This window comes from Streptomyces tamarix (genome assembly GCF_032423885.1).
Classification (GTDB): Bacteria; Actinomycetota; Actinomycetes; order Streptomycetales; family Streptomycetaceae; genus Streptomyces; species Streptomyces tamarix.
The window spans coordinates 56,807-114,477 of sequence record NZ_JAWCTQ010000003.1; the positions used below are offsets into that span (position 1 = coordinate 56,807).

At 73.2% G+C, this 57,671-nt stretch carries 46 protein-coding genes, 1 tRNA gene and 2 pseudogenes (2 of these 49 running past the window's edge); 36 read left to right on the top strand and 13 right to left on the bottom strand.

The features are described 5' to 3' along the window. The 11 genes from RND61_RS03610 to glmS form a co-directional block, all read left to right on the top strand. Window positions 1-1,600, top strand: partial view of an acetyl/propionyl/methylcrotonyl-CoA carboxylase subunit alpha gene (locus tag RND61_RS03610; RefSeq protein WP_315876332.1) — the 3' portion only. Its footprint begins 353 nt before the window's first position; only the last 1,600 of its 1,953 coding nucleotides appear in the window; its start codon lies beyond the left edge, outside the window; the stop codon is at window positions 1,598-1,600. After that, window positions 1,597-2,532, top strand: coding sequence for a hydroxymethylglutaryl-CoA lyase (locus tag RND61_RS03615; protein ID WP_315876178.1), 936 nt, complete (start codon window positions 1,597-1,599; stop codon window positions 2,530-2,532). The genes RND61_RS03610 and RND61_RS03615 overlap by 4 nt, the downstream gene beginning before the upstream one ends. A 5-nt stretch (window positions 2,533-2,537) precedes the next feature. Then, a complete protein-coding gene (locus RND61_RS03620; protein ID WP_315876179.1) occupies window positions 2,538-3,698 on the top strand; it encodes an acyl-CoA dehydrogenase family protein in 1,161 nt (386 codons plus the stop codon). A gap of 605 nt (window positions 3,699-4,303) precedes the next feature. Then, window positions 4,304-5,341 carry an ABC transporter substrate-binding protein gene (locus tag RND61_RS03625; protein ID WP_315876180.1) on the top strand — a complete coding sequence of 346 codons (1,038 nt, stop codon included), beginning with the start codon at window positions 4,304-4,306 and terminating at the stop codon, window positions 5,339-5,341. A 4-nt stretch (window positions 5,342-5,345) separates the two neighbouring features. Beyond that, the gene (locus RND61_RS03630; protein ID WP_315876181.1) at window positions 5,346-6,227 is read left to right on the top strand and encodes a siderophore-interacting protein; all 882 of its coding nucleotides are present in this window, start codon (window positions 5,346-5,348) and stop codon (window positions 6,225-6,227) included. Between the two features lie 162 nt (window positions 6,228-6,389). Then, complete coding sequence (locus RND61_RS03635) at window positions 6,390-7,832, top strand: pyridoxal phosphate-dependent decarboxylase family protein (protein WP_315876182.1); 1,443 nt, start codon at window positions 6,390-6,392, stop codon at window positions 7,830-7,832. Continuing rightward, a complete protein-coding gene (locus tag RND61_RS03640) occupies window positions 7,816-9,084 on the top strand; it encodes a lysine N(6)-hydroxylase/L-ornithine N(5)-oxygenase family protein (protein WP_315876183.1) in 1,269 nt (422 codons plus the stop codon). Before RND61_RS03635 ends, RND61_RS03640 begins: the two co-directional genes overlap by 17 nt. Next, entirely contained in the window at window positions 9,081-9,656 is a 576-nt protein-coding gene (locus RND61_RS03645) for a GNAT family N-acetyltransferase (protein WP_315876184.1), read from the top strand. Before RND61_RS03640 ends, RND61_RS03645 begins: the two co-directional genes overlap by 4 nt. Beyond that, window positions 9,653-11,446 carry an IucA/IucC family protein gene (locus RND61_RS03650; RefSeq protein WP_315876185.1) on the top strand — a complete coding sequence of 598 codons (1,794 nt, stop codon included), beginning with the start codon at window positions 9,653-9,655 and terminating at the stop codon, window positions 11,444-11,446. The genes RND61_RS03645 and RND61_RS03650 overlap by 4 nt, the downstream gene beginning before the upstream one ends. A gap of 179 nt (window positions 11,447-11,625) precedes the next feature. Beyond that, window positions 11,626-11,901 (top strand): hypothetical protein, encoded by a 276-nt coding sequence (locus RND61_RS03655; RefSeq protein ID WP_315876186.1) that lies wholly within the window; start codon window positions 11,626-11,628, stop codon window positions 11,899-11,901. 113 nt (window positions 11,902-12,014) lie between these two features. After that, complete coding sequence (gene glmS, locus RND61_RS03660; RefSeq protein WP_315876187.1) at window positions 12,015-13,832, top strand: glutamine--fructose-6-phosphate transaminase (isomerizing); 1,818 nt, start codon at window positions 12,015-12,017, stop codon at window positions 13,830-13,832. Between the two features lie 84 nt (window positions 13,833-13,916). On the opposite strand, the gene RND61_RS03665 is transcribed toward glmS, so the two are convergent. From RND61_RS03665 to RND61_RS03675, 3 genes are all read right to left on the bottom strand, one after another. Beyond that, window positions 13,917-14,435, bottom strand: coding sequence for a hypothetical protein (locus tag RND61_RS03665; RefSeq protein ID WP_315876188.1), 519 nt, complete (start codon window positions 14,433-14,435; stop codon window positions 13,917-13,919). A 323-nt stretch (window positions 14,436-14,758) separates the two neighbouring features. Further along, window positions 14,759-15,973, bottom strand: a complete 1,215-nt coding sequence (locus tag RND61_RS03670) for an alpha/beta hydrolase family protein (RefSeq protein WP_315876189.1) — start codon at window positions 15,971-15,973, stop codon at window positions 14,759-14,761. Window positions 15,974-16,601: 628 nt separating this feature from the next. After that, window positions 16,602-17,123, bottom strand: coding sequence for a universal stress protein (locus RND61_RS03675; protein ID WP_315876190.1), 522 nt, complete (start codon window positions 17,121-17,123; stop codon window positions 16,602-16,604). 1,102 nt (window positions 17,124-18,225) lie between these two features. Here RND61_RS03675 and RND61_RS03680 point away from each other — a divergent pair. From RND61_RS03680 to RND61_RS03690, 3 genes are all read left to right on the top strand, one after another. Next, the gene (locus RND61_RS03680; protein WP_315876191.1) at window positions 18,226-19,428 is read left to right on the top strand and encodes a helix-turn-helix domain-containing protein; all 1,203 of its coding nucleotides are present in this window, start codon (window positions 18,226-18,228) and stop codon (window positions 19,426-19,428) included. An 86-nt stretch (window positions 19,429-19,514) separates the two neighbouring features. Then, window positions 19,515-20,126: an oligoribonuclease gene (gene orn / locus RND61_RS03685; RefSeq protein WP_315876192.1), complete on the top strand. Its 612-nt coding sequence runs from the start codon at window positions 19,515-19,517 to the stop codon at window positions 20,124-20,126. A 103-nt stretch (window positions 20,127-20,229) separates the two neighbouring features. Then, window positions 20,230-20,302, top strand: a tRNA-His gene (locus RND61_RS03690). A gap of 224 nt (window positions 20,303-20,526) precedes the next feature. Here the strand turns inward: RND61_RS03690 and RND61_RS03695 are convergent. Then, complete coding sequence (locus RND61_RS03695; protein WP_315876333.1) at window positions 20,527-21,450, bottom strand: RNA polymerase sigma-70 factor; 924 nt, start codon at window positions 21,448-21,450, stop codon at window positions 20,527-20,529. Window positions 21,451-21,611: 161 nt separating this feature from the next. Beyond that, a complete protein-coding gene (locus tag RND61_RS03700; RefSeq protein WP_315876193.1) occupies window positions 21,612-22,085 on the bottom strand; it encodes a carboxymuconolactone decarboxylase family protein in 474 nt (157 codons plus the stop codon). Window positions 22,086-22,270: 185 nt separating this feature from the next. On the opposite strand from RND61_RS03700, the gene RND61_RS03705 reads away from it, so the two are divergent. The 5 genes from RND61_RS03705 (at window position 22,271) to RND61_RS03725 (ending at window position 25,792) form a co-directional block, all read left to right on the top strand. Next, window positions 22,271-22,654, top strand: a complete 384-nt coding sequence (locus tag RND61_RS03705; protein ID WP_315876194.1) for a DoxX family protein — start codon at window positions 22,271-22,273, stop codon at window positions 22,652-22,654. A 193-nt stretch (window positions 22,655-22,847) separates the two neighbouring features. After that, on the top strand, window positions 22,848-24,083 hold the full coding sequence (locus tag RND61_RS03710) for a helix-turn-helix domain-containing protein (protein WP_315876195.1): 1,236 nt from the start codon (window positions 22,848-22,850) through the stop codon (window positions 24,081-24,083). A 137-nt stretch (window positions 24,084-24,220) separates the two neighbouring features. Then, entirely contained in the window at window positions 24,221-24,364 is a 144-nt protein-coding gene (locus RND61_RS03715; RefSeq protein ID WP_315876196.1) for a hypothetical protein, read from the top strand. After that, window positions 24,334-24,939 (top strand): hypothetical protein, encoded by a 606-nt coding sequence (locus tag RND61_RS03720; RefSeq protein ID WP_315876197.1) that lies wholly within the window; start codon window positions 24,334-24,336, stop codon window positions 24,937-24,939. The genes RND61_RS03715 and RND61_RS03720 overlap by 31 nt, the downstream gene beginning before the upstream one ends. Before the next feature lie 439 nt (window positions 24,940-25,378). Next, window positions 25,379-25,792, top strand: a complete 414-nt coding sequence (locus tag RND61_RS03725; RefSeq protein WP_315876198.1) for a hypothetical protein — start codon at window positions 25,379-25,381, stop codon at window positions 25,790-25,792. A gap of 457 nt (window positions 25,793-26,249) precedes the next feature. On the opposite strand, the gene RND61_RS03730 is transcribed toward RND61_RS03725, so the two are convergent. Next, the gene (locus RND61_RS03730; protein WP_315876199.1) at window positions 26,250-28,952 is read right to left on the bottom strand and encodes a cellulose binding domain-containing protein; all 2,703 of its coding nucleotides are present in this window, start codon (window positions 28,950-28,952) and stop codon (window positions 26,250-26,252) included. Window positions 28,953-29,111: 159 nt separating this feature from the next. Beyond that, window positions 29,112-32,030 (bottom strand): glycoside hydrolase family 48 protein, encoded by a 2,919-nt coding sequence (locus tag RND61_RS03735; protein WP_315876200.1) that lies wholly within the window; start codon window positions 32,028-32,030, stop codon window positions 29,112-29,114. Between the two features lie 256 nt (window positions 32,031-32,286). On the opposite strand from RND61_RS03735, the gene RND61_RS03740 reads away from it, so the two are divergent. From RND61_RS03740 to RND61_RS03750, 3 genes are all read left to right on the top strand, one after another. Continuing rightward, entirely contained in the window at window positions 32,287-32,868 is a 582-nt protein-coding gene (locus tag RND61_RS03740; RefSeq protein WP_315876201.1) for a cellulose binding domain-containing protein, read from the top strand. Window positions 32,869-33,160: 292 nt separating this feature from the next. Continuing rightward, window positions 33,161-34,897, top strand: a complete 1,737-nt coding sequence (locus RND61_RS03745) for a glycoside hydrolase family 6 protein (protein ID WP_315876202.1) — start codon at window positions 33,161-33,163, stop codon at window positions 34,895-34,897. Window positions 34,898-35,252: 355 nt separating this feature from the next. Further along, the gene (locus RND61_RS03750) at window positions 35,253-35,639 is read left to right on the top strand and encodes a VOC family protein (protein ID WP_315876203.1); all 387 of its coding nucleotides are present in this window, start codon (window positions 35,253-35,255) and stop codon (window positions 35,637-35,639) included. Between the two features lie 84 nt (window positions 35,640-35,723). Here RND61_RS03750 and RND61_RS03755 read toward each other — a convergent pair whose 3' ends face one another. Continuing rightward, a complete protein-coding gene (locus RND61_RS03755) occupies window positions 35,724-36,206 on the bottom strand; it encodes a GNAT family N-acetyltransferase (RefSeq protein WP_315876334.1) in 483 nt (160 codons plus the stop codon). Between the two features lie 84 nt (window positions 36,207-36,290). Next, on the bottom strand, window positions 36,291-37,319 hold the full coding sequence (locus RND61_RS03760) for a LacI family DNA-binding transcriptional regulator (RefSeq protein WP_315876204.1): 1,029 nt from the start codon (window positions 37,317-37,319) through the stop codon (window positions 36,291-36,293). 513 nt (window positions 37,320-37,832) lie between these two features. Between RND61_RS03760 and RND61_RS03765 the strand changes: the two genes are divergently transcribed. The 8 genes and pseudogenes from RND61_RS03765 to RND61_RS03800 all read left to right on the top strand — a co-directional run bounded on the left by RND61_RS03765 (window position 37,833) and on the right by RND61_RS03800 (window position 47,969). Continuing rightward, complete coding sequence (locus RND61_RS03765; RefSeq protein ID WP_315876205.1) at window positions 37,833-39,188, top strand: ABC transporter substrate-binding protein; 1,356 nt, start codon at window positions 37,833-37,835, stop codon at window positions 39,186-39,188. A 462-nt stretch (window positions 39,189-39,650) separates the two neighbouring features. Continuing rightward, window positions 39,651-40,658 (top strand): carbohydrate ABC transporter permease, encoded by a 1,008-nt coding sequence (locus tag RND61_RS03770; RefSeq protein ID WP_315876206.1) that lies wholly within the window; start codon window positions 39,651-39,653, stop codon window positions 40,656-40,658. A gap of 3 nt (window positions 40,659-40,661) precedes the next feature. Beyond that, window positions 40,662-41,510 (top strand): carbohydrate ABC transporter permease, encoded by an 849-nt coding sequence (locus RND61_RS03775; RefSeq protein WP_315876207.1) that lies wholly within the window; start codon window positions 40,662-40,664, stop codon window positions 41,508-41,510. Between the two features lie 95 nt (window positions 41,511-41,605). Further along, window positions 41,606-43,051 (top strand): GH1 family beta-glucosidase, encoded by a 1,446-nt coding sequence (locus RND61_RS03780; RefSeq protein ID WP_315876208.1) that lies wholly within the window; start codon window positions 41,606-41,608, stop codon window positions 43,049-43,051. 147 nt (window positions 43,052-43,198) lie between these two features. Then, window positions 43,199-44,539, top strand: a complete 1,341-nt coding sequence (locus RND61_RS03785; RefSeq protein ID WP_391652836.1) for an ABC transporter substrate-binding protein — start codon at window positions 43,199-43,201, stop codon at window positions 44,537-44,539. Continuing rightward, window positions 44,536-45,504 (top strand): annotated as a pseudogene (locus RND61_RS03790) (carbohydrate ABC transporter permease); the annotation flags it as partial. The gene RND61_RS03785 and the pseudogene RND61_RS03790, both read left to right, overlap by 4 nt. A gap of 63 nt (window positions 45,505-45,567) precedes the next feature. Continuing rightward, window positions 45,568-46,497 carry a carbohydrate ABC transporter permease gene (locus RND61_RS03795; RefSeq protein ID WP_391652838.1) on the top strand — a complete coding sequence of 310 codons (930 nt, stop codon included), beginning with the start codon at window positions 45,568-45,570 and terminating at the stop codon, window positions 46,495-46,497. A 56-nt stretch (window positions 46,498-46,553) separates the two neighbouring features. Then, window positions 46,554-47,969 carry a GH1 family beta-glucosidase gene (locus RND61_RS03800; protein WP_315876210.1) on the top strand — a complete coding sequence of 472 codons (1,416 nt, stop codon included), beginning with the start codon at window positions 46,554-46,556 and terminating at the stop codon, window positions 47,967-47,969. A gap of 225 nt (window positions 47,970-48,194) precedes the next feature. Here the strand turns inward: RND61_RS03800 and RND61_RS03805 are convergent, their stop codons facing one another. Next, window positions 48,195-49,583, bottom strand: a complete 1,389-nt coding sequence (locus RND61_RS03805; protein ID WP_315876211.1) for a sensor histidine kinase — start codon at window positions 49,581-49,583, stop codon at window positions 48,195-48,197. Beyond that, window positions 49,580-50,266 carry a response regulator transcription factor gene (locus RND61_RS03810; protein ID WP_315876212.1) on the bottom strand — a complete coding sequence of 229 codons (687 nt, stop codon included), beginning with the start codon at window positions 50,264-50,266 and terminating at the stop codon, window positions 49,580-49,582. Before RND61_RS03810 ends, RND61_RS03805 begins: the two co-directional genes overlap by 4 nt. 141 nt (window positions 50,267-50,407) lie before the next feature. On the opposite strand from RND61_RS03810, the gene RND61_RS03815 reads away from it, so the two are divergent. Further along, entirely contained in the window at window positions 50,408-50,947 is a 540-nt protein-coding gene (locus RND61_RS03815; RefSeq protein WP_315876213.1) for a hypothetical protein, read from the top strand. Between the two features lie 55 nt (window positions 50,948-51,002). Here the strand turns inward: RND61_RS03815 and RND61_RS03820 are convergent, their stop codons facing one another. Next, entirely contained in the window at window positions 51,003-51,875 is an 873-nt protein-coding gene (locus RND61_RS03820) for a spermidine synthase (RefSeq protein ID WP_315876214.1), read from the bottom strand. Window positions 51,876-52,123: 248 nt separating this feature from the next. On the opposite strand from RND61_RS03820, the gene RND61_RS03825 reads away from it, so the two are divergent. The 5 genes and pseudogenes from RND61_RS03825 to RND61_RS03845 all read left to right on the top strand — a co-directional run bounded on the left by RND61_RS03825 (window position 52,124) and on the right by RND61_RS03845 (window position 55,914). Continuing rightward, a complete protein-coding gene (locus tag RND61_RS03825) occupies window positions 52,124-52,294 on the top strand; it encodes a hypothetical protein (RefSeq protein WP_315876215.1) in 171 nt (56 codons plus the stop codon). Window positions 52,295-52,306: 12 nt separating this feature from the next. Beyond that, window positions 52,307-53,200, top strand: coding sequence for an SDR family NAD(P)-dependent oxidoreductase (locus RND61_RS03830; RefSeq protein WP_315876216.1), 894 nt, complete (start codon window positions 52,307-52,309; stop codon window positions 53,198-53,200). 100 nt (window positions 53,201-53,300) lie between these two features. Continuing rightward, a complete protein-coding gene (locus tag RND61_RS03835) occupies window positions 53,301-54,332 on the top strand; it encodes a 3-oxoacyl-ACP synthase III family protein (RefSeq protein ID WP_315876218.1) in 1,032 nt (343 codons plus the stop codon). A gap of 82 nt (window positions 54,333-54,414) precedes the next feature. Continuing rightward, entirely contained in the window at window positions 54,415-54,690 is a 276-nt protein-coding gene (locus RND61_RS03840) for an acyl carrier protein (RefSeq protein ID WP_315876220.1), read from the top strand. Beyond that, a pseudogene (locus RND61_RS03845) lies at window positions 54,672-55,914 on the top strand (beta-ketoacyl-[acyl-carrier-protein] synthase family protein). Before RND61_RS03840 ends, RND61_RS03845 begins: the two are co-directional and overlap by 19 nt. Before the next feature lie 27 nt (window positions 55,915-55,941). Here the strand turns inward: RND61_RS03845 and RND61_RS03850 are convergent. Then, window positions 55,942-57,671 carry the 3' portion of an MMPL family transporter gene (locus RND61_RS03850; protein WP_315876221.1) on the bottom strand. Its footprint extends 613 nt past the window's final position, so only the last 1,730 of its 2,343 coding nucleotides appear in the window; the start codon falls outside the window, past its right edge; the stop codon is at window positions 55,942-55,944.

Below are 57,671 nucleotides of genomic sequence, written 5' to 3' on the forward strand. Positions count from 1 at the left end.
CGCGAAGGAGACCGTACGGGCGGCCGGCGTCCCGGTCGTGCCCGGCTCCTCGGGCAGCGGCCTGAGCGACGGCGAACTGGCCGACGCGGCGCGGGAGATCGGCATGCCGGTGCTGCTGAAGCCCTCGGCGGGCGGCGGCGGCAAGGGCATGCGCCTGGTGCGGGCCGAGGCCGCGCTGGCGGACGAGATCGCGGCGGCCCGCCGGGAGGCGCGGGCGTCGTTCGGCGACGACACGCTGCTGGTGGAGCGGTGGATCGACCGGCCCCGGCACATCGAGATCCAGGTCCTCGCCGACGGCCACGGCAACGTCGTGCACCTCGGGGAGCGGGAGTGCTCCCTCCAGCGCCGCCACCAGAAGGTCATCGAGGAGGCGCCGTCCGTCCTGCTGGACGAGGGGACGCGCGCCGCGATGGGCGAGGCGGCCGTCCAGGCGGCCCGCTCGTGCGACTACCGGGGCGCGGGGACGGTGGAGTTCATCGTCCCGGGCGGCGACCCCACCCAGTACTACTTCATGGAGATGAACACCCGCCTCCAGGTCGAGCACCCGGTGACCGAGCTGGTCACGGGCCTGGACCTGGTGGAGTGGCAGTTGCGCGTCGCGGCCGGCGAGGAGCTGCCGTTCCGGCAGGAGGACATCGCCCTCACCGGGCACGCGGTGGAGGCCCGCGTCTGCGCCGAGGAGCCGGCGCGCGGCTTCCTCCCGTCCGGCGGCACGGTCCTCGCGCTGCGCGAGCCGCAGGGCGCGGGGGTGCGGACGGACTCGGGGCTGAGCGTCGGCACCGAGGTGTCCAGCCTGTACGACCCGATGCTGTCGAAGGTCGTCGCCCACGGCCCGGACCGGGCCACCGCCCTGCGCAGGCTGCGCGCCGCCCTCGCGGACACGGTCACGCTCGGCGTGCCGACGAACGCCGGGTTCCTGCGCCGCCTCCTGGCCCACCCGGACGTGGTGGCGGGCGAGATGGACACGGGCCTGGTGGAGCGGGAGGCCGACGCGCTGGTCCCGGACGGGGTGCCGGAGGAGGTGTACGAGGCGGCGGCGGCCGTGCGGGAGGAGGCGCTCGCCGCGCGGCCGGACGCGCGCGGGTGGACCGACCCGTTCTCCGTGCCGAGCGGGTGGCGGCTGGGCGGCGAGCGGCTACCGGTCACCCACCACCTGCGGGTCGCGGGGCTCGAACCCGTCACCCACCGGGCGCGCGCCACGGACCGTACGGTGACCGCCGACCGGGTGACGGTCACGCTGGACGGCGTGACGCACGCGTTCCACCGCGCCGGCACCTGGCTCGGCCGGGACGGGGACGGCTGGAACGTCCTGGACCACGACCCGGTCGCCGCCTCCCTCACCCGTTCGGCGCACGCCGGGGCCGACGCGCTCACCGCGCCGATGCCCGGCACGGTCACGGTGGTGAAGGTGGCCGTGGGCGACGGGGTGACGGCCGGGCAGGGGCTGGTCGTGGTGGAGGCGATGAAGATGGAACACGTCATCTCCGCCCCGCACGACGGCACGGTCGTCGAGCTGGACGTCACGCCCGGGACGACGGTCGCCATGGACCAGGTGCTCGCCGTCGTCGAACCGCACGCCCCGGAGGAGGACGCGACATGACCGGTGGACTCCCGATGGAGGTTCCCGCGCCGGGGCTGCCCGCGCGCGTGCGGATCCACGAGGTGGGCCCGCGTGACGGGCTGCAGAACGAGCCGGGCGTCGTGCCGACCGGGGTGAAGGCCGAGTTCGTCCGCCGCCTCGCGGACGCCGGGCTGGACACGGTCGAGGCGACCAGCTTCGTCCACCCCAGGTGGGTGCCGCAGTTGGCCGACGCCGAGCAGTTGTTCCCGCTCGTGCGCGACCTGGACGTGCGCCTGCCGGTGCTCGTGCCGAACGAGCGGGGGCTGGACCGGGCGCTCGCGCTGGGGGCCCGCGAGGTCGCCGTGTTCGCCAGCGCGACCGAGTCGTTCGCCCGGGCCAACCTGAACCGCACGGTGGACGAGTCGCTCGCCATGTTCGAGCCGGTCGTCGCCCGCGCCAAGGCGGAGGGGCTGGCGGTGCGCGGCTACCTGTCGATGTGCTTCGGGGACCCGTGGGAGGGTCCCGTCCCCGTCGAACGGGTCGTCGGCGTCGCCCGCCGCCTGGCCGACCTGGGGTGCGACGAGCTGAGCCTCGGGGACACGATCGGCGTGGCCACGCCCGGCCACGTGGCGGCCCTGTTGACGGCCCTGGGCGCGGCCGGCGTGCCGGCGTCCGCGCTCGCCGTGCACTTCCACGACACGTACGGGCAGGCCCTCGCCAACACGTTCGCCGCGCTCCAGCACGGCGTGACCACCGTCGACGCCTCCGCGGGCGGGCTCGGCGGCTGCCCCTACGCCAAGTCCGCCACCGGGAACCTCGCCACCGAGGACCTCGTGTGGATGCTCCACGGCCTCGGCATCGAGACCGGGGTCGATCTGGGCCGGCTGACCGCCACGAGCGTGTGGCTGGCCGAGGAGCTGGGCCGCCCGAGCCCGTCCCGTACCGTCCGCGCCCTCTCCCACAAGGAGTGACCCCCATGCCCCTGGACCACCGGCTCTCCGCCGAGCACGAGGAACTGCGCCGCACCGTCGAGGAGTTCGCCCACGACGTGGTGGCGCCGAAGATCGGCGACTTCTACGAGCGCCACGAGTTCCCGTACGAGATCGTGCGGGACATGGGCCGCATGGGCCTGTTCGGCCTGCCGTTCCCCGAGGAGTACGGCGGGATGGGCGGCGACTACCTGGCGCTGGGCATCGCCCTGGAGGAGTTGGCCCGCGTCGACTCGTCGGTGGCCATCACCCTGGAGGCGGGCGTCTCGCTGGGCGCGATGCCGATCCACCGGTTCGGCACGGAGGAGCAGAAGCGGGAGTGGCTGCCGCGGCTGTGTTCCGGGGAGGTGCTGGGCGCGTTCGGGCTGACCGAGCCGGAGTGCGGCTCGGACGCGGGCGGGACGCGCACGACGGCCGTGCGGGACGGCGACGAGTGGGTGATCAACGGCACGAAGTGCTTCATCACCAACTCCGGCACGGACATCACGGGCCTGGTGACGGTGACCGCCGTGACGGGCCGCAAGCCGGACGGCCGCCCGGAGATCTCGTCCATCATCGTCCCGTCGGGCACGCCGGGCTTCACCGTCGCCGCGCCGTACTCGAAGGTCGGCTGGAACGCCTCGGACACGCGTGAGCTGTCGTTCTCCGACGTCCGCGTGCCCGTGACGAACCTGCTGGGCGAGGAGGGCCGCGGGTACGCGCAGTTCCTCCGCATCCTGGACGAGGGCCGCATCGCGATCGCGGCGCTGGCCACGGGCCTGGCGCAGGGCTGTGTCGACGAGTCGGTGAGGTACGCGAAGGAACGTCACGCCTTCGGCCGGCCCATCGGGGACAACCAGGCGATCCAGTTCAAGCTGGCCGACATGGAGATGCGGGCGCACATGGCCCGGATCGGCTGGCGGGACGCGGCGTCCCGGCTGGTGCTGGGCGAGCCGTTCAAGAAGGAGGCGGCGCTGGCGAAGCTGTACTCGTCGACCGTCGCCGTCGACAACGCGCGGGAGGCGACGCAGATCCACGGCGGGTACGGCTTCATGAACGAGTACCCGGTGGCGCGGATGTGGCGGGACTCCAAGATCCTGGAGATCGGCGAGGGCACGAGCGAGGTGCAGCGCATGCTCATCGCCCGCGAACTGGGCCTTTCGGCCTGACGGTTCCCCCCTGGGCGCGCCCCGCGAGCCCGAAGGCCCTTGTAGGCCAGGAGGGGGGCGCGACGGGTGGGGCGGAAGCCCCCTGCGGGCCGGGAGGGGACGGTGCCCCGTGGGCCACTCCTGGAGCCGAAGACCCTGTAGCCGGGAGGGGGACGGTGCTCCCGTGGGCTGCTCGTGGAGCCGAAGGGTCACACGGCTCATGAGGCCGAGGCCCCTTGCGGGCCGGGAGGGGGACGGTGCTCCCGTGGGCCGCTCGTGAAGCCGAAAGGTCACACGGCTCATGAGGCCGAGGCCCCTTGCGGGCCGGGAGGGGGACGGCACCCCTGTGGGCCACTCCTGGAGCCGAAGTCCCTGCGGGTCGGGAGGGGGACGGCGCTCCCGTGGGCCGCTCGTGGAGCCGAAGGGGCGCGCGGGTGTCGAGGGGGCGATCGCGCGGAGGCGCGAAGCGCTGAGCACGTTCGCCGTCTCGACACCCGCTCACAGCGCCCCGGAGGCGGAACGAGCTCAAAAGAAGGACCGCCCTCTGGACAAGATCTGAGGTTAGGCTAACCTACCTTCGAACTTGCCCAGTGGCCGGAATCCGGCCGTACGAAAGCGACCCCGCCATGCCCAGCAACGCCCGAGCCACCCACCTGACCCGACGTGGACTCCTCGCCGCGGGAGGCGCCCTGGGGCTGGGCGCCGCGCTCGCCGCGTGCGGCAAGGACGAGGGCGCCGAGAAGTCCGGCGGCGCGGACGCCGCGGCGACGTCGGGCCCGTGGAAGTTCACCGATGACCGGGGTGTCGTGGCGGAGGCCAAGGCCACTCCGAAGAACATCGTCGCCTTCACGGGCATGGCGGCGGCGCTGCACGACTTCGGCGTCGAGGTGAAGGGCGTCTTCGGCCCGACGAAGACCGCCGACGGCAAGCCCGACGTCCAGGCCGGCGACCTCGACATCGCCAAGGTCAAGATCATCGGCAACGTCTGGGGCGAGTTCAACATCGAGGAGTACATCAAGCTCCAGCCCGAGGTCCTCATCACGGACATGTGGGAGAAGGACGCGCTCTGGTACGTGCCGGACGAGTCCAAGGACAAGATCCTCAAGCTGGCCCCGAGCGTCGCCCTGTGGGCCGCCGACCAGTCGATGCCGAAGGTGCTCCAGCGCCACGCCGACCTGGCGAAGAGCCTGGGCGGCGACGTGACGTCGAAGAAGGTCACCGACAGCAAGGCCCGCTTCGAGGCCGCCGCCGCGCGGCTGCGCGCCGCCGCCAAGGCCAAGCCGGAGATCAAGGTCCTCATCGGTTCGGCCAGCGCCGACCTGTTCTACGTCTCCACCCCGGCCCGCCCCACCGACACCCTGTACTTCAAGGAGCTCGGCGTGAACGTCGTCGTGCCCACGAAGCTCGACCAGGGCGGCTGGTTCGAGGGCCTGAGCTGGGAGAACGTCGACAAGTACAAGGCCGACATCATCATGATGGACAACCGCAGCTCGGCCATCCAGCCCAAGGACCTCGCCTCCAAGCCGACCTGGGCGCAGCTTCCCGCCGTCAAGGCCGGCCAGGTCATCCCCCGTGTCACGGAGCCCATCTACTCGTACGAGAAGTGCGCCCCGCTGCTGGAGGACCTCGCCAAGGCGATCGAGAACGCGAAGAAGGTGGCCTGACCCCATGACGACCGCCGAGACCGCCGCACTGCCGTTCAACTTCTTCCCCCTCCAGGTCGTACGGACGCGGCGGCTCGGGCCGTCGCTGGTCCGCGTGACCTTCACCGGCGCCGGTGACGAGGACCTGTCGGGCTTCGCCTCCGGGGGCCGGGACCAGAGCCTGTCGCTGTTCCTGCCGCATCCGGGCCAGCCGGAGCCGGTCGTGCCGGCCGTCGTCGACGGCGACCTGTACGGCGCGCTGGGCGCGTGGCGGGCCATGCCGGACGACGTGCGGGCCGTCATGCGCTCGTACACGGTGCGGGAGCAGCGCCGGGCCGACGACGGGACGACGGAGGTCGACATCGACTTCGCCGTCCACGAGGACGGCGGCCCCGCCTGCCGTTGGGCGCTGCGGGCGGCCCAGGGCGACCGCGTGGCCGTCCTGGGTCCGACCGTGGAGGACAACACCGGCGTCCGTTTCCGGTTGCCGGAGGACGCCGACGAGGTGCTGATGTGGGCCGACGAGACGGCGCTGCCCGCCGCCTCGGCGATCCTGGAGTGGCTGCCGGCCGGGACCAGGGTCCGGGTGTGGCTGGAGGTCCCGCACGCCGGCGACCGGATCCAGCCGCGCACCGCGGCGGACGCGACGGTGACCTGGCTCGTGCGGGACGAGGGTGCGCCCTCGGCCGTCGAGGCGGTCCGCGCGGCCGGGGTGTCCGGTTCGGCGCCGTACGTGTGGCTCGCGGGCGAGTCCGGTTCGGTGAAGGCTTTGCGTCGTCATTTCGTGAACGAGCGCCAGGTGGATCGCCGCCGCGTCACGTTCGTCGGATACTGGCGCAAGGGCCTGAGCGAGGACGCCCTGCGCGAGGCCCCGGAGACCGAGCCCGAGACCGCCGACCAGGCGTAGGAACCGTCCGCCGCGCCCATCACCGCAGTTCACGCCGTACCCGTGGGGGCGAGCGACGTTGCGAGATCAACTTAGGTTAGGCTAACCTAAGTAACACAACGTCCCTCGCCCCTCACCCTGTCCTGAGGGACGCCCAAGTCCCCGCATCCGGGAGGATGTCGCATGCGCTCGCACCTGCTCAATGACGCGACGGCGGAACAGTACCGACGTTCCGTCACCGAAGGAGTCGAGCGGGTGGCGCGCAAACTCGCCACCACGCGGCGCCCGTTCACCGGAGTCACCCCCGACGACCTCGCACCGCTCGTCTCCGCCGTCGACCTCGACCGGCCCCTGGGCGACACCTCCGCCGCCCTGGACGAGCTGGAGGAGCTGTACCTCCGGGACGCCGTCTACTTCCACCACCCCCGCTACCTGGGCCACCTCAACTGCCCGGTCGTCATCCCGGCCGTGCTCGGCGAGGCGGTCCTCTCGGCGGTCAACTCCTCCCTGGACACGTGGGACCAGAGCGCCGGCGGAACGCTGATCGAGCGCCGCCTCGTCGACTGGACCGCCGAGCGCATCGGCCTCGGACCCTCCGCCGACGGCGTGTTCACCAGCGGCGGCACCCAGTCCAACCTCCAGGCGCTGCTCCTGGCCCGCGAAGAGGCCAAGACGGACGACCTGACGAAACTGCGCATCTTCACCTCCGAGTGCAGCCACTTCAGCGTCCAGAAGTCCGCGCAGCTCCTCGGCCTCGGCCGGTCCGCCGTCGTGTCGATCCCCTGCGACCGCGACAAGCGCATGCAGAGCGTCGTCCTCGCCGCCGAGCTGGCCCGCTGCGCCGCCGAGGGCCTCGTGCCGATGGCGATCGTCGCCACGGCCGGCACCACCGACTTCGGCTCCATCGACCCGCTGCCCGAGATCGCCGCGCTGGCCGCCGAGTACGGCGCGTGGATGCACGTCGACGCCGCCTACGGCTGCGGGCTGCTCGCCTCCCCCACCCGCCGCTCCCTCCTGGACGGCATCGAGCGCGCCGACTCCGTCACCGTCGACTACCACAAGTCGTTCTTCCAGCCCGTCAGCTCCTCCGCCGTGCTGGTCCGCGACCGGGCGACGCTGCGCCACGCCACGTACCACGCGGACTACCTCAACCCGCGTCGCACCGTCGAGGAGCGGATCCCCAACCAGGTCGACAAGTCGCTGCAGACGACCCGCCGCTTCGACGCGCTCAAGTTGTGGCTGACGCTGCGCGTCATGGGCGCCGACGGCATCGGCCAGCTCTTCGACGAGGTGTGCGACCTGGCCGCGGCCGGCTTCGACCTGCTCGCCGCCGACCCCCGGTACGACGTGGTGGTCCGGCCGTCGCTGTCCACGCTCGTCTTCCGCTACGTCCCGGCCGCCGTCACCGCCCCCGCGGAGATCGACCGCGCCAACCTGCACGCCCGCAAGGCGCTGTTCGCGTCGGGCGAGGCCGTCGTCGCCGGCACGAAGGTCGGTGGCCGCCAGTACCTGAAGTTCACCCTGCTCAACCCCGAGACGACCGTGCACGACATCGCCGCCGTCCTCGATCTGATAGCCGGCCACGCCGAGCAGTACCTGGGAGAGAACCTTGTCCACGCCTCTTGACCTCATCGGTATCGGACTGGGTCCGTTCAACCTGGGCCTCGCCTGCCTGACCGAGCCCATCGCGGAGCTCGACGGCCTGTTCCTGGAGTCGAAGCCGGACTTCGAGTGGCACTCGGGGATGTTCCTCGAGGGCGCCCACCTCCAGACGCCGTTCATGTCGGACCTCGTCACGCTCGCCGACCCCACCTCGCCGTACTCCTTCCTCAACTACCTGAAGGAGAAGGGCCGGCTGTACTCGTTCTACATCCGCGAGAACTTCTATCCGCTGCGCGCCGAGTACAACGACTACTGCCGCTGGGCCGCCGGGAAACTGGGCAACGTCCGCTTCGGCACGACCGTCACCCGCGTCGAGTACGACGAGGCCGCCGAGGTGTACGCGGTCCACACGGACGCCGGCGACACGTTCCGCGCCCGCCACCTCGTCCTGGGCACCGGCACCCCGCCGTACGTCCCCGACGCCTGCCGGGACCTGGGCGGCGACTTCCTCCACAACTCCCGGTACATGCGGGGCCGGGACGCCCTCAAGGCGAAGAAGTCGATCACCCTCGTCGGCAGCGGCCAGAGCGCGGCGGAGATCTACTACGACCTGCTCTCCGAGATCGACGTCCACGGCTACCAGTTGAACTGGGTGACCCGCTCCCCGCGCTTCTTCCCGCTGGAGTACACCAAGCTCACGCTGGAGATGACGTCCCCCGAGTACATCGACTACTTCCACGCCCTGCCCGAGGAGACCCGCTACCGGCTGGAGGCCCAGCAGAAGGGCCTCTTCAAGGGCATCAACGGCGAGCTCATCGACGCCATCTTCGACCTGCTGTACCAGAAGAACCTGAACGGCCCCGCCCCCACGCGCCTGCTCACCAACTCGTCGCTGAACACCGCGTCGTACGACGCGGCGACCGGCACGTACACCCTGGGCCTGCGCCAGGAGGAGCAGGGCAAGGAGTACGAGATCCGCACCGAGGGCCTCGTCCTGGCCACCGGCTACAAGTACCGCGTGCCCGCGTTCCTGGAGCCCGTGCACGACCGGCTCAAGTGGGACGGGCACGGCCGGTTCGACATCGCCCGCAACTACTCCATCGACGTCACGGGCCGCGGCGTGTTCCTGCAGAACGCCGGGGTCCACGCCCACTCGATCACCTCCCCCGACCTGGGCATGGGGGCGTACCGCAACTCCTACATCATCCGTGAGCTGCTGGGGACCGAGTACTACCCCGTCGAGAAGTCCATCGCGTTCCAGGAGTTCACCGTATGAGCACCACCGGCACCACCGCCGCGCACGCGGCGCCCGGCATAGGCACCTTCACGTTCCGCCCGCTCGACCCGCTGGCCGACGCCGAGCTGGTGCACCGCTGGGTCACCCACCCCAAGGCGTCCTACTGGCTGATGCAGGACCACCGGCTGGAGGACGTCGAGCGGGACTACATGGCCATCGCCGCGCACCCGCACCACGACGCGTTCCTCGGCCTCCACGACGGGGAGCCGGCGTTCCTGATGGAGCGCTACGACCCCGCGCGGGTCGAGCTGGTCGGCCTGTACGACCCGCTCCCCGGCGACGTCGGCATGCACTTCCTGGTCGCCCCGACCGACACCCCGGTCCACGGCTTCACCCGCGCCGTGATCACCGCCGTGATGGCCGAACTGTTCCGCGACCCGGCCACCGCCCGCGTCGTCGTCGAGCCGGACGTCCGCAACACCGCCGTCCACGCCCTCAACGAGGCGGTCGGCTTCGTCCCCGTCGACAAGATCGTCAAGCCCGAGAAGGAGGCACTGCTGAGCGTGTGCACCCGCGAGGCGTTCGAGGCGGCCGTGGGGGCCGCTCGATGAGCGCCCCCGCGTACCGCGCGGCCGGCGCCGTCGCCCACCTCACCCCCGAGCGCTGGGCGCACGCCAACCGCCTCCTCGTCCGCAAGGCCCTCGCCGAGTTCTCCCACGAGCGGCTGCTCGACCCGCAGCCGCTGGGCGAGGGCCGCTACCGGGTCCTCAGCGACGACGGCACCACCGAGTACCGCTTCACCGCCGGCCGGTTCGCCCTGGACCACTGGCAGGTGTACGCCGACTCCATCAGCCGCCACCGCGACGGCAAGGAGCTGCCGGTCGACGCGCTGGAGTTCGTCATCGAGCTGCGCGGCGCGCTGGGCCTGAGCGACGAGATCCTCCCCGTGTACCTGGAGGAGATCTCCTCGACCCTCTCCGGCACGGCGTACAAGTCCGCCAAACCGCCGGTGACCGCCGCCGAGCTGGCGGCGTCGGACTTCCAGGCCGTCGAGACGGGCATGACCGAGGGCCACCCGTGCTTCGTCGCCAACAACGGCCGGCTCGGCTTCGGCGGCGACGAGTACCACGCGTACGCGCCGGAGGCGGCGAGCCCGCTGCGGCTCGTCTGGCTGGCCGCGCACCGGGACCGCGCCGCCTTCACGGCCGGCGCGGACATCGAGTACGACGCGTTCGTCCGCGCCGAGCTGGGCGACGCCACCGTCGACGCCTTCGCCCGCACGCTCGCCGAGCGGGGCCTGGACATGGCCGACTACCTCCTCGTGCCGGTCCACCCCTGGCAGTGGTGGAACAAGCTGACCGTCACCTTCGCCGCGGAGATCGCCCAGCAGCGGCTGGTGTACCTCGGCGAGGGCGACGACGCGTACCTGGCGCAGCAGTCGATCCGTACGTTCTTCAACACCTCGGACCCGGCCAAGCACTACGTCAAGACGGCCCTGTCGGTGCTGAACATGGGCTTCATGCGGGGCCTGTCCGCCGCGTACATGCAGGCCACGCCCGCCATCAACGACTGGCTGGCGAACCTGATCGACCGCGACGACGTGCTGCGCGCGGCCCGCTTCTCGATCATCCGGGAGCGCGCGGCGGTCGGCTACCGGCACCTGGAGTACGAGGCGGCCACCGACCGGTACTCGCCCTACCGCAAGATGCTCGCCGCGCTGTGGCGGGAGAGCCCGGTGCCGTCCCTGGAGCCGGGGCAGCGGCTGGCCACGATGGCGTCGCTGCTCCACGTCGACCACGAGGGCGCGTCGTTCGCCGGCGCGCTGATCGCGGAGTCGGGCCTCGCCCCGGACCGGTGGCTGCGCCGCTACCTGGACGCGTACCTGCTGCCGATCCTGCACACCTTCTACGCGTACGACCTGGCGTGGATGCCGCACGGCGAGAACGTGATCCTCGTCATCGAGGACGGCGCGGTCCAGCGGGCGATCTTCAAGGACATCGCCGAGGAGATCGTCGTCATGGACCCGCACGCGGTGCTGCCGCCAGCCGTGGAGCGCATCCGGGTCGAGGTGCCCGAGGACCAGAAGCTGCTGTCGGTCTTCACCGACGTCTTCGACTGCTTCTTCCGCTTCCTGGGCGCCACGCTGGACGCCGACGGCGTCCTCGACGAGGAGTCGTTCTGGCGGACGGTCGCCGAGTGCGTCACGGCGTACCAGGAGTCGCGGCCGGAGCTGGCGGACAGGTTCGCGCAGTACGACGTCTTCGCGGAGGAGTTCACGCTGTCCTGCCTGAACCGGCTCCAGCTGCGCAACAACCGGCAGATGGTGGACCTGGCGGACCCGTCCGCGGCGCTCCAGCTCGTCGGGACGCTGCGGAACCCGATCGCCAAGTACCGCCCGTAGGGGCGCCCCGGACCGGCCGGGGCCCGGAGGAGTACGGTCCTCCTCCGGGCCCCGGTTTCGTCGTTTCCCGACCCCTCCGGTCTAGACCAGGCCCGTTTTTGCTTACGATCATGACGACTCCTGCCCGATAACGGGCAGATTTCTTGCGGAGGCGCCCCTTCACCCCGCAATATCTACGGGTGCTCGATCGCCGCCCGTCACATGACGACCTCATCGACCACCTGGTGCGCAGCACCGCGCTCCAGCGCGGCGAGGCCGCCCGGGTGGTGCTCGACGTGCTGGCGTACTTCGACGAGACGACGGAGGAGTTCGTCCGCCGCCGCCACCGGGAGCTCCAGGCCGCCGGGGCGGTGAACGCGGAGATCTTTGAACGCATCGCGGCGGAGCTGCCGCACCGCGCCGTGGCGCCACCGGAGCTCTCGCTCCGGCAACTGCGCCGCATCGTCTACGGCTGAACCGGCCGGACCGGACCGGTCGGCCCGACCGGGCCAGTCGATCCGACCGGGCCGGACCGTCCGGACGGGAAGCGCCCGGGCACACACCCAAAACCAGGAGGGGTACCAACTCTATGTGCGGAATTGTCGGTTATATCGGTAAGCGTGATGTCGCCCCGCTGCTGCTGGAGGGCCTCCAGCGGCTGGAGTACCGCGGCTACGACTCCGCCGGTGTCGTGATCACCAGCCCGAAGTCCTCGGGCCTGAAGATGGTCAAGGCCAAGGGCCGCGTCCGCGACCTGGAGGCGCGCATCCCCAAGCGCTTCACCGGCACCACCGGCATCGCCCACACGCGCTGGGCCACGCACGGCGCGCCGAGCGACCACAACGCGCACCCGCACCTGGACCCCGAGAACAAGGTCGCGGTCGTCCACAACGGCATCGTCGACAACGCCGCCGAGCTGCGCGCCAAGCTGGAGGCGGACGGCGTCGTCTTCGCGTCGGAGACGGACACCGAGGTCCTCACCCACCTGATCGCCCGCTCGCAGGCCGCCACGTTGGAGGAGAAGGTCCGCGAGGCACTGAAGGTCGTCGAGGGCACGTACGGCATCGCCGTGCTGCACGCCGACTTCAACGACCGCATCGTGGTCGCCCGCAACGGCTCCCCGGTCGTCCTCGGCATCGGCGAGAAGGAGATGTTCGTCGCCTCCGACGTCGCCGCCCTGGTCGCCCACACCCGCCAGGTCGTCACGCTCGACGACGGCGAGATGGCCACCCTGAAGGCCGACGACTTCCGCACCTACACCACGTCGGGCGCGTCCACCACCGCGACGCCGGAGACCGTGGAGTGGGAGGCCGCCTCGTACGACATGGGCGGCCACGACACGTACATGCACAAGGAGATCTCCGAGCAGCCCGACGCGGTGGACCGCGTGCTGCGCGGACGCATCGACGACCGGTTCTCCACCGTGCACCTGGGCGGGCTGAATCTGGACGCCCGCGAGGCCCGCACGATCCGCCGGATCAAGATCCTCGGCTGCGGCACCTCGTACCACGCCGGCATGATCGGCGCGAGCCTCATCGAGGGCATGGCGCGCATCCCCGCCGACGCCGAGCCGGCCTCCGAGTTCCGCTACCGCAACCCGGTCGTCGACCCCGACACGCTGTACGTCGCCGTCTCCCAGTCCGGCGAGACGTACGACGTGCTCGCCGCCGTCCAGGAGCTGAAGCGCAAGGGCGCCCGCGTCCTCGGCGTCGTCAACGTCGTCGGCTCGGCCATCGCCCGCGAGGCCGACGGCGGCGTGTACGTCCACGCCGGGCCGGAGGTCTGCGTGGTCTCCACCAAGTGCTTCACCAACACCGTGGTCGCCTTCGCGCTGCTCGCCCTGCACCTCGGCCGCATCCGCGACCTGTCCGTCACGGACGGCAAGCGGATCATCGAGGGCCTGCGCAAGCTGCCGGAGCAGATCGGCGAGATCCTCAAGCTGGAGGACGAGATCAAGGAGCTGGCCGCCGCGTACGCGGGCGCCCAGTCCATGATGTTCATCGGCCGGGTGCGCGGCTACCCGGTGGCGCTCGAGGCCTCCCTGAAGCTCAAGGAGATCTCGTACATCCACGCCGAGGCGTACCCGGCGTCCGAGCTGAAGCACGGCCCGCTCGCGCTGATCGAGCCGGCGCTGCCGACCGTCGCGATCGTCCCGGACGACGACCTGCTGGAGAAGAACCGCGCCGCCCTGGAGGAGATCAAGGCCCGCAGCGGGCGCATCCTCGCCGTCGCGCACCAGGAGCAGGAGAAGGCCGACCACACGATCGTCGTGCCGAAGAACGAGGACGAGCTGGACCCGATCCTCATGGGCATCCCGCTCCAGCTCTTCGCGTACCACACGGCCCTCGCCATGGGCCGGGACATCGACAAGCCGCGCAACCTGGCGAAGTCCGTCACGGTCGAGTAGCCGGTACGTCCCCCACGTGCCCCGGGCCCGGGGCCCGGCCGCCTCGGCGTCCGGGTCCCGGGCCCCGTCGCGTCCGGAGGCGGCCTACACGGCGCGCAGCAGGTACTTGGTGCGGAAGCCGCTGCCCGTGGAGCAGTCCAGGGTGCTCTGCGTGGAGGTGTAGGTGAAGCCGGTCGGGACGGTGCACGCCCACAGGCCCGTCACGGGCGTGTGCAGCAGGTACTTGGTGCGGAAACCACTGCCCGTGGAGCAGTCCAGGGTGCTCTGCGTGGAGGTGTAGGTGAAGCCCGGCATGGTGGTGCAGGCCCACAGGTTGTCGGCGGGCGGCTGGACGTAGTACTCGGTGGTGAAGCCGCCGCCGGTGGAACAGCCGAGCGTGCTCCGGGCGCTGGTGTACGTGTAGCCGGACGGGACGGTGCAGGACCAGAATCCCGAGGCCGCCGCCGTGCCGCCCGCCTCGGCGGCGGGCGCGGGCGCCTCGGCGACGGAGGCGGGCGCCGTGTCGGGGGCGGGGGCGGCGGCGGCCGGGGTGACGGCCGTGGCGACGGCGAGGGCGGCGGTGGCCGCGGCGGCGAGCAGCGTGCGCGGGATCGTTCGCAGCATGGGAGGCACTCCTGGTGGACGGTCCATCGGGCAGAGCCAACGGGTGGGGGGTCGACCGGGGGTCTGACCCGTGCCCCGGCCGCCGCAGAGCGCGCGCTGGAAGACTGTCAGCGGCACTCGCCCCGGACAAGTGCCCCTCCCCCGCGGTCCGCCGCCTTTCGGCCGCCCCGGCGTCCCGGCCGACCTGCGGGCCGGCCGGAGCGCACCGCTCCCGTCAGGGCTTTCGGCGCGACCGGAACGGCGCGGACCGCGCCCCCGGCCGCCGGGTCACCGCACGGTCGGGCTGGAGTGCACCCGGCGACGGGCGGTTCGAACGGAACGCGTCACCGCGCGGTCGGGTTGAAGTGCACCTCCGGGTGGTCCGCCGTGGGCCCGTCGAGGAGCGGCCGGGGCAGGCCCCGCAGGTGCAGGTCGAAGAAGGCCGCGACGTACGCGCGGACCAGTTCCACGGCGCGCTCGGCGCGGATCGTCGGCTGGGTCGGCGCGTCGTACGGGATGCCGAGCTGGTCGAAGAGGATCGGTATGTCCGAGAACGTCAGGTGGTCGGTGCCCTCCACGCTGAGCCAGCGCTTCCAGCCGTCGAGGTTCCGCCACGCCTCGTCCCAGGTGGGGTCCTGACTGCCGGGCAGGTGCACGCCGGTGTGGGTGCCGAGCATCATGAACGGGCGCCCGTCGAGCCCGCCGGCCGGTACCGGGTCGCCGAACGAGCCGTCCATGTTGACCCCCGCGCGCACGCGGGGGTCCTGGGCCATGACGGAGGCCGCCGAGGCGCCGCCCAGGGAGTGGCCCGCGGCGCCGATCCGCTTCCGGTCGACGATCGAGGCGTGCCGCCAGGCGGGGCGCGGCCCGGCCAGCCGGTCCAGGACGAACGCGATGTCCTGGCCGCGGTTCACCGTGGCCTTCCGCATGTCCTCCAGCGTCTCGGCCTTCTCGCAGGCCACGCAGGTCAGGACGCGTCCGCCGGGGAAGACCGCACCGGCCGCCTCGTGGGCGTGGTCGACGACGGCGACGACGTAGCCGCGGCTGGCGAGGTCCTCGGCGAGGGTGGTCAGCGTGTACCGGGGCCCGCCGAAGCCGGGCGACAGCACGACCAGCGGGTGCCGGCCGCGCTCCGGGCGGGCACCGGCGACGCTGTGGGTGCGGGTGGCGGCCAGCTTGGCGGCGGCCTCGGGGTCGCGGGCGCCGACGGCCTCCAGCAGCAGCCGCGCCTCGCGCGGGTCCGCGTACGGGGCGGGGGCGCCGGCGGCGGACCGGGCGGGGTAGTACAAGTCGACCATCAGCTCGCGGGGCCGCTCGGGCACCCACAGGTCGGCGCGCGACCGGTCGACGAGGTGGAGGGTGTCCCGCCCGACCGGAAAGGCCCCGGTGGGCCGGGGCAGCAGCACTCCTTCGGCGGACCGCTGGGCGGCCTGGTCGGTGGTGGTGGCGGTGACGGTCGTGACGGGGGGCGGGGTCTGCGCGGCCGCCGGGGCGGCGGCGGTGAGGGCGATGACGAGGGCCGCGGCGGCGGCCGTGCGCAGAGTACGTGGCGACTTCATGGGCAGGACGCTAGGCGGACGGCGGGGGCCGGGTCGTCGTCCTCCGGTCCGGGAGCCGTACACCCGGGGAGTGATCTCCCGTACGCCCGGAGGTTGTTGACGCGGCGTCACCGTACGACCGAGGTGGCAGGCGGGGGCGGGGAGGGCCGCGACCGGACGAGCGCGCAGCGCCCGGGGCGAGCGCGGGACGACCGGGGCGGGCACGGGACGGCGGGGCGGGCGAAGGGCAGACGGGCGGGCGGGCGGGCGGGCGGGCGGGCGGGCGGGCGGGCGGGTACGGAACGACCGAGGCGGCAGAGACGACCGAGGCGAGCGCGGGACGGACGAGGCGAACGCAGGGGGAGCGCGAGGCGGTCGAGGTGACCGAGGAGCAGCCGAGGCGAGCCCAGGAGGACCGGGACGACCGGGGCCGGGCGCGGGGTGGCCGGGGTGAGCGCAGGACGGACGGGGCGACCGGGCGAGCGCGGGACGGCCGGGGTGGAGGCGCCGTCCGCCGCAACGGGCCTCCTGCACGGTCGCGCGGCTTCCCGCCCCCTCAAGCGCTTCACAAGCGCACAAGCCACCTCCGACCGTGGCTTGATTTATCCGTGAACTATCTGGGGTGCGCTACGGGGCGCGGCGGGGCGCGCTACGGGATGACGACGACGGGCCGCTGCGCGCGGCGCGCGAGCCGGCCGGCGACGGAGCCGAAGATCCGCCCGGCGAGGCCGTGGGTGGAGCCGACGACGATGGCGTCGGCGGAGTACTCGCGGCCGACCTCCTCCAGTTCGTGGCAGATGTCGCCGCCGCGCTCGACGAGGATCCAGGGCACTTCGGACAGGTGGTCGGCGCAGGCCAGTTCCAGCCCCAGGACCTCGGTGCGGTGGTCGGGGACGTCGACGAAGACCGGCGGCTCGCAGCCGGCCCACACGGTGGTGGGCAGCCGGTTCGCGACGTGCACGATGATCAGACCGGACCCGGACCGGCGGGCCATGCCGATCGCGTACGCGAGCGCCCGCTCGCTGGAGGTCGAGCCGTCGAAGCCGACGACGACGCCGTGCTGGAACGCGGGGTCACATGCATGACGCGTGTCTGCCGCCGCCAGGGGGTCCACCGCCGAATCGGCGACCTGCCTGCGGTCGGCTGGTTCAGGGAATTCGTGACCGGCCATGGGTGTCTCGGCGAAGAAGGTCCTTGTGGGAGGGTTTCAAGGGGCGTCTGACAGCGGAGCCGTGTCCGGGAATCATCTTCCCCTGCCCATACCCCCAAGGGTACGGCGCCACTCCTCTCGTGCCCAGGGTCCGCCACCGCGCTCGCGGCGTTCCAGGAGCATGCACGAGCCCGCTCCTCGACGCAACGCCGGTTGGCCCCTACAGCAGTTTCGGAGGGTCACTCAGGATGCTCCCACAGTGACCGCCGTCACGGTACCCCCGGGTCTCCGCGACGGCTCCGGCCGCTCCGGGACGAGCGAGGCCCCACCCAGGACGAACGACACCCGACTCTTACAGTGGCCCACGCGCCACCGGGAATCCCGCCCCGCCCAGCCGGGCCACTGGTGCGCCCCCTCCCCCCGGCGGACCGGGTGGCGGCAGGCCGCCACAGGCGGCGTTCCGCCGCAGGATCGCGACGCCCGGGGCGGCCGGAACGTGGGCTCGGGCTCGGCCCGGGCCCCTGCCCTCTCGCTCCGCAGCACCGCCGCCTCGCCCGCCGCCCCGGGCGTCCCCCACCGCGCCGGAGCCGGTCCCGGACCGGGAGGCGTACCGCGCCGAGGTGGGGGTAGCGGGGCCGTACGGGGCGGCGGGCGCCCACCCGCGAGCCGTGCCAGAGCCGCGTCGGGGACGCGCCGGGAGCCGCGCGCGGATGGAGCCGGGGCGCCGCACGTGTCGCGAGGCTGACGGGTTCGCACACGCGGACCCATATGTTTTCAGCCAACTTCGGCGTACCCGCCGATCCTTGCCGGAATGGCCTGCGAACCCCCTTGCCACCTGGGAGATAAGGGCCGCGGCCGTCTCGCGCACCCTACGCGGATGGGCCATGAGCGTGAGACGCACTTCCCTGGGGGCCCCTGAGGGTGAAACGCTTCGTGATCGAATGCTTCACGCCAAGTTGCCTTGTCGACATAGCGCTGGATGCGGAACTTGTCATTCCGGCGCTGCGGGACGCAGTAGATTCGATCATGACTATCGGAGAACGGGGTCTCGTGCAAAACCGAGGGGAAACGTGCAGGAGCGACAGGACCTAGGAGACGCGAACACCGAGGGGGGCTTAGCGTCATGAGCCAGGACTCCGCCGCACCGGAGACCGGACGCAAACTGTCCGGACGCCGCCGTCGCGAGGTCGTCGCCGTCATGCTGTTCAGCGGCGGCCCCATCTTCGAGAGTTCCATCCCACTTTCGGTGTTCGGGGTTGACCGCCAGGACGCCGGAGTTCCGCGCTACAGGCTGCTGGTCTGCGCGGGCGAGGAAGGGCCACTGCGCACGACCGGGGGACTCGAACTCTCCGCACCGTACGGCCTGGAGGCGATCAGCAGAGCGGGCACCGTCGTCGTACCGGCCTGGCGGTCGATCACCTCGCCGCCACCCGCCGAGGCGCTCGACGCGCTGCGCCGCGCGCACGAGGAGGGAGCCAGGATCGTCGGCCTGTGCACCGGTGCCTTCGTGCTGGCCGCCGCCGGCTTACTGGACGGGCGGCCCGCCACCACGCACTGGATGTACGCGCCGACGCTCGCCAAGCGCTACCCGTCGGTCCACGTGGACCCGCGGGAGCTGTTCGTCGACGACGGCGACGTGCTGACGTCCGCGGGAACGGCGGCGGGCATCGACCTGTGCCTGCACATCGTGCGGACCGACCACGGCACGGAGGCGGCCGGCGCGCTCGCCCGGCGGCTCGTCGTGCCACCGCGCCGCAGCGGCGGCCAGGAGCGTTACCTGGACCGGTCCCTCCCGGAGGAGATCGGTGCCGACCCGCTGGCCGAGGTGGTGGCGTGGGCGCTGGAGCACCTCCACGAGCAGTTCGACGTGGAGACGCTCGCCGCCCGGGCGTACATGAGCCGGCGGACCTTCGACCGGAGGTTCCGCTCGCTCACCGGCAGCGCGCCGCTGCAGTGGCTGATCACCCAGCGGGTGCTCCAGGCGCAGCGGCTGCTGGAGACCTCCGACTACTCGGTCGACGAGGTCGCCGGACGCTGCGGCTTCCGCTCGCCCGTGGCGCTGCGCGGCCACTTCCGGCGCCAGCTCGGCTCGTCCCCGGCCGCGTACCGCGCCGCCTACCGGGCACGCCGCCCGCAGGGCGACGGGGCCGCGCCGGTCGGTGAGCCGCTCGTACCGCCGCAGGGCGCGGGCGGGCAGGGCGGGCACGGCCTGCGCCGTCCCACGGCGGGCGCCACGGCCGGCCTGGGCGGCGAGCCGGGCAAGCAGCACATGGACGCGCTGACGTCCGGCCGGGCCTCGCTGCCGGGCCAGCGCAGCGCGCCGTAACGCAGGACACGGCACGTCCCGAGGGGGCCGTCGGTGAGGGGAGCGCGAGACCACCCCGCCACCGGCGGCCCCCTTAAGGTGGACGCATGAACGATCGCATGGTGTGGATCGACTGCGAGATGACCGGGCTCTCGCTGACGGACGACGCACTCATCGAGGTGGCCGCGCTGGTCACCGACTCGGAACTGAACGTGCTCGGTCAGGGCGTGGACATCGTCGTCCGCCCGCCGGACGTGGCGCTGGAGACGATGCCGGACGTGGTGCGCGAGATGCACACCGCTTCCGGACTCCTCGACGAGCTCGCGGGCGGCACCACTCTCGCGGACGCGGAGGCGCAGGTCATGGCGTACATCCGCGAGCACGTCAAGGAGCCCGGCAAGGCCCCGCTGTGCGGCAACTCCGTCGGCACCGACCGCGGCTTCCTCGCCCGTGACATGCCCACGCTGGAGAGGTACCTCCACTACCGGATCGTCGACGTCTCCTCCGTCAAGGAGCTGGCCCGCCGCTGGTACCCGAGGGCGTACTACAACAGCCCGGAGAAGAACGGCAACCACCGGGCGCTCTCCGACATCCGCGAGTCCATCGCGGAGCTGCGGTACTACCGCGAGGCGATCTTCGTCCCGCAGCCCGGCCCCGACTCGGACACGGCGAAGACCATCGCGGCCCGCCACGTCCTCCCGGCGGAGCCCCCGAAGTAGGTCCCCGGACCGCCCCGGCACCGCCCCGAGGAAACGTGTGCGCGAGCACCCTCCAGGACCCTGTACACTTTTTCTCGGCCGGTCAGGAAAACGACCGGACATGGTGGGTGTAGCTCAGCTGGTAGAGCACCTGGTTGTGGTCCAGGATGCCGCGGGTTCGAGTCCCGTCACTCACCCTGATGAACGAAGGGCCGACCCGTGGAAACGGGTCGGCCCTTCGTCGTCGTGCCTTGCGACCGGTGGTGCGGCGGTCCGCCCGCGCCACCCCGGCCCCGCCGGACGGGCGCACCGGCCGCCGTTCGCGTACCGGCCGCCCCGTGGCCGCCGGTACGCGCACCGGCCGCCCGCGACCGCCGCAGTGGGCCGCCGGTACGCGAACGGGCCTCCGCCGCGGGCGCGGTCAGCGCATCCGCCGGCGGACCTGCTTCACCTCGCGGTCGAGGGCCCAGGCGTCGGCGACCGGGCCGAGGTGGTCGAGCTTGTCGGGGTTGATCACCGAGCGGATGGCCTGGATCCGCCCGTCGAGCACGTCGAGGGCCAGGGTGTGGAGGACCTTGCCGTCCCGGTCGCGGAAGACCGCGCCGGGCTGGCCGTTGACCTCGCACGGCTCGAACGTCACGTCGATCCGGGCCATCAGCGGGTAGACGCCGGCGAGCAGCCGTGCCACCTTCTCGGCGCCGACGACGGCCCTGGCCAGCTGCGGGGCCTTGCCGCCGCCGTCCCCGACCAGGTGGACGTCGGCGGACAGCAGGTTCCGCAACCCGTCGACGTCGCCGCTCCTCAGCGCGTCGAAGAACCGCTCCGCGAGCTCCTGCCGCTCCCGGCGGTCCGCGGCGAAACGCGGACGCCCGGCCCGCATGTGCCGCCGCGCCCGCACCAGCAACTGCCGGCACGCGGCCTCCGACCGTCCCACCGCCTCGGCGACCTCGTCGAAACCGAAGGAGAACACCTCCCGCAGGACGAACACCGACCGCTCCAGCGGACTGAGCCGCTCCAGCAGGAGCAGCGCCGCCATCGACACCGAGTCGGCCAGCTCCGCCGAGCGTTCCGGGTCCTGGTACGGATCGCTGAGCAGCGGCTCGGGGAGCCACGGCCCGACGTACGCCTCCCGGCGCACCCGCGCGGAGCGCAGGACGTCGATGGAGATCCTGGTCACCGCGGTCGACAGGAACGCCTTGGTCGACGTGGGCCGGGTCGCCGAGCCGTCGAAGCGCAGCCACGTCTCCTGCACCGCGTCCTCCGCCTCGCCCACGCTGCCCAGGATCCGGTAGGCGATCGAGAACAGCAGCGGCCGCAGCTCCTCGAACTCCTCGACCTTGCTCACGGCTGGCTCGCTCGCGTCTGGTTCGCTCACGTCTGGTTCCCTCCGCGTCCTCCCGCCCCGCCCGGCCTCCGGCGCGGACGCCCCGTGGGGGCCGTCCGGCCCGGCGCGGCCCGGGACGCCGCCCCGGGCCGCGGTCCCGGGCCCGGGACGGGTGCTGTCGTTCAGTGGAACTGCCCGGCCACGTAGTCGCCGGCCGGCTGCTGGGCGATGACGTTCAGCCGGTTCGCCGTGTTCATGAAGGCCACCAGTATCACCAGGGCGGTGAGCTGCTCCTCGTCGTAGTGCTTCGCGGCACGCGCCCAGACCTCGTCGCTGACCCCGCCGGCCGCGTCCGCGACCCGGGTCCCCTGCTCCGCCAGCTCCAGCGCGGCACGCTCGGCCTCGGTGAAGACCGTGGCCTCCCGCCACGCCGCGACCAGGTTCAGCCGCACCGACGTCTCGCCCGCCGCGGCGGCCTCCTTGGTGTGCATGTCGATGCAGACGGCACAGCCGTTGATCTGGCTCACGCGCAGCGCCACCAGTTCCTGCGTCGCGGCGGGCAGCGACGTCTCCTTGAGCGCCCGGCCCGCCGCCATGAAGTGCTTGAGGACCTTTCCGCCGGTCGGGCTGGCCATGTAGTTCAGTCGTGCGTCCATGGTGGGCTCCTCCGTGGTTCCGGTGGCCGTCGGTGGCCACATCCCCGAGACGGGGCAGCCCGGCCCCCTGTGACACGGCGAGGTGTGTGACCTGCGTCTCCCGGCAGTCGGAGTCCGGTCGTGTCACAGGCCGGGTCACCGGCTCGTCCCAGGGGCGCGGGCGAATCCCGATCAAGGAGCTGATGATGAACCTCGCGCTGTGGATCACTACTGGGTTGCTGGCCTTCGTCTGCCTGGTCGGCAGCGCCAAGATGTTCGTGCCCAAGGAGAAGCTCGTAGGCATGGGCGCCTCCGCCCAATGGGTCGAGGACTTCAGCCCGGGCGCCCTCAAGGCCATCGGCGCCGTCGAACTCCTGGCCGCGGCGGCCCTGGTCCTGCCCGCCGCGCTCGGCATCGCGCCGGTCCTGGTGCCGTGGGCCGCCACGGGACTCGTGCTGCTGTTCGCCGGTGCGGCGACCATGCGGCTCCGCCGCGGCGAGAGGGCGACGGTCGCGGGCGACCTGCTCTACCTCGCCCTGTCCGCCTTCGCCGCGTGGGGCCGCTTCGGCCCCGAGCCCTTCACCGGCTGACCACGCACACCGAGCGAGCCGGAGGCCCCCGGGAACAGCCCGGTGGCACGGCAACGGGGCGGACGGGCCCGGCGCCACGGAGAAAGCGCCCCACCGCCTCTCCCAACACGGCGAAAGCCGGGGTGCTTTCGATATTTCCCCTTCGCGTGGGGCGAGTAGCGTTCTGAGTGCCTACGTCAGAACGGAGCTCAGCATGCCTGACCGCACCGACATCCCACTGACCTTCGGCCAGCGCGTCCGCCGCGCACGGGAGCGCGCGGGGCTCAGCCGCCCCGTGCTCGCCGGTCTGGTGGACAGATCGACCGACTGGGTGAAGAGCATCGAGAACGGGTCGATCGGGATGCCCCGTCTCCCCATGCTCCTCCGGTTGGGGGAGGTCCTCGGTGTCGACGACCTCGCGGACCTCACGGGTGAGAGGCGCATCTCATCCACCACGTACGGCAAGACAGCGCACGCGGACCTGCCCCTGGTGAAGCGCGCCCTCGCCACGTACCAGCTCGCGCCCCGTGACGAGGAACCGGAACCGCTCGACACTCTCATGGCGCGTGTGCGGCGCGCATGGCGGATGTGGCACCGCGCCGACGAGGCCGGGACCACCGGTCACCGGTCCCGCATCGCCCAGTTGCTGCCCGACCTTCTCGCGGACACCCGGTACGCGGTGAAGACGTACGAGGGCCCCGAGCGGCGGCGCGCCCTCGTCGCGCAGGCCCAGGCGTACCACCTCGCCCAGTTGTTCCTCAGTTTCCAACCCGCCCCGGACCTCGTGATGCTGACCGGTGACCGGGCGATGGCGGCAGCACAGGACGCGGACAGCCCCAAGGCCATCGCCGCGGCTGCCTGGTACATGAACCACGTCTACCGCGACGCGGGCGAAGCGACAGAGGCCCGCGTCGAACTCGTGGAGGCGGCGTCGGGCCTGCTGCGGCGGGACCAGGACCCGGAGGACCTCGCCCGGTGGGGACTGCTTCAGTTGGCGGCCGCGCTCTCCTTCGCGAGGATCGGCCGACACGGCCAGGCATGGCGGTACTGGGACCGCGCCGACCACGCGGCCGAACGCCTCGGTGACGACTACGCGCACCCGTGGCTGATCTTCGGACGGGGCATCGTGCACGCGTACAAGCTGACCATGCACAACGACCTGACTCGGCCCGGCGAAGCCCTCGACGCGGCGGCGTCCCTCGACCTGAGCACGGTCCCCTCCGCGACGCGACGCTCGTACCACCTGATCGAGGCGGCCCGCGCGTACGGCCGGCAAGGCGAAGCAGTCGCCGCCGTGCACCTGTTGAGGAAAGCGTGGGAGGAGTCGCCGGAAACCGTCCAGTACAACAACCACGCCCGCTCGGCCCTGCCCGACCTGGTGCGTTCCGCTCCGCCGGTCGTACGCGAGGACGCCCGGCGCCTGGCGCTGGAAGTCGGCGTACCGGTGTAGGGAGGACTCCTCCCCGAGCCGTGGGGGAGGGCCCCTCCCCCGCCGCGAGGGGGGAGGAACCCTCCCCCTCGTCACCGCCGATCGCTCCTACCGTCGTGCCATCCCCATCACCACCGGTACCGACGGAGAGTGAATCCGTGATGACGATTCGGGTGTACGCGGTGCGCCCCGACGGCAGCACCGTCACCGTGCGGGAGCGCAGGCGGATCGAGCCGAACGACGGGCCGCCCGCGACGCTGCGGTATCCGCCGTGCTCGTGTTCCCGCTGCGCCGCACCGTGACCGGCACCCCCGACCCCTACGCCGCCTGGGAGTGGCTGGCGCAGGCGCACCCCGCGCCCGACCACGCCCTGCGGCTGCTCCTGCGACACGGCCGCGCCGCCCTGGAGACCGGCCTTCGGTGGGACGCGGTCCAGGTCCCCGAGACCACCGGCCTGCTCGCCCTGGAACTGGTACACGGACCGGCGTTCCGAGACACCGCCCGGGGCGCCGTCCTCTTCCTCGTCCCGCCCACGGACGGCTGGGGCGCACGCGGCACGGCCCACCTGACGGACGGCACCATGGTGTGCGTCCCCGCACCCGACACACGCTCCCCCGCCCCCGCCGACGCGCGTTCCCCGGAACCCGTCGACCCGCCGGACCTGTACTGGCTGACACCACCGGACGGCTCCGACACCCTCACCGACCCCCTCACCCTCTTCGAGGCACTGACGACCGCAGCCCCGGACGAGGAGGGTCCCCTGTGGTGCGGGCTGTGCGGCCGGCCCGGGCCCACCACCAGCGGGCATCGGCCCGGCCCGGACGGGGGCGGGCACCGCGTACCGGCCCACGAGGCGTGCGCCGTCGCCGGGAAGTGACCGGCCGCGTCCGGCGCGGCACCGGCCCCGGCGCGCCGGGCCGAGGCCCCGCTCCGGGCGTTCGCCCCGGCCGGACAGCGACCGGGCTGGACGGCGACCGGGGCGGGGCGTCCCCGTCCGGGAGGGAGGCCCCGTGCATGTCCCCTATGGGGTGGGGTTCTTCCCCTACGGGGAGACCCGTACCGCGCCTGTGGGCGCCGGAGCTGTCTGGCGGTGGGGCCGCCCCGGCACCCTGTTCGGGGTCACGGCCCGCTTCACGCGCCCGGAGAATGTCGGAGGGTGGCACGGCCCGCGCGGGCGCCCGGTCCCGCCCGCGTACCCGGCCCGGCAACGGCCTCCCTCCGCACGAACACCGCCTCACACGGGTGTTCCACTGCTCTGTGACCCCCGGCCACCGCCCCTAGACTGTCCGGGCCGCGACGAGAGGAAATGATCACAAATGCGCCCTGCCCGCTTCACCGAATTCGTCATCGACGTCGTCAAGAACCAGCCCACCGCCAGCCGCGTGCAGACCCTCGCCGAGGCGGGTGACTCCTCGCACCCGTACGGGGTCGCCATCACGCTCCAGGGCGGCGGCCGTGAGACACGGTGGCAGTTCACCGGGCAGCTTCCCGACGGCGCCAAGCACGAGGGCTTCGCGGACGAGCCGGTGCACGGCACGCCCGTCCCCGCCGGGCCCGCCCCGCAGGCCGGTGACGAGCCCGAGGCATGGCTGGCCGCGGCCCTCGCCCTGGCCGAGTGCCCGGAGGTGGCGGGCATCGAGCGCTGGTCGACCCGCTCCCAGCCGGGTGGGCAGAAGGGGCTCACGCTCACCTTCCACAACGGCGCACGGATCTTCGCCCGCGTCCTCTGACCCTCCCCGGAGCCGCGCGGCACCAGGGAGCGCACCACCGCACCACCTGTCAGCACCACCACGCCTCTGGAGGACTGATATGTGCACGTGTGACCCGGCTCATCGCTTCGACCCCGCCCGTTGTGCGGGCTCCTGCCCCAGTTGCGGCGCCATCGTGGGCTCTGAGACCGGCCAGCCCACCACCATCCACCAAGGTCCGGACGGCTCCACCTGCAGTGGCTCGGGCCAGCCCGCGAACTGACCCTTGACCGCCCTGGCCCGTGAAACACGGGCCAGGGCCACACGGTCGAACCCGTCCGCGTACTGAAAAAGACCCCGCCGACGCCGGGTCGGGACCGGTGCCGAGGACATCGCCTCCACGTCCATCACGCGGTATGAAGGTCAACGCCCTCCCACCGGCCCCCGTACGTGGGTTTCCCCATGGGGCCGGGACGCGGAGGGGCGTCCCGGCCGGGGGTCACGGGGCCGTGGTGCCCGTGGGCGCGGCCGTCGCGCAGGGCGCGCCGTTCACCTTGATCGCGGTCGGGGGCCGGTTGGTCCCCGACCATGAGCCGGTGAACCCGAAGGCGACCGTGCCGCCCGGTTCGACGCGTGCGTTCCAGCCTGCGGGGGCGACCGTCACGTCGGTGCCGGACTGGCTGTACGTCGCGTTCCACCCCTGGGTGACGCGCTGGCCGTCGGGGAAGGTCCAGCCGACCTGCCAGCCGCTCCAGGCGGTGGTGCCGGTGTTCTTGACGGTCACGTCGGCCTGGAAGCCGCCCTGCCACTGGTTGGTCACCTTGTAGGTGGCCTGGCAGGCCGCGGGCACCGGCGGGTCGGTCGGATCCGGCGGGTCGGTCGGGTCCGGCGGGTCGGTCGGGCCGCCCGCGTCGGAGGTGTCGCCGTAGACGATGCCGCGGCCGTTCGTCGACACGTACACCCGGCCGTAGATCCGCGGGTCGCCGGTGATGGCGGCGCCGGTCCAACCCCACTGGTGGGCGTCGTCGTTGATCCGCGTCCAGGTCGCGCCGGTGTCGGTGGAGCGGAAGATGCCGCGCACCCCGCCGATCTTGGCGCTCGTGTAGAGCGTGTCGTACGAGGCGCCGGGCGCGGCCTTGCCGAAGCCGATCGTGTCGGCCTCCTCCACGCCCCTGACCTTGGTGAACGTCGCCCCGGAGTCGGTGGAGCGCCACAGCCCGTACGCGCCCGCGGTGCCGCCGGCGAACCAGATGTCGCCGGCCCGGCCGGGGACGGCCTTGAAGCGGACGTTGCCGGAGGCGGGCAGGCCGGTGGCCTTGGCGGTGAACGTCGCGCCGCCGTCCGTGCTGACGTAGAACGTCCCGGCCTTGAAGCCGTAGAACTTCTTCGGGTCGACGCGGTCGGACTCCACGACGGCGCCCGCCGGGATGCCCTGCGACGCGGTCCACGCGCCGCCGAACCCGGACGTCGTGTGGACGCCGGTGCCGTCGGGGCTCCACACGAAGCGGCTGCCGTCCGCCGCCGCGGCGACCGTGCCGCCGCCGGAGACGCCCGAGGGCTCCTGCCCGGCGAACCAGTTGGCGCCGTTGTCGGTGGAGAACGCGATGCGCGGGCCGGAGTCGAGGTGGCCGACGCGCACGACGGTGTCCGGCTTCGTCTCGGCGTAGTCGAGGCTCGTCGAACTGGTGAAGTTGGGCGAGGTGAACATCATCGCCGGGACCTTGGTGAGGTCCGTGTGGCGGAAGCCACCGATGTCACCGAGGGCGCTGATGAGGGGGGCGCCGGACGGCGGGGAGATCAGGTCGTTGACGGCGGTCTCCTCCAGGCCCTGGACCATCGGCTTGATGGTGATCTTGCCGCCGCTGTCCCACTGCGTGAGGTTCTCGGTGCCGTAGACGGTGGCTCCGGTGCCGTACATCATCCGGTTGGAGTCGAACGGGTCGATCTCCAGGGCCTCGGTCATCCAGCCGAGCTTCGGGGTCTGCTCGGGCGGGGACGGGTTCGCTCCCCAGCTGAGCCAGGGCGACGAGGACACGTCCATCGTGTAGCGGTCGGAGCGGTTGGGGTACGAGGTGAACTCCCACGCCCGGGTCCAGGTCGCCCCGCTGTCGGTGGTGCGGAAGATCTGCGTGTCGGGCCACCAGGAGCTGTAGCCGGTCACCATGACCGTGCCGGGCTTCTGCCGGTCGATGCTCAGGCCGCTGAAGCCGTAGTACGGGTCGGCGTCCGGGGTGATGTCCTGCCAGGTCCCGGCCTTCGTGTCGTACCGCCAGACCGCGCCGTCCCCGCCGTCGTACGGGCCGCCCGTGTCGCTGTACGCCAGGTACAGCCGGCCGTTCTTCGCGTCGAGGACGCCCTTGTGGGCGAGGAGCCCGGTGGGCTGGCCCGGCAGCCGGGACCAGGTGGCGCCGGCGTCGGTGGAGCGGTAGACGGAGTTCTCCTTGTCGGCGACGCCGACGTAGAGGGTGCGGGTGGCCTGCCCGGCCGTGCCGGTGGACTCGTCGAAGGTGACCCAGACGATGCCCTGGTTGTCGGAGCCGTAGCCGCTGGTGTCGGAGGGGTCCTGGGCGTAGTTGCCGGGGTTGGGGAAGGCGGTGACCTCCGACCAGGTGGCGCCGGAGTCGGTGGAGCGCCACAGGCCGTGGCCGCTGGGCGCGCCGAGGTAGAGGACGCTGTTGCGGTTCGGGTCGATGGCGAGGCGCTCCCCCATGCCGCGCCCGGGCATGTTGCCGCCGAGCTTGAACGGCAGGTCGGCGCTCTTCCAGGTGGCGCCCCGGTCCGTGGAGCGCAGGACGGCGCCGTTGCCGGGGTCCCAACTGTTGGTGTACGTGCCGACGGCGGCGTACACGCGGTCCGGGTCGACGGAGTCGGTGGCGATGCTGACGACGCCGGTGTGGCCCCAGCGGTCCCAGCCGATGTGGTCGAGCAGCGGCGTCCACGTCTTGGTGGACTGCTGCCAGCGGTAGGCGCCGCCGATGTCGGTGCGGGCGTAGGCGAGGTTCTTCTCGGAGCGGTTGAAGACGATGCCGGGGACGAAGCCTCCGCCGTCGATGCGGACGTTCTTCCACGTGTAGGTGTCGGCGGCGACGGCGGCGCGCGGGGCGGGCTCGGCCCGGGGCGCGGCGTGGACGGCGGGTGGTCCGGCGGTGAGCAGACCGGCCGCGAGGGCCAGTCCGGTGAGCAGGCTCCACTTCTTGCGCACGGTGCTTCCTCTCGGGGCGTGCGGGTGCGGGGGTGCGGGAGGGGGGAACGTGCCGGCGCGTACGGCGACGCGCCGGCACGTACGGGGACGTGCGGAAGCCGGGCGGACCACGGGCAGCGCGGCCCACCCGGCTGTGACGTACGCGGAGTCAGCGCGGGGCTATTCGAGAAGCTCCGCGTACGAGCCCATGGCGAGGGCGATGTCCGCCTGCGCCCAGAAGCGGTGGTACGTGAAGACCGGCGCGGCGCCGCCCTTCAGGTAGGCCTCGACCTTCGACCAAGCGGGGTCGTCCTGGTAGAAGGTACGGATCGAGGCGAAGGTGGACGTGGAGTCGATCCGGTCGCCGTTGGGCATGGTGCCGGTCCAGCCGCTGGGGACGTAGACCGGGTCGTCGAACCGGTTGTAGTCGGCGCGGGTCTCCGGGACGGCGATGCCCAGCGGGTCCTGGTGGTGCTGCCACATGCCGTCGAGGAGCGCCTTGGCGACCCGCTTGGCGTCCGCGTCGCCGGACTTGGCGGCGTAGTACGTCAGGGTCTTGGCGTACGCGGCGGCGACGCCGACGTCGTTGGTGTAGTCCGCGACGGTGACGTGGAGGCCGGCGTTGGCGCCGGGCGAGGAGGCGTTCCACGTGTCGGGCTTGCCGGACCACTGGAGGGTGGACGGGAAGCGGAACGTTCCGTCGGGGTTGATGGTGGTCTCCGACAGGGCCCAGTCGACCCACTTGTCGAGGACGCTCTTGGCGAGGGCGTCACCGCTCTGGTGGTAGTACTCGGCGACGCGCTCCATGGACCACGCCTGGAAGCCGAACCACTGGTTGGACGGCGGGTCGTGGTAGACGGGCTTCTCGTCGTAGAAGAGGCCGTAGAAGGTGGGCGTGCCGGCCGGCGGGGTGGCGTAGCGTCCCTGCCAGCTGTTGGTGGCGCCGCCCGCGATGGCGCCCTCGTCGGACTGGAGCCAGCGGTAGAACTCGACCTGCCGGTCCAGGCTGGTCGCCCAGTCCTGGGCGCCCGTGGCCGACTTGGGCTTCAGCGGGGCGTACTCGCTGAGCGCGTACGCGGCGAGCGGGTTCTGGTAGCCGCTGTGGGAGTGGCTGGAACCGATGCGCCAGGCCCAGCCGGCGGAGGTGTCGGTGGCACCGCCCCAGGCGTAGTACCAGGACATCAGGTAGTGGGCGCTGTCCTTGCCGGTGCCGGCGGGGCAGCTCGTCGGGCCGACGCAGTTGCCGGCCTTCTTGAAGTACTTGTCGAAGAGCGAGTACCGCAGGTAGTCGCCCATCTTGGCGGCCTTGGCGACGACGCCGCCGACCGCGGAGCCCTTGCCCTGCTGCTTGGCCCAGATGTCGGCCCAGTAGGCGGCCTGGACCGCGCGGGCGTCGGCGTCGGGGGCGTTGGTGTACTTCCACTGCTTGGCGTAGGACGCGTCGCCGGTGAACAGGTCCAGGTAGCCGTTGCGTCCGCCGTAGGTGAAGTTGTCGCAGGTCGGGTGGGTGACGGTCTCCCAGACCGACTCCTGCGGGCCGCGCTGGAAGGTGTTGATGTACGACGGGCCGGTGGCGGACGGGCCGGCGGAGCACTTGCCGGGCTCGTTGCCGAAGCCGTAGACGTTGTCGACGTCCTGGAGCCAGTGCATGCCGTACACGTCGGAGGTGCCGTAGGCGTTCTTCAGCTCACCGGCGATCGGGTCGACTCCCGCGGGGACGCCGCCGTCGAGGCGCGAGGGGTACTGCGACGGCAGGTCGTGCTCGGGGGCGTACGTGGCCGGCTTGGAAGCGTTGTACTTGTCGTTGGTCGGCTGGTCGGCGTGGGTGGGGATCATGTACTTCTCCATGGTGTCCCACGCGCTGTTGAACTTGGTCCAGTCGCCGGTGACCTTGCCGTACATGGCCTGCAGCCAGATCAGGTAGCTGTACGCCTCGGACGTCGTCTCGTGGCCGTGGTCGGGCGCCTCGACGATCAGCGTCTCGACCGAGTGGTACGGGATGCCCTCCGGCGAGAAGTAGCCGTTCGCCGGGTCGGTGATCTTGGCGTGCATGGCCAGGAAGCGGGCGTCGTACGTGGAGTCGCCGTCGAGCTGGGTGGCGGTGACCTCGGCCTTCGTGTGGCCGGGGGCCGTCACGGCGAACACGGCCGAACCGGTGCCGGACGCGGCGGCGGTGACGGTCACCTTCTGGGCGGTGCTCCAGTTGGTCGGCGTGAAGGTCAGCGTGCCGGGGGCCGCGGTGAGGCCGGTGTTGCCCGAGGCGCGGGCGACGGTGACCGTGACGTTCGCGGACGGCCGGGTGGAGAGCTTCACGTCGAAGGTGGCGGACTCGCCCTGGCGCACCCCGAGTTGGGCGGGGGACGCGACGAGGGCCGGCCCGGCGGCGACGGTGATGCCGACGGGCGCGGACTCGGCGGCGGCGCCCTGGCTGTCGTACGCCTTCGCGTAGAGCGAGTGGGTGCCTGCGGCGAGGCCCTGGGCGGTGAAGGTGTACGGCGAGGTCGTGTCCGTGCCGAGCAGGGTCGTGTCGTCGTAGAACTCGACCTTGCTGATGGTGGCCCCGTCGGCGGCCGCCGCGGTGGCGGCCAGCGGGACCGGGTCGCCCGCGGTGAAGGTGGCGCCCGGCGCGGGGCTGGTCAGCACGGCGATGGGCGGCTGGTGGGCGCCCGCGCAGACGGTGCCGTTGACGGTGAAGCTGGTGGGCGCCGCGTTGCTGCCGCTGTAGGTGAACTGGGCGCCGGTCGTGACGGCCTGGCCGGCGGCGACGGTCCGGTTCCAGTCGACGTTGGTGACCGTGACGGTCTTGCCGGACTGGGACCAGGTGCCGTTCCAGCCGTTGGAGAGCCGCTGGTTGCCGGTCTGGTCGTAGCGGAGGGTCCAGCCGTTGAGGGCCTCGGTACCCCGGTTGGTGAGGGTGAGCTCGGCGGTGTAGCCCGAGCCCCAGTCGTTGGTCTTGTAGTCGACGCTGCACTGCACGGCTGCGGCGGCCGCCTCGGCGGGTGCGCCGTTGGCCGCGGTCATGCCCAGGGGAAGGGCGAGGACCGCGGCCAGGACGGTGGTCAGCCGTCTGCGTTGACCCGTACGTGGTCCTGGCGACATGCGGTGTCTCTCCTAGCGGCTCTGTGGGGGCAGGAGGTGGGGTGACAAGCCTTGAACCAGTGGGAGCGCTCCCACTATGAGGAGGCCCCGGTGCGCGGTCAAGGTCCTTGAAGTCTCGAAGAAGTTCGAAAGAAAAACTTTTTCCTCCCTCTGTTGCTTGACGGCGGAGGGGCGCTACGGTCAGCGGCACCAGTGGGAGCGGTTCCATCCAGTCGGTGCGTTGTCAGGTACGCACCTGATCTGCAAGGAGTCGCTCATGCGACACCCCCCGCGTGCTGTTTCGCTCTCCGCGGGAGCCGCGCTCGCCCCGGCGGGTACGGTCCTCGCACCGGCGGACCCCGCGTCCGCCGCCCCGACCGCCACTTCGTTCCGCACTCCGATCCGCACGGTGGAGCACTCCGCCGTCGGCCGGTGGGCCGGCGGTTTCCGGGGTTCCGTCACGATCACCGGCAACGGCTCCGCGCCGTACGGCCGGAGCTCCGGGTCCGTGTTCCCGGGCGGCCGGTGGGCCGCACGGGGCCGGGACGTTCGGTGGTCCCCGTGCGGGGTCCCGGTGACCGCGGCGGACGGGAGCGGGCACGCGGTGCTCGGCACGGGTTCCGGCGTCACGGCCGGGTCCATCGCCCCGTACTCCGGTTCCCGCCCCGCACCGACGGCGTTCACGCCGAACGGCACGGTGCGCGGCGCGGAGCCGGGGGGCGCGGCGGACCCGTCCCGCCCGCCGGCGACGGGTGGCGAACCGCCCGTGCCGTCCATGAGGGGTGACGAACCCTTCGACCAGAACGGCGCGACCCGCCGGCTGCTCGGTGCGAACCGCTCCGCCGGCGAGTCCCCGTAGTCCAGGGCCGCGTGCCGGTCCACGGCCCCACCGGCCCGGCGGCCGATCCCGCCGCCGCCCGGCACGTCCACCACGTCAACTCCCGCGCCGACCAGCGGTGACGACGGCACCCCACGCCTTCGACACCGGTCCGCGCCTCCACCCGCGAACCGGCGGACCGACCGACGCCGGCCGCGTCCCGCACCACTGGGACACCGGGCCCCGGGCGCACCCGCGCCTGCCCGGAGCACCACCGGGGAACCGAGCAACACCCCAGTGAACACAGAGGAATCAGAGAGGAAACCCCACCCCCATGAGCCGCACCAGCACCACCCAGTCACCTCCCCGCCGCAGAACCGCTCTGCTGGCCGCCTCCACCCTGCTCGTCACGGCCGGCGCCACCGCGACCGCGCTGTCCTCCCCCGCCGGGGCCGCCGCCCCGGGCTGCAAGGTCGACTACACCGTGACCAACCAGTGGAGCAACGGCTTCGGCGCGAACGTCACCGTCACCAACACCGGCGACCCCGTCAGCGCCTGGACGCTGGAGTGGTCGTTCGGCGGCAACCAGCAGGTGACGCAGCACTGGAACGCCGGCATCACCCAGTCCGGCGCGGCCGTCACCGCGAAGAACGTCTCGTGGAACGGCGCCCTGGCGACCGGCGCCACGGCCTCGTTCGGCTTCAACGGCTCGTACAGCGGCACCAACGCCGTGCCGACCGTGTTCAAGCTGAACGGCGTGGTCTGCAACGGCGTTCCGGGACCGTCCGACCCGCCGCCCACCGACCCGCCGCCGGTCGGCGACCGCGTCGACAACCCGTACGCGGGCGCCAAGGTGTACGTCAACCCGGAGTGGTCGGCGAAGGCCGCCGCCGAGCCGGGCGGTACGAAGGTCTCCAACCAGCCGACCGGTGTCTGGCTGGACCGGATCGCCGCGATCAACGGCGTCAACGGCGGCATGGGCCTGCGCGACCACCTCGACGAGGCGCTGCGCCAGAAGGGCAGCGGCGAGCTCGCCATCCAGCTCGTCATCTACAACCTGCCGGGCCGCGACTGTGCCGCCCTCGCCTCCAACGGCGAGCTGGGCCCGACGGAGATCGACCGGTACAAGACCGAGTACATCGACCCGATCGCGAAGATCCTCTCCGACCCGAAGTACGCGGGCCTGCGGATCGTCACGACGGTCGAGATCGACAGCCTGCCGAACCTGGTCACGAACGTCACCCCGCGCCCGACCGCCACGCCGAACTGCGACGTCATGAAGGCGAACGGCAACTACGTCAAGGGTGTCGGCTACGCCCTGGCCAAGCTCGGCGCGGTCAAGAACGTCTACAACTACGTCGACGCCGGACACCACGGCTGGCTCGGCTGGGACGACAACTTCGGCGCCTCCGCCCAGATCTTCAAGCAGGCGGCGACGGCCGAGGGCTCGACGGTCGCCAACGTCCACGGCTTCATCGTGAACACGGCGAACTACAGCGCCCTGAAGGAGGAGAACTTCAAGGTCGACGACACGGTCAACGGCCAGTCGGTGCGCACCTCGAAGTGGGTCGACTGGAACCGCTACGCCGACGAGCTGTCGTACGCGCAGGCCATGCGGGCCGAGCTGGTCCGCATCGGCTTCGACCCGAAGCTCGGCATGCTGATCGACACGTCCCGCAACGGCTGGGGCGGCGCGGCCCGGCCCACCGGCCCGGGCGCGAAGACCAACGTCGACACGTACGTCGACGGCGGACGCTACGACCGCCGCATCCACCTCGGCAACTGGTGCAACCAGGCCGGTGCGGGCCTCGGCGAGCGGCCGAAGGCCAACCCGGAGCCGGGTATCGACGCGTACGTCTGGATGAAGCCTCCGGGTGAGTCCGACGGGTCGAGCAAGGCCATCCCGAACAACGAGGGCAAGGGCTTCGACCGGATGTGCGACCCGACGTACACGGGCAACCCGCGGAACAACAACAACATGTCGGGCGCCCTCCCGGACGCCCCCGTCTCGGGCCACTGGTTCTCGGCCCAGTTCCAGGAGCTGCTGAGGAACGCCTACCCGGCGCTCTGACGGCCAGAGCCGGCTCCTGAACGAGCCCCCGCACCCGGTGTTGGTTCACCCCCGGGTGCGGGGGCTCCGCACGTCCGCGGCGCGGTCACCGCGGGCGCGGGTCGGCGGGGGCGCCCTGCGGGGCGGACCGGCGGCTTCGGACACCGAAGCGGCCGGAACCGCGTTGTGGGGGGCGGGGCGCGGGGCTAGGGTCGGGGGCGTGACTGCCGGGTCGGCCATGGGCCACGAACGAGAGAAGTCCCCGGCCTCCTCGTGAGGGCGGGGCGGGCCAGGGGCCCGCCCGGGGTGCCGCGCGCCGCCGTGCGCGCGCCTCCCCGCTCCTTCCTCCTCCGCGCACCCACGAGAGAGAGTCACCATGACCGCCGATCTCAACCACACCGTCGTGCACGCCTCCGACAAGCTGGCCTCCGCCGAGTTCCTCGCCGGGATCCTCGGGCTGGAGGTCGGGGCGCCGTTCGGGCCGTTCATCCCCGTGGACACCGGCAACGGCGTGACGCTGGACTTCCACGACGCGGACGGCACGCCGGTCGCGTCCCAGCACTACGCGTTCCTCGTCCCCGACGAGGAGTTCGACCTCATGATCGACCGGCTCCGGGCGGCCGGGGTCACGTACTACGCCGACCCCCACCACACCGAGCCCGGGCGGATCAACCGCCTCTTCGGCGGCCGGGGCGCCTACTTCGACGACCCCGACGGGCACAACATGGAGATCATGACCCGCCCGTACGCGCGTCCCGCCTAGGCCCGATGCCGGTGACTTCGCAGCCTTCCAGAGCCCACCGGTGAGGACATCGCCTCAGGTCAGAGGCGCGTGCGCGCCGTTAAGTCAGGGGCATTGCACCTGGGCCGCGGGGCCGAGGTCGAGTTCGGCGACGACCTGGTCGCCGCTCACCCCACCGGTCGGACGGAAGCCGAGCCCGGTGGAGAACCCCTCGGGGCCGTGCCCGCCCGGCTTCCAGCTCACGGTGACCCGGCTCCCCCCGCGGCGGCGGACCTCCTCGCAGACGGCCCCGACGGCGAACCGCCCGTACCCCCGGCCCTGGTGGCCGGCGGAGACGGCCGGCCGCCACGGGCCGCTGCGGGGGCGGTCACGGGGGTCGTCGGGGTCGAAGCGGACGCCGAAGAAGCCCCTCACGAACGCGACGAGCCGGTCGCCGTCGTACACGAGCCGCGGCCGGGCCACGTCCGGCGAGGCGTACGCCTCGGCCGGCGACCGCGCGACGGGCGCGACGAACCCCTCCTGCCCGGGCCGCACCCGCAGCGCGCACGCCTCCAGGACGTTGTCGGGGGTGATCTCCACGAGTCGCAGCACGTCAGCCGTGCCCGGACCCTCACCGCCCCACCGGGCCCCGCCCCAGGGGTTCTCCGGCGCGCCGCCCGGGCCGGGTCGGGGTCAGGCCGATTCGCGGACGACCAGTTCCGTGGGGAGGACCAACTGGCGCGGTTCCGCCGTCGTGCCGGTGATCTCCTGGAGCAGGACGCGGGCCATCACGCGGCCCATCTCCTCGATCGGCTGGCGGACGCTCGTCAGCGGCGGGTCCATGTGACGGGCCACCGCCGAGTCGTCCACGCCGATCAGCGCCACGTCGTCGGGGACCCGGCGGCCCGCCTCGCGCAGGGCCACCCGGGCGCCCGCCGCCATCACGTCCGACGCCGCGAACACCGCGTCCAGTTCCGGGCACCGCTCCAACAGCTCGCGCATCGCCCGCCGGCCGCCCTCCTCGGTGAAGTCGGCTGCGGCGACCAGCCGTTCGTCGGCGGCCAGGCCCGCCGTCGCCAGGCCCTGGCGGTAGCCGTCGAGGCGGCAGCGGGCCACGTACATGTCGAGCGGGCCCGTGATCGTGGCGATGCGGCGGCGGCCGCCCTCCGCCAGGCGCGCCACCGCCGAGCGGCCCGCGCCCACGTTGTCGGAGTCGACGTACGCCACCGGCTCCGCCTCCGAGCGGCGGCCGTTGAGGACCGCGGGGATGTCCAGCTCCCGCACCAGGTCCGGCAGCGGGTCGTCCGCGTGCACCGACACGAGCAGCACCCCGTCGACGCGCTGCGCCGCCAGGTACTGCTCGAAGCGCTGGCGCTCCTTGCGGGACCGGATCAGCGTGAGCAGGAGCTGCTTGTCCGCGTCGGCCAGTTCGGCGCTCACGCCGCGGATGATGTCGAGGAAGTACGGCTCCGCGAACAGCCGCGCCTCCGTCTCCGGGATCACCAGCGCCACCGCGTCCGTGCGGGCGCCCGCCAGGGCGCGGGCGGCGCGGTTCGGCACGTACCCCAGCTCCGCGATGGCGCGGGAGACGGCGGCCTTCGCGCGGTCGCTGACCCGCGGCGAACCGTTGATCACGCGCGACACCGTGCCCCGGCCGACGCCGGCCCGGGCCGCGACCTCCTCCAGGGTGGGCCTGCTCCCCTGCCGTCCGTTCACCGCCATCGCGTCACGTCTCCCGTCCAGTCCTCAGCCCGCCGGCCCGCCGACGGGCGGGAAACCGGGAAGCCGCGCGCCCGCCGGGCCGCGAAGCTTCTGATGCAGTCAAAGTAGAGCCTGCCCCCCTCCTCGACCCCAAGCGGGAGACCCGGAAATTGACCCTGGGTAGTGGGAGCGCTCCCACGCTAGCGGATCGTGGCGTCCACCTCCAGCGGGCGCCTTGAGGAACTGAAGGCGGTCCTCGCAGCGCGGACGCCCGCCCACCCCTCCCGCAACAATTCGCGTTCATCTCTTGACACCCGTACCCGCCAGGCAGCAACCTTCCGGGCATACGACGTGGGAGCGCTCCCACGGACACGTGTCCCCATCGGCACGTGAGCCGCAGCACACCGATCCGATCCGCACGATCACGACCACACGAGGGGCCGGCGGAGGACCGCACAGGACCCCGGTCCCGGTCCCGGCCCCCAGCCCCACCCGGCGCACAACCAGCACCACCCTGGACGAGGAGAGTGGAGAATGCGCACTTCCAGCAGTACCCGTGACCTGGCCCGCAGACGTCGCCCCGCACTCGCGGCGACCGCCCTCATGGCCTGCGCGGCCCTGATCGCCGGGTGCAGCGACAGCGGGGGCGACGGCTCCGGCACGGCCGCGGGCGACGACGGGAAGATCACCCTGCGGATCGGCACCTTCGGGTCCTTCGGCTACGACAACGAGAACGGCGCCAAGCTCTACGCCGAGTACGAGAAGCTGAACCCCAACATCAAGATCGTCGAGTCGAACGTCGCCGACGGCCAGAAGTACTGGGACACCCTGAAGCTGCGCCTCTCCCGCAACAGCGGCCTCGCCGACATCCAGGCCATCGAGGTCGGCTACATCGCCGAGGCGATCGGCCCCACCATGGGCAACAAGTGGGTCGACCTGTCGAAGACCGGCGGCGCCGACACGTCCGCGTTCCTGGACTGGAAGATCAAGCAGGCCACCACCGCCGACGGCAAGGTCATCGCCCTCGGCACCGACATCGGCCCCATGGCCATCTGTTACAACAAGGACCTCTTCGCCAAGGCCAAGCTGCCCACCAACCGCGACCAGGTCGCCGAGCTGTGGGCGGGCGACTGGGCGAAGTTCGTCGCCACCGGCAAGAACTACCAGCGCAACGCGCCCGCCGGGACCGCCTTCCACGACTCCGCCAGCGGCCTGTTCAACGCCGTGCTGTCCAGCCAGCCCCAGCAGTACGCCAACGACAAGGGCGAGCTGGACTGGGAGAACAGCCCCGGCGTCAAGACCGCCTGGAACCTCGCCGTCGAGGCCGCCGGCAGCGGGATCACCGCCAAGCTGCGCCAGTTCGACGAGAAGGGCACCTGGAACGCCGGGTTCAAGAACTCCAAGTTCGCCACCGTCGCCTGCCCGTCCTGGATGACCGGCATCATCAAGGACCAGGCCGGCCCCGCCAACAAGGGCAAGTGGGACATCGCCGCCCCGCCCGTCGCCGGCAACTGGGGCGGTTCCTTCCTCGCCGTCCCGAAGGCCGGCAAGCACGCCGAGGAGGCCGCCAAGCTGGCCGCCTGGCTGACCGCCCCCGAGCAGCACGCCAAGGTCTTCGGCGTCAACGGCAACATCCCCTCCACCAAGGAGACCCTGGCCTCGCCGACCGTCCAGAACGCCAAGATCGAGTACTTCGGCGACACCCCCGTCGGCAAGATCTACTCGTCGGCCGCGGCCGGGATCACCCCGGCGCCGGTCAGCCGCCACGACGGCCAGGTGAAGACCTTCATCACCGACAACGGCATCCTCGACATCGAACAGCGCGGCACCTCGCCCGAACAGGCGTGGAACAACGTGAAGAAGCTGATCGACGACAAGATCGCCCAGTAGGCGGTCCGGTCCGGCCGCCCGGCGCTCCCCCGCCGCGCGGCCGGCCGCGTGCGGGGCCGGGCGGCACGTGTCCCCGAGGACGGGCCCGCCCGGCCTGACGGGAGCGTCCACCCCGCCCGGTGGGGGACGGGCCTCCCGGCCCGACGGCGACGGATCCGCCCGGCCCGGCAGGAACGGAACCACCCGGCCCGACGGGAGCGTCCGCCCCGCCTCGGCGGGGACGGGTCCGTCCGGCGCGCCCGGCGACCGCGCGTTCCGCGCGCGGGGCCGCGGGGCCCCGCACCGCCCGTACCGCCCGCGCCGTCCGCACCGCCCGCGCCGATCGACCGCCCGCCACCCCGCACGCGCGCCCGCGCCCGCACGGCTCGCGGCCGGACGCGTGCGCGGGCGGGCGGCGCCCCGGGCGCCGGGACCGTCCGGCAGCCTCCCCGACGTACGCACCGACCTGGAAGGACGCCCCTCGTGGCCACCTCCGTCCAGGCGGCGGCCGACGGCACATCGCCGCCCGCCACGCCGCCGCCCTCCGCACCCCGGAAACCCACACCGCCCCCGGCCCGCACCGGCTGGCGCAGCAAGCTCTACCGCTGGGACCTCAAGGCGACCCCGTACGCGTTCGTCTCGCCGTTCTTCCTCTGCTTCGCGGCGTTCGGGCTGTTCCCGCTGATCTACACGGGCTGGCTCTCCCTGCACCGGGTGGAGCTGGGCGGCGAACCCGAGTGGCGGGGCTTCGACAACTACACCGCCCTGTGGGACAGCGACTTCTTCTGGAACGCGCTCGCCAACACCTTCACCATCGGCGTCCTCTCGACCGTCCCGCAGCTCCTCATGGCGCTGGGCCTGGCGCACCTGCTGAACTACAAACTGCGCGGCCGTGGCTTCTTCCGCGTCGCCGTCCTCGCCCCGTACGCCACCTCCATCGCCGCCGCGACCCTCGTCTTCGCCCAGTTGTTCAACAGCGACTACGGGCTGATCAACACGATCCTCGGCTGGGTCGGCTTCGAGCCGGTCAGCTGGGAGTCCTCCAAGTGGCCCGCCCAGATCGCCATCTCGGTGATCGTGACGTGGCGGTGGACCGGGTACAACGCGCTGATCTACCTCGCCGCGATGCAGGCCGTCCCGCAGGACCTGTACGAGGCGGCCTCGCTCGACGGGGCGTCGCGCTGGCGGCAGTTCATCAGCGTCACCATCCCGTCCATCCGCCCCACGATCCTCTTCACCATCGTCGTCTCGACCATCGGCGCGACCCAGTTGTTCGGTGAGCCGATGCTGTTCGGCGGCAGCCTGGGCATCAGCGGCGGCAGCGGCAACCAGTTCCAGACGCTGAGCCTGCTGATGTACGAGAAGGGCTGGATGACCGGCGCGCTGGGGCAGGCTTCGGCCATCGCCTGGGTGATGCTGCTGCTCCTGCTGCTCATCGGCGGCCTCCGGCTGCTCGCCGGCCGCGTCAACCGCAAGAAGCAGGGGGCCTGAACCATGAAGCTCAAGCAAGCGGCCGGGCGGCAGCACCACGCCGGCCCCGTCACGTACGTCCTGCTCGGGCTGGCCGCCCTGGTCTCCCTCTTCCCCCTGTACTGGAACCTCGTCGCCGCGTCCCACACGGGCGAGCGGGTCGTCGAGGCGCCGGCGCCGCTGCTGCCCGGGCCGCGGCTGTTCGAGAACCTCACCTTCGCCTGGAACCAGGTCGACATGGGCGAGGCGCTGATCAACACGACGATCGTGGCGGGGCTCGTGGCGGCGTCCACGGTCGTGTTCTCCACGCTCGCCGGGTTCGCCTTCGCCAAGCTGCCCTTCCGGGGCCGCAACGTCCTGCTCGCCCTGGTCGTGGCGACGATGACGATCCCCCCGCAGCTCAGCGTCATCCCGCTGTACCAGATCATCACCGACCTGGGGTGGGTGGACCAACTGCAGTCGGTGGTGCTGCCGTCGCTGGTCGCCGCGTTCGGCGTGTTCTTCATGCGGCAGTACCTGCTGGAGGCGCTGCCGATCGAGCTGGTCGAGGCGGCCCGCATGGACGGCGCCCACAGCCTGCGGATCATCTGGCACGTGGTGTTCCCGGTGGCGCGGCCCGCGATGGCCGTGCTCGGCATGCTGATCTTCGTCCAGGCGTGGAACGACTTCTTCTGGCCGTTCATCGCCCTGACCCCGGACGGCAACCCGACGCTCCAGGTGGCGCTCGCCGGCCTGGGCTCCGGCAACCACACCATCAACCAGGCCATCGTGCTGACCGGCGCGCTGATCTCCACGGTTCCGCTGCTGGTGGTCTTCGCCCTGCTCGGCAAGCACATCGTGGGCGGCATCACCTCGGGCGCGGTCAAGAGCTGACGCGCCCGGGCGCCGCCCGCGCCGCCCCTCCCCCCGTCCCCCCATTCCCCCCATCCCCCCGTCATCCATTCCTCTCCTCGTTGGGAGCGCTCTCTATGACTGCGTCCGAAGTCCGGCCGCTCACCGCCACCCGCCAGTTCCCACCCGGCTTCCTGTGGGGGGCCGCCACCGCCGCGTACCAGATCGAGGGTGCCGCGGCCGAGGACGGCCGCACGCCCTCCATCTGGGACACCTTCTCCCACACGCCGGGCAAGGTGTTCGGCGGCCACACCGGTGACGTGGCCGTCGACCACTACCACCGGTTCCGCGACGACGTCGGGCTGATGAAGGAGCTGGGCCTGACCGCGTACCGCTTCTCGGTGTCCTGGTCGCGGGTGCAGCCGACCGGGCGCGGCCCGGCCGTGCAGAAGGGCCTCGACTTCTACCGGTCCCTCGTCGACGAGCTGCTCGCGGCGGGCATCCAGCCCGCGCTGACCCTGTACCACTGGGACCTGCCGCAGGAGCTGGAGGACGCGGGCGGCTGGCCGGAGCGCGCCACCGCGGAGCGGTTCGGGGAGTACGCGGCGCTCGTCGCGGACGCGCTGGGCGACCGCGTCGAGCGGTGGACCACGCTCAACGAGCCCTGGTGCAGCGCGTTCCTCGGGTACGCCTCCGGGGTGCACGCGCCGGGGCGCACCGACCCGGTCGCCGCGCTGCGCGCCGCCCACCACCTGAACCTGGGCCACGGCCTGGCCGTGCAGGCGCTGCGCGCGGCCCTGCCGCCGCGCGCCGAGATCGGCGTGTCGCTCAACCTGCACCAGGTCAGACCGCTGACGGAGGCGCCGGGCGACGTGGACGCGGCGCGGCGGATCGACGCGGTCGGCAACCGCGTCTGGCTCGGCCCGATGCTCGACGGGGCGTACCCGGAGGACCTGGCGGCCGACACCGCGCGGCTGACGGACTGGTCGTTCGTCCGGCCCGGCGACACGGCGACGGCGCACCAGCCGCTGGACTTCCTGGGCGTCAACTACTACACGCCGACGGTCGTGTCGGTGGCCGGCGGCGCCCAGCCGGGGATGGCGGACGGCGGGCACGGCGGCGGCTCCTTCTCGCCGTGGCCGGCCGCGGACGAGGTGGCGTTCCACCAGCCGCCGGGCGCGCTCACCGCGATGGGCTGGTCGGTGGACCCGTCGGGCCTGTACGACCTGCTGATGCGGCTGACGCGGGAGTACCCGGAGCTTCCGCTGTACATCACGGAGAACGGCGCGGCGTACGAGGACGCGGTCGGGCCGGACGGCGCGGTCCACGACCCGGAGCGCATCGCGTACGTCCACAGCCACCTGGAGGCGGTGCACCAGGCGGTGGAGAGCGGCGCGGACGTGCGCGGGTACTTCCTGTGGTCGCTGCTGGACAACTTCGAGTGGGCGTACGGGTACGAGAAGCGGTTCGGCGCCGTCCACGTCGACTACGAGACGCAGGTGCGCACCCCGAAGGCGAGCGCCCACTGGTACGCGCGGGTGGCGCGCAGCGGGCAGCTCCCCGCGCCGGAGGCGGTCGTGTGACCCGCTCCGGTGCCGTGTGACCCGGCCCGGCGGCGGGTGACCCGCTCCGGCGCCGCGTGACACGCCCCGGCGGGAGCGCGGCGGCGGCGCCCGGTACGTACAGAATCGTCCTCGTTCGTGGTGGAGGTTCCGTACTGGGAGGACGCGATGCGCAGCCGCACCCGCGGGGCGGGGTCCCCCAGCCGCCCCCGCTCCCGCCGCGGCGGCCGGCGCGGCCCCCGCGCCCGCGCCGCCACCCGGCTCGCCGCCGTCCTGCTCGCCGGGTGCTGCGCGGGCGGCGGCGCCGGGACCGACGGCCGGATCCGGCTGACGGTCGGCGTCTTCGGGTCGTTCGGCTACCGGGAGGCCGGCCTGTACGACGCGTACATGCGGCTGCGTCCCGGCGTCGTCGTCGAGCAGACGTCGATCGCGCGGAACGAGAACTACTACCCGCAGCTCCTCACCCACCTGGGCAGCGGCAGCGGCCTCGCCGACGTCCAGGCCGTCGAGGTGAACAACATCGCCGAGATCACCGCCACGCAGGCGGACGGACTGGTGGAGCTGGGCACGGCCGAAGGCGTGCGGAAGGAGGACTTCCTGCCGTGGAAGTGGGCGCAGGGGACCACCCGGGACGGCAGGACCGTCGCCCTCGGCACGGACGTCGGGCCGCAGGCCGTCTGCTACCGCAAGGACCTGTTCGCCCGGGCCGGGCTGCCCACGGCCCGGGCGGAGGTGGGCCGGCTGTGGGCGGGCGGCTGGCGGGCGTACCTGGCCGTCGGACGGCGCTACCGGGCGAACGCCCCCGCCGGTACGGCCTTCACGGACTCGGCGTCCGGGGTGATGGCCGCGATCACCGGGTCCAGTGCCCGGCGGTTCTACGACGTGGACGGCACCGTCTCCTACCGGTCGAGCCCCGCCGTGCGGGAGGCGTGGTCGGTGGCGGCGGCCTTCGCGACGGGCGGGCTGACGGCACGGCTCCAGCAGTTCACCCCCGCCTGGGACCAGGGCTTCGCGAACGGCGCCTTCGCCACCGTGTCCTGCCCCGCGTGGATGCTCGGCTACATCCAGGACAAGGCGGGCCCCGCCGGGCGCGGCCGGTGGGACGTGGCGGCGGCGCCCCGGCCGGGGAACTGGGGCGGCTCGTTCCTGGTCGTCCCCAGGGCGGGCCGGCACCGGGCGGAGGCGGTACGGCTCGCGGCCTGGCTGACGGCGCCCGCGCAGCAGGCGACGCTGTTCGAGCGGCGCGGCAGCTTCCCCAGCGCGTCCGCCGCGTACCGGAGGCCGTCCGTCGCGGGGGCGCGGCACCCGTACTTCGGCGGGGCGCCGATCGGGGAGATCTTCTCCCGCGCGGCCCGCGGCGTACCGGTGACGGTCCTCGGCCCGAAGGACCTGGTCATCGCCCAGAACCTCGCCGACGTGGGGATGCTCCAGGTGGAACAGCGGGGCGCGTCGCCCGCGGACGCGTGGCGGTCGGCCGTGCGGACCATCGACAACGCCCTCGACCTGTGAGCGCGCCCCGCGCGTCCGCCGCACCCGTCCCCGCGTCCGCGTCCGCGAAGGGCCCGGCGGGCGGACCGGCCGCGGCGGGCCACGGACCGGACGGGCGGTGGACGCCGTACGCCTGCCTCGCGCCGTTCTTCGTCCTCTTCCTCGCCTTCGGGCTGTTCCCGCTGCTCTACACGGGCTGGGCGGCCCTGCACCGGGTCGAACTGACCTCCCCGACCCGCATGGAGTGGGTGGGGCTGCGGAACTTCTCCCGGCTGGCGGCCGACGAGTTCTTCTGGAACGCGCTGCGCAACACGGTGACGATCGGGCTGCTGTCGACCGTGCCGCAACTGCTGATGGCGCTGGGCATCGCGCACCTGCTGCACCACCGGCTGCGCGGCTCGACGTTCTTCCGGGTCGCCGTGCTCACCCCGTACGCCACCTCCGTCGCCGCCGCGACGCTCGTCTTCGTCCTGCTGTTCGGCCGCGACCACGGGATGGTGAACTGGCTGCTGGACCTCGCCGGGATCGGTCCGGTCGACTGGCAGAGCGGCCGCTGGACGTCGCAGCTCGCGGTGTCGACGATCGTCGTCTGGCGGTGGACGGGCTACAACGCGCTGATCTACCTGGCGGCGCTCCAGTCCGTGCCGCCCGAGCTGTACGAGGCGGCGGAGCTGGACGGCGCGTCCCGGTGGCAGCAGTTCGCGCACGTCACGGTGGTCGCGCTGCGGCCGACGATCCTGTTCACCTGCGTCGTCGCCACGATCGGCGCGACGCAGCTCTTCGGGGAACCGCTGCTGTTCAACGGCAGCGCGGGCGCGACCGGCGGCGCGGACCACCAGTTCCAGACGCTCGGCCTCTACCTGTACGAGCAGGGGTGGGTCAACTTCCACCTGGGCCGGGCCGCCGCCATCGCGTGGACGATGTTCCTGCTGCTGGTCCTGCTCGCGCTGGCCACGGGGGCGACCGCCCGCCTGGCGCGGGCCCGATCGGCGGCACGGACCAAGTCGGCGGCACGGGACCGGGCGGCGGCACGGGAAGGGGCCGCCGACATGCGCGTGCCGCCCGCCCCCCGCGCCCGGCCGGGCCGTCCCCGTACGCGCGCGGGCCGTCCCCGTCCGGGCCGTCCCCGTCCGGGCCGTCCCCGTACGCGCGCGGGCCGTCCCCGGCGCGGCGGGGCGCTCACGTACGCGGTCCTGGCCGGCGTCACCGCCGTCTCGCTGTTCCCGCTGCTGTGGACGGCGGTCGCCGCCTCCGCCGACACCACCCGGCTCGCCCGGACGCCGCCTCCCCTCTGGTTCGGCGACCGCCTCGCCGGCAACCTCTCCACCGCCTGGACCGACGCCCACCTGGGCGCCGCGCTGTGCAACACGGCGTTCGTCGCCGGGACCGTCGCCGCCGGGACCGTGCTGGTCTCCACCCTCGCCGGCTTCGCCTTCGCCAAGCTGCGGTTCCGGGGCCGCCGGGCGCTGCTGCTGGTGGTGGTCGGCACGATGATGGTGCCGCCGCAACTGTCGGCCGTCCCGCTGTACCTGCTGGTCGCGCGGCTCGGCTGGGCCGACCGGCTCCAGGCGGTGATCCTGCCGGCCCTGGTGAGCGCCTTCGGGGTGTTCTTCATGCGGCAGTACCTGCTCGGCGCGCTGCCGGGCGAACTGGTCGAGGCCGCCCGCGTCGACGGCGCCGGCGCGTGGCGGATCGTGTGGCACGTCGTCTTCCCGGCGGCGCGGCCCGCCATGGCGGTCCTGGCGATGCTCACGTTCGTGATGGCGTGGAACGACTTCTTCTGGCCCGTCATCGCGCTCACCCAGAGCGGCAGCCCGACCGTGCAGGTCGCCCTCACCGGCCTGGGCCGCGGCTACGTCCCCGACCAGGCGGTGGTCATGGCCGGCGCCCTGCTGGGCACGCTTCCGCTCCTCCTCGTCTTCGCCGCCTTCGGCCGGCAGATCGTCGGCGGCATCATGCGGGGCGCCGTCAAGGGCTGACCCCCACGCGCGCCCCTCCGTCCGTACCCCCGTCCCGACCCGTTGGGAGATCCTCCTTGTCCGTCAGCTTCCCGCCCGGCTTCCTGTGGGGCACCGCCACCGCCGCGTACCAGATCGAGGGCGCCGCCCAGGAGGACGGCCGCGGGCCGTCGATCTGGGACACCTTCAGCCACACCCCGGGCCGCACCCTCGGCGGCGACACCGGTGACGTGGCCGCCGACCACTACCACCGCGCGCCCGACGACGTCCGCACGATGGCGGAGCTCGGCGTCAACGCCTACCGCTTCTCCGTCTCCTGGCCGCGCGTCCAGCCGACCGGGCGCGGCCCCGCCGTGCAGAAGGGCCTCGACTTCTACCGCGCGCTCGCCGACGACCTCCTCGACCGCGGCATCACGCCCGTCCTCACCCTCTACCACTGGGACCTGCCGCAGGCCCTGGAGGACGAGGGCGGCTGGCCCGCGCGGGACACCGCCCAGCGGTTCGCCGACTACGCGGGGCTCGTCGCCGACGCGCTGGGAGACCGCGTCGAGCGGTGGACCACGCTCAACGAGCCCTGGTGCAGCGCCTTCCTCGGGTACGGCTCCGGCGTCCACGCCCCCGGCCGCACCGACCCCGTCGACGCGCTGCGCGCCGCCCACCACCTGAACCTCGCCCACGGCCTCGCCGCACACGCCCTGCGGGCCGCCCTGCCCGCCCGCGCCCAGCTCTCGATCAGCCTCAACACCTGCGCCGTCAGGGCGCGGACGGACAGCGACGCCGACCGGGACGCCCGGCGCCGCATCGACGCGCTCGCCAACCGGGTCTTCACCGGGCCGCTGCTGCACGGCGCGTACCCCGACGACCTCCTCGACGACACCGCGCACCTCACCGACTGGTCCTTCGTCCGGGCGGACGACCTGGCCGCCATCGCCCGCCACCCCCTGGACTCGCTCGGCATCAACTACTACGCGCCGACCGTCGTGTCGGCCGCCACCGGCGGCCCGGCCTCCACCGCCGACGACGGCCACGGCGCCAGCGCCCACTCCCCCTGGCCGGGTGCCGACGGCGTCTCCTTCCACCAGCAGCCCGGCGAGCGCACCGACATGGGCTGGGGCATCGACCCGACCGGCCTGTACGACCTGCTGACCCACTACAGCCGGGAGGCGCCGGGCCTGCCCCTGCTCGTCACCGAGAACGGGGCCGCCTACCCCGACCGGCCCGCCCCCGACGGCACCGTCCACGACGTCCGCCGCGTCCGCTACCTCCACGGCCACATCGCCGCCCTGCACCGGGCGCTGGCCGACGGCGCCGACGTGCGCGGCTACTTCGTGTGGTCCCTGCTGGACAACTTCGAGTGGTCGTACGGGTACTCCAAGCGGTTCGGCATCGTGCACGTCGACTACGCGACGCAGACCCGCACGCCCAAGGCGAGCGCCCGCTGGTACGCGCGGCTCGCCCGCACCGGCGTCCTGCCGGACCCGGTCGTGCCGTGAGGGGCGCGTCCCGGCCGCCGTCCCGACCGGGGTGGCGGCCGGGACGCGCGGCGCGCGGACGGCGCGGGCCGCGCGGCGGTGCGGGAACCGACCCCCGCCGACCCGCACCGACCCCTGCCAGCCCGCACCGACCCGCACCGACCCCTGCCAGCCCGCACCGGCCCGCACCGACCCGCACCGACTCGCACCGACCCGCAGCCGGACGCGGGTGCCCGCGCGGCCGGTTCACGCGGGCGCGCCGCGGCGCCGCACGCGGCGGGCACGGCGGGCGGGCGGGGCGGCGGGGCGGACGCCCGGGCCCAGCCGGACGCGGACCTCCGCGCCGCCCAGGACGGAGCGGCCGACGCGCACGTCGCCGCCCGTGGACTCCGCGACGCGGCGCGCGATGTCCAGGCCGAGCCCCGTCGAGCCGTCGCGCGCCCCGCTGTTGCCGCGGGCGAGCGCCTCCTCGGGGTCGGCGATGCCGGGCCCGGCGTCGGAGACGAGCACGTGCACCGCGTCGTCGCCGCGGTGCACGTCGACCGCGAACGCGGTGCCCTCCGGGGTGTGCCGGAAGACGTTGCCGAGCAACGCGTCCAGCGCGGCGGCCAGCTCGGGGCGGGCGACGGGGACGCGCACGGGACGCTCGACCCCGGCCAGCCGCGCCGCGCGGCCCTCGTCCTCGGCGAGCGCCGACCAGAACGCCATCCGGTCCCGTACGACCTCCGACACGTCGCAGCCGGCGCCCGGTCCGGCCGCCGCCGTCGTCTGCGGCTTGGCCTCGCGCGCGGTGCGGATGATCGTGTCGACCTCCCGCTCCAGTTGCTCGACGGCCGCGCGGGTCTGGTCGGCGGCCGGCCCCTCGCCGAGCGAGGCGGCGTTGAGGCGCAGCACCGTCAGCGGGGTGCGCAACCGGTGCGACAGGTCGGCGGCGAGCTCCCGCTCGTTGGCGAGGAGCCGGACGACCTGGGCGGCCATGGAGTTGAAGGCGACGGCCGCGGAGCGCAGTTCGGCGGGCCCCTCCTCCGGTACGCGCGCGTCCAGCCGGCCCTCGCCCAGGTCGTGGGCGGCGCGCGCGAGGAGCCGGGCGGGCAGCACCACGCGGACGCCGAGCCGGTCCGCGACCGCGACCGACCCGACGACCAGGGCGGCCCCGACCCCGGCGAGGACCAGCCGGGCGGTGGCGAGCCCGCGGGTCAGCTCGCCCTGCGGGACGAACACCTCGACGACGGCGATCTGCCCGGTGCCCAGCGCGATCGGCTGGAGCAGCACGCACCCCCCGGCCACCTCCGCGACGGACGCCCGCGGCACCCGCCGTACGGTCGCCAGGTCCGCCCCGGCGGCCCGGCCCGCGCCGATCTCCAGGGCGACGGCCCCGGGCCGTCCGGGCGGCGCCGGGACGTGCACGGCCATGCGCCCGTCCGCCCCGGCCTGCGTGGAGGCGACGGCGCGCTCCAGCGCCGCCCGGTCGGTGGTGACGGACAGGGTGGGGCCGATCGCGGCGGCCTGCCGCTCGGCGTTGCCGAAGGCGCGGTCGCGGGCCAGCTCCTCGATGACCAGGCCGAGCGGGACGGCGAAGGCGAGGACGACCATCGTCGTGACGGCCAGCGCGACCTTGACGAGCGCCCACCTCACCGCGGCGGCTCCAGTTTCACGCCGACGCCCCTGAGCGTGTGCAGGTAGCGGGGGCTGGCGGCGGTCTCGCCCAGTTTGCGGCGCAGCCAGGACAGGTGGACGTCGATGGTCTGGTCGTCGCCGTACTCCTGCTGCCACACCTCCGCGAGCAACTCCCGGCGCGACACGACGACGCCGGGCCGCCGGGCGAGGAACGCCAGCAGGTCGAACTCGCGGCGCGTCAGGTCCAGGGTCCGGCCGTCCAGTTCGGCCCGGCGGCGCAGCGGGTCGACGGCGAGGCCGCCGACCCGGACGGCCGTGTCGGCCGGCGCCTCCCCGGCACCGCGCGCCCGGCGCAGCACGGCGGCGATCCGCGCCGACAGGTGCTCCGCGGAGAACGGCTTGGTGAGGTGGTCGTCGGCGCCGTCGTTGAGGAGCCGTACGACCTCCGCCTCGTCGTCCCGCGCGGTCGCGATGATCACCGGTACGTCGGTGGTGCCGCGCAGCACCTTCAGCGCCTCCGCCCCGTCCAGGTCGGGCAGGCCGAGGTCCAGGACGACCACGTCGAAGCGGTGCCGGTCGACCTCGCGCAGCGCCTCCAGGGCCGTGCCGACGCCCCGCACCGCGTGGGACGCCCCGGTCAGGTGCCGAACGAGGGCGGAGCGCACGGACTGGTCGTCCTCGACCACGAGCACACTTGCCATGGGCGGCACCGTACGCCATGCGGCGGAACCGGAGGCACGGGTACCGGGAGGGGGCCGGGGGCGGAGCACCGGACGCGCCCGGCGCCCGCCGCGGGCGCCCCGGCGGAGGGAGGGGCCGGCGGGGTGGTGCAGTATGCCCGGATGCGAAGAGGACTGGTCCACGCCCTGGCGTGGCTGCTCGCCACGGGCGCGGCGGTCGCCCTCTCGTGGTGGGGCGTGCGCACGGTGATGTCCGGCACGGTGTACGACCGGCCGAGCGCCCTGCCGCTGACGGGGGCGGCCCCGGAGCCGTGGGCGCCGGCGACGTGGCAGCCGCAGGACTCCCCGTCCCCGTCCGCGCCGGAGGTGGCGCCCGCGACGCGCCCGGACCCGGCGTCCCCCGCCGCGTCCCCGGCGCCGCCGGACCGGAGCCGTACGTCCGCCCCGCCGCCCCCGTCCGCGGCGCCGACCGCCGGGTCGGTGAGGAGCTACGCCGTCGACGGCGGCCGGGTGGCGTTCGACCTCGGCGAGACGTCGGCCGAGCTGGTGTCCGCGACACCGGCGTCGGGGTGGCAGATGCAGGTGTGGAAGCAGGAGCGCTGGATCCGGGTGACGTTCACGCGGGACGGCCGGGAGGTCTCGGTGTTCTGCGTCTGGCACGACTCGGCGCCCCGCGTGGAGGTCGACGACCGCCGTACGTAGCGGACGGCGCGGCGGGCCGGGACCGCCCCGGGCGCCCCGGCCGCGAAGGGCCGCCCTAGTCGCGGAAGACGGAGGGCGGCGGCTCCGGGGACGCCTTCGCGGCGGCGTCCGTCACGGGGGCGGCGCCGCCCGTGAAGTCGGCCAGCGCCCGCCCGTGCTCGACCCGGCCCGGGTGCGGGTCGCCCGCCACGCGGCGGGTGAACTCCGCGACGGGCAGCGGCGCGTCGGAGGCCACCAGGACGGCGTTGCCGAAGCGACGGCCGCGCAGCACGACCGGGTCGGCGGCGAGCGCCAGTTCGGGGAAGAGCGCGGCGGCGGTGGCGATCTGGCCGCGCAGGTGGGCCAGCGGCGGCCCGTCGGCGAGGTTCGCGGCGTAGTGCCCGCCGGGCCCGAGGACGCGCCGCACCTCGGTGAGGAACTCGGTGCTGGTGAGGTGGGCGGGGGTGCGGGCGCCGCTGAACACGTCCGCGATCACCAGGTCCGCCCAGCCGTCCGGCAGCTTGGCGAGCCCGGCGCGGGCGTCGCCGCCGCGCACCCGTATCCGGGCGGCGGGGTCGAGCGGCAGGACCCGCCGCACGAGCCGCACGAGCGGCGCGTCGATCTCCACGACCTGCTGGGTGGAGCGGGGCCGGGTCGCGGCGACGTACCGGGCGAGGGTGAACGCCCCGCCGCCGAGGTGCACGGCGTGCAGGGGACGCCCGGGGGGCGCGGCGAGGTCGACGACGTGGCCGAGGCGGCGCTGGTACGCGAAGTCGAGGTGCGCGGGGTCGTCGAGGTCGACGTGCGACTGCGGCGCGCCGTCGATGAGCAGGGTCCACGCCCGTGGCCGCTCCCGGTCGGGCACCAGTTCGGCCACGCCGCCGTCGACGGCCTCGCTGACCGTCTCCGCCACGGCCGCCCGCCCGCCCCGCTGCCTGTTCCTCGCCACCCGTCCATTATCGGCCCGCCGGCGGCGCGGCGGGCACGGCCCCGCACCGCGGCGGGCGACCGGAGCGCCGGCTGGAAGAACGGCGAGGACGAACAGCATCTGCTGCGCGGTCGGGTGTACGGCCACGGCACACACGTGGCGGGCCCGTCCCTCCGGGGCGAGGTTCAGCCGGATGGCGGGCTTTCGGCAGGTGGAAAGCCGGGGAGCGTTGGTTGTCGGTCTTCGCTCCGTCGCAGGAGGTGTTCCGGATGAGCAGTAGGCATCGCATGGCGAACCCGGCGGTACTGGTGGCCGTCGTTGCGGTGACCGCGCCTGTGGCGTGCGCCTACGTGTGGCAGGTGGTGTGCGACGCACGGCCCTGGCTGCGCGCCGGGCGGCTGCCGGGCGGGCGCCGCAGGAAGGTATCGGGTGTCGACTAAGGGAGTACCCCCATGGGGCGAAGTGTGGTGGTGACGGGTGCCACCAGCGGTATCGGGCTGGAGACCGCCGTGCGCCTGTGTCGGGCGGGCTACGAGGTCTTCGCGACGGCGCGTAGCCAGGAGAAGTCGGACAAGCTGTCGGCCCGCGCGGAGGAGCAGGGCCTGCGCATGCGGTGCCTCGTGCTCGACGTGACCGACGCGGCGGCTTGCGGAGAGGTGTTCGACGAGATCGCGTCCCGTACCGGGGGCGGCCCGTGGGCAGTGGTGAACAACGCCGGTGTCACGGTGCCCCGCGCGGTGGAGGACGTGGACGAGGTACAGGCCAGGCTGGCGATGGAGGTCAACGTCCACGCCCCGGCCCGCATCTCCCGGCTGGTGCTGCCCGCGATGCGGCGTCGTGGAGAGGGCCGCATCGTCAACGTCTCGTCGACCGCGGCCCGCGTCGTGCTGCCGTTCGCCGGGTGGTACAGCGCCAGTAAGGCGGGGTTGCACGCGCTCACGCACGCGCTGCGCATGGAGACGCGGGCCTTTGGCGTCCACGTGTCGCTGGTGGAGCCCAGTTTCCACGCCAGCGCCCTGCTGGAGCACGCCGCGCAGGAGATCGGCCGCCCGAGCGCGGTGTGCGACGAGTACAGCGCCTGCTACCGGGCGCTGGCGGCGAGCCTGCGGGAGTCGAAGCGCTATCCGGGGCCGGGGAACGCGGCCCGGATCGTACGGCAGGCACTCGAGGCCGAGAGGCCCCGGGCCTGCTACCGCGTGGGGGCGGTGCCCCGGATCGGCACGACCCTGGACACCGTCCTCCCGTACGCGGTCGGCGACCAGGTGAAAAGAGCGTTCGCGGGCCTGCGCGCCCCTACGGCGCTGGAACGGCGCTTCACGCGTCTGATGGGTCTGCCACAGGCGTGAGAGCGACGGACCGGACCCGACTGAGCCGGTTAGGTGGTGTGGCGGTGACGCGTCGGCGAGTGGCGACGCCGCCCACCACACGCGTTGTTAACGTCCCCGCATGATCGGTTGGCGTGCGCGGCTGGAGGCGGTGGCGGTCCACCTTCCGGAGCGATGGGTTCCGCTCGGTGAACGAGAAGAGCAGATCGACATCGCCAGTAAGTCGTTCACCCCTCCCAGGGGCCTGGTGACGCAGTTGACCGGCGTGCGTGGTGTGCACCTGGCGGGACCGAACGAGCAGCCGTCCGCCCTGGCCGTCCATGCGGCCCGCAAGGCATTGGCCGACAGCGGGGTCTCACCCGACGACATCGACCTGCTGATCTTCGCCTCCAGCAGCCAGGACATGGTCGAACCGGCCACCAGTCACATGGTGGCTGACCAACTGGGCGTCTCCTGCCCGGCGTTCGACGTGAAGAACGCCTGCAACAGCGTGCTGAACGCGATCGAGGTGTGCCAGGCGCTTTTGAACGGTGCCAGCCCCTACCGCAGGGCGCTGATCACCTGCGGGGAGACCCCCTCTCGTGCCACCCGGTTGGCGGTTCCCGACCCGGCCGCCTTCACCCGGGCCTTCCCGTCCTACGGATTCTCCGATGCCGGCGCCGCGCTGCTGTTCAGCACCGTCAGGGCCACCGAGGGGGCGCCGGGTGTGCTCGGTTGCCGCTTCGCCGCCGATTCCAGCGCCTGGCCGTGCGCGACCCTCCTCTACGGCGGCAGCGCCTCACTCGCGGAGCCGGACGAGGAACACCGCTACTTCCGGATGGACAGCGCCCGTCTGCGGCAGAGCATGCACGTCCTGGTGCCCCGCGTGTTCACGCTCCTCGGGGACCTGGGCCTGACGGCCGGGGAGCTGGCCTTCGTCGGCGTGCACCAGGTCATGTCCCGCGACGCCCAAGACCTCTGTGACGCAGGGGTCGGCGTGGACGAACGGCAGCTCATCGCGACCCTGCCCGACCACGGCAACGTCGCCGCCGCTTCACTGCCCCTACAGCTCACCCGGGCCCTCGCCGAGGGGCGGGCCCACCCCGGCGACCTGGTCGCCCTGCTCGGCATGGCCGCGGGCAGCAGCGCCGGGCTCGTCGTACTGCGGCTGTGAGGACCGTCCCCGCCCACCGGCCCCGCCGCATCGCCCGACCGTCCCACCACCGGCATCCCCTCAATGGAGAAAGGAACGCCGCATGTCCCTGCACGAATCCGTCCGGCAATGCATGTCCCAGCACTTCAACCTTCCCGTCGAGTCCATCACCGCCGACGCGACCCTGAACGATCTCGGCATGGACTCCCTCGCCATGGTCGAACTGGTATGCGTACTGAAGGAGGAGCTGCACCTGAACCTGTCCGAGGCCGACGTGGTCGTCAGCCCGGATTCGACTTTTGACCAGGCAGTCCAGGCAGTCCAGGTCGCAGCGTCCGCCGGCTCTGTACCCGTCGCGCAATGGACGGCACCGGCGTGACGCGCTCGCGGATCGCCGTGACCGGCCTGGGGCTCGTCACACCGGCCGGCATCGGCACCCCGGCGACATGGAGCGGCGTGTGCGCCGGCCGGGCCACCGCGGCCATCGACCCGGACCTGGAAGGCGTACCGGTCCCCATGAGCTGCCGGGTCCCCGGCTTCGACGCGCGGGCCGCGGTCGGCGGCCAGGTGTGGCGCATGGACCGGTTCACCCACCTGGCGCTGGCCGCCGCCGCCGAAGCGGTCGCGGACGCCGGCTGGGACCCCACCGTCTGGGACGGTGCCAGGGTCGGTGTCGTCGTCGGCGTGGGAACGGAGAGCAAGTACGCCCTGGCCCTCGCGGCGGAGAAGACGCGGCGCCGCCAGTACGAGGCGGTCTCGCCCCTGTCGGTGCCGCGCATGACGCCCAACGCCGCGGCCGGGGAGATCGGCATCGCCCTGGGGGCCCTGGGCCCCAGCCTCGCCGTCAGCACCGCGTGCGCCTCCGGGGCCACCGCCCTGTGCGTGGCGCGGGACCTGCTGCTGGCCGGGCGGTGCGACGTCGTGCTCGCCGGCGGCGCGGAAGCCGCCTGCGAGCCGATCACCTCCACCTGCTTCTCCCGCATGGGGGCGCTCTCCACCCGTCTGGAGGATCCGGCCGGCGCCAGTCGGCCCTTCGACGCCGACCGCGACGGCTTCGTCCTCGGTGAGGGGGCCGGCATCCTCGTACTGGAGCGCCACGACGACGCGCGTGCCAGGCGGGCCCCGATCCGGGCCCTGTTCGCCGGCCACGGCACCTCCACCGACGGCTACCACTACGCGGCCGCCCACCCCGAGGGCGCGGGCCTGGAGCGCGCCTTCACCGCCGCGCTCGACGACGCCGGCCTGGAAGCCGGTGACATCGGCCACGTGAACGCGCACGGCACCTCCACCCCGATGAACGACCGGGTGGAAGGCCTCACGCTCGCCCGCCTGTTCGGTGGACACCCCCCGCCCGTCACGTCCGCCAAGGGGGCCCTCGGCCACTCCCTCGGCGCGGCGGGCGCCATCGAAGCGGCCCTGAAGCGTACTGACCCTCCAGACGGCCACCATCCCGCCCACCGCGAACACGGACCGCGTCGACCCCGTCCTCGACCTCGACGTGGTCACCAAGTCCCCCCGCAGCCGGCCCGGTCTGCGCGCCGTGGCCTCCACGTCCTGCGGCTTCGGCGGCCACAACGCCGTCCTCGTCCTGACCGCCTGCTGATCCGCCCCGTGACCGGCCCGCAGCCGGTCACGGGGCTCCCGGCTCGCCGAGCGGGTCGGCCGGTGCGCCCGGCGAACCGGCCGCCCGCACCCCGGCGCCGTCCTCCGCCCCCCGCGGCCCACCGCCGCGGACGGCGAACGGGCGGGGGACCCACCAGTTGGCCCGTCCGGCCAGCGCCATCACGGCGGGCACCAGCAACCCGCGCACCAGCGTGGCGTCCAGCAGGGCCGCCAGTGCCAGTCCCACCCCGAACACCTTCAGCACCACCAGCTCCGAGCTCGCCAGCGCGGCCATCACGACGGCGAAGGTCGCCGCGGCCCACGTGAACAGCCGGGCGGTCCGGTCCAACCCCGCGCAGACCGCCGCCTCGGTCTCCCCGGTGCGTTCGTACTCCTCGCAGACCCGGGTGAGCAGGAAGATCTCGTAGTCCATCGACATGCCGAACGCGCAGCAGAAGACCAGCACGGGCATCAGCACGTCGGTGTACCCGGCGACCGCGAAGTCGCCGAGCAACCAGGCCAGGTGGCCCTCCTGGAAGATGTGGACCATGGCGCCGAAAGTGGCGCACAGGCTCAACCCGTTCAGCAACAGGGCCTTGACCGCCAGCACCACCCGCCGGGTGAGCAGCACCACCAGGAGCAGCAGCACGCCGGTGACCAGCAGCAGCACCGCCGGAAGCCGCTCGGACAGCGCCTGCTGCGCGTCGGCCAGCCGCGCCCCGGGGCCGCCGACCAGCGCGGGAGCCGGAGCGGGAACCGCCCGCAGCGCGCGTACCAGGTCCCGGTTCTCGGGCCCGTACGGCTCGTACCGCGTCGCCACCGACAGCCAGACGCCCTGGTGCGAGACGAACCGCGCGGCAGACTCGGCGGCCCCGGTCGGGTGGCCGGCCCGGTACGAGCCGGTGGCGGTGTCGACCCGGACGACCCCCGGCCGGTCGGCGAGACGCCGTGCGTAGTCCTCCAGGGCGGCCGGGCGGGCACGCACGTCGAAACGCGGCATCACCACGGTCGTCGCGCCCACCACCGCGCCCGCGGCGGTGAAGTCCTCGCGCAGCACGTTCGTGCTGTTCCCCACCGCGGAGGAGGCGGGCAGTACCCGGTCGTCGAACATCCCGAACCGCACACCGGCGAACGGCGCCGCCACCAGCAGCAGCCCGGTGGTCACCGCCAGCGCGACGGGCAGCGGACGGCGCATCACCGCGCGGGCGCACCTGCCCCAGCGGCCCGGCGGGCGGGCTCCACCAGGGGACCCCGGCCTCCGCCGCCACCGGGCGAACACGTCGGCCCGCTCCAGCCGGTCGCCGAGGACGGCCAGACAGGCGGGCAGAACCACGAGGTTCACCAGCGCGGCGAGCACCACGACGGTGATGCCGCCGTACGCCACCGACCGAAGCAGCGCATGGGGAAACAGCAGCAGGGTCGCCAGGGCCGCCGCGACGGTCACCGCCGAGAAGACGACCGCCCTGCCGGCCGTCGACAGGGCCACGCGCAGGGCCTCCTGCCGCCGCGTCCCGTCCACCAGCTCCTCCCGGTAGCGGGTCAGCAGGAAGAGGCTGTAGTCCACGGCCAGCGCGAAGCCCAGCGCGACGCCGATGTTCCACGCGTACACGGACACCTCGGTCCAGGCGGTGAACAGGCGCAGCACCACCATCGTCCCCAACGCCGCCAGACCCCCCACCAGCACCGGCAGCACGGCCGCCACCGCCGACCGGTACACCACCAGCAGCACCAGCGTGGTGGCGGGCAGTGCCAGCAGCT

What these genes read in the sequence shown, in the direction of transcription:
- RND61_RS03835 (WP_315876218.1), top strand. Translation starts at nt 53,301, where the DNA reads ATGATCGGTTGGCGTGCGCGGCTGGAGGCGGTGGCGGTCCACCTTCCG.
- glmS (WP_315876187.1), top strand. Translation starts at nt 12,015, where the DNA reads ATGTGCGGAATTGTCGGTTATATCGGTAAGCGTGATGTCGCCCCGCTG.
- RND61_RS03840 (WP_315876220.1), top strand. Translation starts at nt 54,415, where the DNA reads ATGTCCCTGCACGAATCCGTCCGGCAATGCATGTCCCAGCACTTCAAC.
- RND61_RS03740 (WP_315876201.1), top strand. Translation starts at nt 32,287, where the DNA reads ATGCGACACCCCCCGCGTGCTGTTTCGCTCTCCGCGGGAGCCGCGCTC.
- RND61_RS03775 (WP_315876207.1), top strand. Translation starts at nt 40,662, where the DNA reads ATGAAGCTCAAGCAAGCGGCCGGGCGGCAGCACCACGCCGGCCCCGTC.
- RND61_RS03815 (WP_315876213.1), top strand. Translation starts at nt 50,408, where the DNA reads ATGCGAAGAGGACTGGTCCACGCCCTGGCGTGGCTGCTCGCCACGGGC.
- RND61_RS03665 (WP_315876188.1), bottom strand. Translation starts at nt 14,435, where the DNA reads ATGCTGCGAACGATCCCGCGCACGCTGCTCGCCGCCGCGGCCACCGCC.
- RND61_RS03680 (WP_315876191.1), top strand. Translation starts at nt 18,226, where the DNA reads ATGAGCCAGGACTCCGCCGCACCGGAGACCGGACGCAAACTGTCCGGA.
- RND61_RS03830 (WP_315876216.1), top strand. Translation starts at nt 52,307, where the DNA reads ATGGGGCGAAGTGTGGTGGTGACGGGTGCCACCAGCGGTATCGGGCTG.
- RND61_RS03705 (WP_315876194.1), top strand. Translation starts at nt 22,271, where the DNA reads ATGAACCTCGCGCTGTGGATCACTACTGGGTTGCTGGCCTTCGTCTGC.
- RND61_RS03745 (WP_315876202.1), top strand. Translation starts at nt 33,161, where the DNA reads ATGAGCCGCACCAGCACCACCCAGTCACCTCCCCGCCGCAGAACCGCT.
- orn (WP_315876192.1), top strand. Translation starts at nt 19,515, where the DNA reads ATGAACGATCGCATGGTGTGGATCGACTGCGAGATGACCGGGCTCTCG.
- RND61_RS03620 (WP_315876179.1), top strand. Translation starts at nt 2,538, where the DNA reads ATGCCCCTGGACCACCGGCTCTCCGCCGAGCACGAGGAACTGCGCCGC.
- RND61_RS03785 (WP_391652836.1), top strand. Translation starts at nt 43,199, where the DNA reads ATGCGCAGCCGCACCCGCGGGGCGGGGTCCCCCAGCCGCCCCCGCTCC.
- RND61_RS03670 (WP_315876189.1), bottom strand. Translation starts at nt 15,973, where the DNA reads ATGAAGTCGCCACGTACTCTGCGCACGGCCGCCGCCGCGGCCCTCGTC.
- RND61_RS03710 (WP_315876195.1), top strand. Translation starts at nt 22,848, where the DNA reads ATGCCTGACCGCACCGACATCCCACTGACCTTCGGCCAGCGCGTCCGC.
- RND61_RS03615 (WP_315876178.1), top strand. Translation starts at nt 1,597, where the DNA reads ATGACCGGTGGACTCCCGATGGAGGTTCCCGCGCCGGGGCTGCCCGCG.
- RND61_RS03795 (WP_391652838.1), top strand. Translation starts at nt 45,568, where the DNA reads ATGCGCGTGCCGCCCGCCCCCCGCGCCCGGCCGGGCCGTCCCCGTACG.
- RND61_RS03645 (WP_315876184.1), top strand. Translation starts at nt 9,081, where the DNA reads ATGAGCACCACCGGCACCACCGCCGCGCACGCGGCGCCCGGCATAGGC.
- RND61_RS03780 (WP_315876208.1), top strand. Translation starts at nt 41,606, where the DNA reads ATGACTGCGTCCGAAGTCCGGCCGCTCACCGCCACCCGCCAGTTCCCA.
- RND61_RS03625 (WP_315876180.1), top strand. Translation starts at nt 4,304, where the DNA reads ATGCCCAGCAACGCCCGAGCCACCCACCTGACCCGACGTGGACTCCTC.
- RND61_RS03725 (WP_315876198.1), top strand. Translation starts at nt 25,379, where the DNA reads ATGCGCCCTGCCCGCTTCACCGAATTCGTCATCGACGTCGTCAAGAAC.
- RND61_RS03650 (WP_315876185.1), top strand. Translation starts at nt 9,653, where the DNA reads ATGAGCGCCCCCGCGTACCGCGCGGCCGGCGCCGTCGCCCACCTCACC.
- RND61_RS03635 (WP_315876182.1), top strand. Translation starts at nt 6,390, where the DNA reads ATGCGCTCGCACCTGCTCAATGACGCGACGGCGGAACAGTACCGACGT.
- RND61_RS03700 (WP_315876193.1), bottom strand. Translation starts at nt 22,085, where the DNA reads ATGGACGCACGACTGAACTACATGGCCAGCCCGACCGGCGGAAAGGTC.
- RND61_RS03760 (WP_315876204.1), bottom strand. Translation starts at nt 37,319, where the DNA reads ATGGCGGTGAACGGACGGCAGGGGAGCAGGCCCACCCTGGAGGAGGTC.
- RND61_RS03765 (WP_315876205.1), top strand. Translation starts at nt 37,833, where the DNA reads ATGCGCACTTCCAGCAGTACCCGTGACCTGGCCCGCAGACGTCGCCCC.
- RND61_RS03735 (WP_315876200.1), bottom strand. Translation starts at nt 32,030, where the DNA reads ATGTCGCCAGGACCACGTACGGGTCAACGCAGACGGCTGACCACCGTC.
- RND61_RS03675 (WP_315876190.1), bottom strand. Translation starts at nt 17,123, where the DNA reads ATGGCCGGTCACGAATTCCCTGAACCAGCCGACCGCAGGCAGGTCGCC.
- RND61_RS03825 (WP_315876215.1), top strand. Translation starts at nt 52,124, where the DNA reads ATGAGCAGTAGGCATCGCATGGCGAACCCGGCGGTACTGGTGGCCGTC.
- RND61_RS03750 (WP_315876203.1), top strand. Translation starts at nt 35,253, where the DNA reads ATGACCGCCGATCTCAACCACACCGTCGTGCACGCCTCCGACAAGCTG.
- RND61_RS03630 (WP_315876181.1), top strand. Translation starts at nt 5,346, where the DNA reads ATGACGACCGCCGAGACCGCCGCACTGCCGTTCAACTTCTTCCCCCTC.
- RND61_RS03810 (WP_315876212.1), bottom strand. Translation starts at nt 50,266, where the DNA reads ATGGCAAGTGTGCTCGTGGTCGAGGACGACCAGTCCGTGCGCTCCGCC.